This window comes from Terrabacter sp. Soil810, assembly GCF_001429645.1.
GTDB lineage: Bacteria > Actinomycetota > Actinomycetes > Actinomycetales > Dermatophilaceae > Terrabacter.
Window position 1 is genome coordinate 223,825 of record NZ_LMSW01000012.1, and the last position, 56,641, is coordinate 280,465.

51 protein-coding genes, 1 tRNA gene and 1 riboswitch (1 of these 53 cut by a window edge) are annotated in these 56,641 nt (G+C 72.3%); of the genes, 32 read left to right on the top strand and 20 right to left on the bottom strand.

Annotation, left to right across the window (positions count from 1 at the left end; all coding sequences use genetic code 11):
* Positions 1-524: 524 nt before the first annotated feature.
* The 5 genes from ASG96_RS15900 to valS form a co-directional block, all read right to left on the bottom strand.
* Positions 525-1,838: a DUF58 domain-containing protein gene (locus tag ASG96_RS15900; protein ID WP_057588549.1), complete on the bottom strand. Its 1,314-nt coding sequence runs from the start codon at positions 1,836-1,838 to the stop codon at positions 525-527.
* A 6-nt stretch (positions 1,839-1,844) separates the two neighbouring features.
* Positions 1,845-2,837: a MoxR family ATPase gene (locus ASG96_RS15905; protein ID WP_057588550.1), complete on the bottom strand. Its 993-nt coding sequence runs from the start codon at positions 2,835-2,837 to the stop codon at positions 1,845-1,847.
* A gap of 3 nt (positions 2,838-2,840) precedes the next feature.
* Positions 2,841-3,482: a hypothetical protein gene (locus ASG96_RS15910; RefSeq protein ID WP_057588551.1), complete on the bottom strand. Its 642-nt coding sequence runs from the start codon at positions 3,480-3,482 to the stop codon at positions 2,841-2,843.
* Positions 3,479-4,213 (bottom strand): DUF4129 domain-containing protein, encoded by a 735-nt coding sequence (locus ASG96_RS15915; RefSeq protein WP_057588552.1) that lies wholly within the window; start codon positions 4,211-4,213, stop codon positions 3,479-3,481. Before ASG96_RS15915 ends, ASG96_RS15910 begins: the two co-directional genes overlap by 4 nt.
* Positions 4,214-4,316: 103 nt before the next feature.
* Positions 4,317-6,983: a valine--tRNA ligase gene (valS, locus tag ASG96_RS15920; protein ID WP_057588553.1), complete on the bottom strand. Its 2,667-nt coding sequence runs from the start codon at positions 6,981-6,983 to the stop codon at positions 4,317-4,319.
* Between the two features lie 224 nt (positions 6,984-7,207).
* Between valS and ASG96_RS15925 the strand changes: the two genes are divergently transcribed.
* From ASG96_RS15925 to ASG96_RS15980, 12 genes are all read left to right on the top strand, one after another.
* Positions 7,208-7,981, top strand: coding sequence for a 1-acyl-sn-glycerol-3-phosphate acyltransferase (locus tag ASG96_RS15925; protein WP_057588554.1), 774 nt, complete (start codon positions 7,208-7,210; stop codon positions 7,979-7,981).
* 53 nt (positions 7,982-8,034) lie between these two features.
* Complete coding sequence (locus tag ASG96_RS15930) at positions 8,035-8,808, top strand: TIGR03936 family radical SAM-associated protein (RefSeq protein ID WP_057588555.1); 774 nt, start codon at positions 8,035-8,037, stop codon at positions 8,806-8,808.
* A gap of 209 nt (positions 8,809-9,017) precedes the next feature.
* Positions 9,018-12,317 carry an Rne/Rng family ribonuclease gene (locus ASG96_RS15935; protein WP_057588686.1) on the top strand — a complete coding sequence of 1,100 codons (3,300 nt, stop codon included), beginning with the start codon at positions 9,018-9,020 and terminating at the stop codon, positions 12,315-12,317.
* A 125-nt stretch (positions 12,318-12,442) separates the two neighbouring features.
* A complete protein-coding gene (gene rplU / locus ASG96_RS15940; RefSeq protein ID WP_028785644.1) occupies positions 12,443-12,751 on the top strand; it encodes a 50S ribosomal protein L21 in 309 nt (102 codons plus the stop codon).
* A gap of 39 nt (positions 12,752-12,790) precedes the next feature.
* Entirely contained in the window at positions 12,791-13,060 is a 270-nt protein-coding gene (gene rpmA, locus ASG96_RS15945) for a 50S ribosomal protein L27 (RefSeq protein WP_020144532.1), read from the top strand.
* 187 nt (positions 13,061-13,247) lie between these two features.
* Complete coding sequence (gene obgE / locus ASG96_RS15950) at positions 13,248-14,780, top strand: GTPase ObgE (protein ID WP_056759331.1); 1,533 nt, start codon at positions 13,248-13,250, stop codon at positions 14,778-14,780.
* Positions 14,781-14,975: 195 nt separating this feature from the next.
* Complete coding sequence (locus ASG96_RS15955; RefSeq protein ID WP_056759621.1) at positions 14,976-16,100, top strand: sensor histidine kinase; 1,125 nt, start codon at positions 14,976-14,978, stop codon at positions 16,098-16,100.
* A complete protein-coding gene (locus tag ASG96_RS15960) occupies positions 16,097-16,870 on the top strand; it encodes a LytTR family DNA-binding domain-containing protein (RefSeq protein WP_057588556.1) in 774 nt (257 codons plus the stop codon). Before ASG96_RS15955 ends, ASG96_RS15960 begins: the two co-directional genes overlap by 4 nt.
* Positions 16,867-17,274 (top strand): hypothetical protein, encoded by a 408-nt coding sequence (locus ASG96_RS15965; protein ID WP_056759328.1) that lies wholly within the window; start codon positions 16,867-16,869, stop codon positions 17,272-17,274. Before ASG96_RS15960 ends, ASG96_RS15965 begins: the two co-directional genes overlap by 4 nt.
* 16 nt (positions 17,275-17,290) lie before the next feature.
* A complete protein-coding gene (locus ASG96_RS15970) occupies positions 17,291-18,922 on the top strand; it encodes a cation acetate symporter (protein ID WP_057588557.1) in 1,632 nt (543 codons plus the stop codon).
* 276 nt (positions 18,923-19,198) lie between these two features.
* Complete coding sequence (locus ASG96_RS15975) at positions 19,199-19,486, top strand: DUF485 domain-containing protein (RefSeq protein ID WP_200962708.1); 288 nt, start codon at positions 19,199-19,201, stop codon at positions 19,484-19,486.
* On the top strand, positions 19,483-21,129 hold the full coding sequence (locus ASG96_RS15980) for a cation acetate symporter (RefSeq protein ID WP_057588559.1): 1,647 nt from the start codon (positions 19,483-19,485) through the stop codon (positions 21,127-21,129). Before ASG96_RS15975 ends, ASG96_RS15980 begins: the two co-directional genes overlap by 4 nt.
* 181 nt (positions 21,130-21,310) lie before the next feature.
* Here the strand turns inward: ASG96_RS15980 and proB are convergent, their stop codons facing one another.
* Positions 21,311-22,423: a glutamate 5-kinase gene (proB, locus tag ASG96_RS15985; RefSeq protein WP_056759319.1), complete on the bottom strand. Its 1,113-nt coding sequence runs from the start codon at positions 22,421-22,423 to the stop codon at positions 21,311-21,313.
* A gap of 136 nt (positions 22,424-22,559) precedes the next feature.
* Here proB and ASG96_RS15990 point away from each other — a divergent pair, with 136 nt between their 5' ends.
* Together ASG96_RS15990 and ASG96_RS15995 are read left to right on the top strand one after the other, a co-directional pair.
* On the top strand, positions 22,560-23,843 hold the full coding sequence (locus ASG96_RS15990; protein ID WP_057588560.1) for a glutamate-5-semialdehyde dehydrogenase: 1,284 nt from the start codon (positions 22,560-22,562) through the stop codon (positions 23,841-23,843).
* A 46-nt stretch (positions 23,844-23,889) separates the two neighbouring features.
* Complete coding sequence (locus tag ASG96_RS15995; RefSeq protein ID WP_056759314.1) at positions 23,890-24,585, top strand: bifunctional 2-polyprenyl-6-hydroxyphenol methylase/3-demethylubiquinol 3-O-methyltransferase UbiG; 696 nt, start codon at positions 23,890-23,892, stop codon at positions 24,583-24,585.
* Here ASG96_RS15995 and ASG96_RS16000 read toward each other — a convergent pair.
* Positions 24,570-25,727, bottom strand: coding sequence for a glycosyltransferase family 2 protein (locus ASG96_RS16000; RefSeq protein WP_057588561.1), 1,158 nt, complete (start codon positions 25,725-25,727; stop codon positions 24,570-24,572). The two genes, ASG96_RS15995 and ASG96_RS16000, sit on opposite strands and share 16 nt — an antisense overlap.
* 97 nt (positions 25,728-25,824) lie before the next feature.
* Between ASG96_RS16000 and ASG96_RS16005 the strand changes: the two genes are divergently transcribed.
* The 6 genes from ASG96_RS16005 (at position 25,825) to ASG96_RS16030 (ending at position 28,635) form a co-directional block, all read left to right on the top strand.
* Positions 25,825-26,454 carry a DUF402 domain-containing protein gene (locus tag ASG96_RS16005; RefSeq protein ID WP_157610921.1) on the top strand — a complete coding sequence of 210 codons (630 nt, stop codon included), beginning with the start codon at positions 25,825-25,827 and terminating at the stop codon, positions 26,452-26,454.
* A 75-nt stretch (positions 26,455-26,529) separates the two neighbouring features.
* The gene (locus ASG96_RS16010) at positions 26,530-26,748 is read left to right on the top strand and encodes a hypothetical protein (protein ID WP_056759309.1); all 219 of its coding nucleotides are present in this window, start codon (positions 26,530-26,532) and stop codon (positions 26,746-26,748) included.
* A 17-nt stretch (positions 26,749-26,765) separates the two neighbouring features.
* Complete coding sequence (nadD, locus tag ASG96_RS16015; protein ID WP_235506770.1) at positions 26,766-27,392, top strand: nicotinate-nucleotide adenylyltransferase; 627 nt, start codon at positions 26,766-26,768, stop codon at positions 27,390-27,392.
* The gene (gene rsfS / locus ASG96_RS16020; RefSeq protein WP_057588563.1) at positions 27,389-27,817 is read left to right on the top strand and encodes a ribosome silencing factor; all 429 of its coding nucleotides are present in this window, start codon (positions 27,389-27,391) and stop codon (positions 27,815-27,817) included. Before nadD ends, rsfS begins: the two co-directional genes overlap by 4 nt.
* Positions 27,814-28,479, top strand: a complete 666-nt coding sequence (locus ASG96_RS16025) for a histidine phosphatase family protein (RefSeq protein ID WP_057588564.1) — start codon at positions 27,814-27,816, stop codon at positions 28,477-28,479. The genes rsfS and ASG96_RS16025 overlap by 4 nt, the downstream gene beginning before the upstream one ends.
* 83 nt (positions 28,480-28,562) lie before the next feature.
* Positions 28,563-28,635: transfer RNA gene (locus tag ASG96_RS16030), tRNA-Ala, on the top strand.
* 77 nt (positions 28,636-28,712) lie between these two features.
* Here ASG96_RS16030 and ASG96_RS16035 read toward each other — a convergent pair.
* Together ASG96_RS16035 and ASG96_RS16040 are read right to left on the bottom strand one after the other, a co-directional pair.
* A complete protein-coding gene (locus ASG96_RS16035; RefSeq protein ID WP_057588565.1) occupies positions 28,713-30,641 on the bottom strand; it encodes a caspase family protein in 1,929 nt (642 codons plus the stop codon).
* Position 30,642: 1 nt separating this feature from the next.
* Complete coding sequence (locus ASG96_RS16040) at positions 30,643-32,958, bottom strand: CHAT domain-containing protein (protein WP_057588566.1); 2,316 nt, start codon at positions 32,956-32,958, stop codon at positions 30,643-30,645.
* Between the two features lie 104 nt (positions 32,959-33,062).
* Positions 33,063-33,127, top strand: a riboswitch (guanidine-III (ykkC-III) riboswitch).
* Between the two features lie 10 nt (positions 33,128-33,137).
* Between ASG96_RS16040 and ASG96_RS16045 the strand changes: the two genes are divergently transcribed.
* The 4 genes from ASG96_RS16045 (at position 33,138) to ASG96_RS16060 (ending at position 35,011) form a co-directional block, all read left to right on the top strand.
* Positions 33,138-33,452 (top strand): multidrug efflux SMR transporter, encoded by a 315-nt coding sequence (locus ASG96_RS16045; protein WP_056759298.1) that lies wholly within the window; start codon positions 33,138-33,140, stop codon positions 33,450-33,452.
* Positions 33,452-33,811, top strand: a complete 360-nt coding sequence (locus ASG96_RS16050) for a multidrug efflux SMR transporter (RefSeq protein WP_056759296.1) — start codon at positions 33,452-33,454, stop codon at positions 33,809-33,811. The genes ASG96_RS16045 and ASG96_RS16050 overlap by 1 nt, the downstream gene beginning before the upstream one ends.
* 117 nt (positions 33,812-33,928) lie before the next feature.
* Positions 33,929-34,540, top strand: a complete 612-nt coding sequence (locus ASG96_RS16055) for a YgjV family protein (protein WP_057588567.1) — start codon at positions 33,929-33,931, stop codon at positions 34,538-34,540.
* A gap of 141 nt (positions 34,541-34,681) precedes the next feature.
* Positions 34,682-35,011 (top strand): 2TM domain-containing protein, encoded by a 330-nt coding sequence (locus ASG96_RS16060; RefSeq protein WP_235509187.1) that lies wholly within the window; start codon positions 34,682-34,684, stop codon positions 35,009-35,011.
* 25 nt (positions 35,012-35,036) lie between these two features.
* On the opposite strand, the gene ASG96_RS16065 is transcribed toward ASG96_RS16060, so the two are convergent.
* Positions 35,037-35,951, bottom strand: a complete 915-nt coding sequence (locus ASG96_RS16065; RefSeq protein WP_057588569.1) for a hypothetical protein — start codon at positions 35,949-35,951, stop codon at positions 35,037-35,039.
* Positions 35,952-35,991: 40 nt separating this feature from the next.
* Positions 35,992-36,366, bottom strand: a complete 375-nt coding sequence (locus ASG96_RS16070) for a thioesterase family protein (protein WP_056759289.1) — start codon at positions 36,364-36,366, stop codon at positions 35,992-35,994.
* A 111-nt stretch (positions 36,367-36,477) separates the two neighbouring features.
* Here ASG96_RS16070 and ASG96_RS16075 point away from each other — a divergent pair, with 111 nt between their 5' ends.
* The 6 genes from ASG96_RS16075 (at position 36,478) to ASG96_RS16100 (ending at position 44,720) form a co-directional block, all read left to right on the top strand.
* Positions 36,478-37,125, top strand: a complete 648-nt coding sequence (locus ASG96_RS16075) for a lysoplasmalogenase (protein ID WP_157610923.1) — start codon at positions 36,478-36,480, stop codon at positions 37,123-37,125.
* Between the two features lie 266 nt (positions 37,126-37,391).
* Positions 37,392-38,309, top strand: a complete 918-nt coding sequence (locus tag ASG96_RS16080; RefSeq protein WP_235509188.1) for a hypothetical protein — start codon at positions 37,392-37,394, stop codon at positions 38,307-38,309.
* A 246-nt stretch (positions 38,310-38,555) separates the two neighbouring features.
* Positions 38,556-41,495: a leucine--tRNA ligase gene (gene leuS / locus ASG96_RS16085; RefSeq protein WP_057588571.1), complete on the top strand. Its 2,940-nt coding sequence runs from the start codon at positions 38,556-38,558 to the stop codon at positions 41,493-41,495.
* Between the two features lie 33 nt (positions 41,496-41,528).
* Positions 41,529-42,425 carry a DegV family protein gene (locus ASG96_RS16090; RefSeq protein ID WP_057588572.1) on the top strand — a complete coding sequence of 299 codons (897 nt, stop codon included), beginning with the start codon at positions 41,529-41,531 and terminating at the stop codon, positions 42,423-42,425.
* Positions 42,422-43,024, top strand: a complete 603-nt coding sequence (gene plsY, locus ASG96_RS16095) for a glycerol-3-phosphate 1-O-acyltransferase PlsY (RefSeq protein ID WP_057588573.1) — start codon at positions 42,422-42,424, stop codon at positions 43,022-43,024. The genes ASG96_RS16090 and plsY overlap by 4 nt, the downstream gene beginning before the upstream one ends.
* Positions 43,025-43,175: 151 nt before the next feature.
* Positions 43,176-44,720, top strand: coding sequence for a PQQ-binding-like beta-propeller repeat protein (locus ASG96_RS16100; RefSeq protein ID WP_056759274.1), 1,545 nt, complete (start codon positions 43,176-43,178; stop codon positions 44,718-44,720).
* Positions 44,721-44,814: 94 nt separating this feature from the next.
* Here the strand turns inward: ASG96_RS16100 and ASG96_RS16105 are convergent, their stop codons facing one another.
* Together ASG96_RS16105 and purU are read right to left on the bottom strand one after the other, a co-directional pair.
* Positions 44,815-45,375 (bottom strand): tetratricopeptide repeat protein, encoded by a 561-nt coding sequence (locus tag ASG96_RS16105; RefSeq protein WP_057588574.1) that lies wholly within the window; start codon positions 45,373-45,375, stop codon positions 44,815-44,817.
* 108 nt (positions 45,376-45,483) lie between these two features.
* Complete coding sequence (gene purU / locus ASG96_RS16110; protein ID WP_057588575.1) at positions 45,484-46,326, bottom strand: formyltetrahydrofolate deformylase; 843 nt, start codon at positions 46,324-46,326, stop codon at positions 45,484-45,486.
* 154 nt (positions 46,327-46,480) lie between these two features.
* Between purU and ASG96_RS23840 the strand changes: the two genes are divergently transcribed.
* Entirely contained in the window at positions 46,481-47,518 is a 1,038-nt protein-coding gene (locus ASG96_RS23840; RefSeq protein WP_082591823.1) for a ComEA family DNA-binding protein, read from the top strand.
* Positions 47,515-50,055, top strand: a complete 2,541-nt coding sequence (locus ASG96_RS16120; RefSeq protein ID WP_235509189.1) for a ComEC/Rec2 family competence protein — start codon at positions 47,515-47,517, stop codon at positions 50,053-50,055. Before ASG96_RS23840 ends, ASG96_RS16120 begins: the two co-directional genes overlap by 4 nt.
* A gap of 9 nt (positions 50,056-50,064) precedes the next feature.
* Here ASG96_RS16120 and ASG96_RS16125 read toward each other — a convergent pair whose 3' ends face one another.
* The 7 genes from ASG96_RS16125 to ASG96_RS16155 form a co-directional block, all read right to left on the bottom strand.
* Positions 50,065-50,514: a cupin domain-containing protein gene (locus tag ASG96_RS16125; RefSeq protein WP_235509190.1), complete on the bottom strand. Its 450-nt coding sequence runs from the start codon at positions 50,512-50,514 to the stop codon at positions 50,065-50,067.
* Positions 50,515-50,563: 49 nt separating this feature from the next.
* Complete coding sequence (locus ASG96_RS16130; protein ID WP_369813610.1) at positions 50,564-51,439, bottom strand: DUF1295 domain-containing protein; 876 nt, start codon at positions 51,437-51,439, stop codon at positions 50,564-50,566.
* 5 nt (positions 51,440-51,444) lie between these two features.
* On the bottom strand, positions 51,445-52,317 hold the full coding sequence (locus tag ASG96_RS16135; RefSeq protein WP_369813615.1) for a class I SAM-dependent methyltransferase: 873 nt from the start codon (positions 52,315-52,317) through the stop codon (positions 51,445-51,447).
* A 566-nt stretch (positions 52,318-52,883) separates the two neighbouring features.
* Positions 52,884-53,336, bottom strand: a complete 453-nt coding sequence (locus ASG96_RS24260; RefSeq protein ID WP_057588576.1) for a hypothetical protein — start codon at positions 53,334-53,336, stop codon at positions 52,884-52,886.
* Between the two features lie 204 nt (positions 53,337-53,540).
* On the bottom strand, positions 53,541-55,064 hold the full coding sequence (locus ASG96_RS16145; RefSeq protein ID WP_057588577.1) for a gamma-glutamyltransferase: 1,524 nt from the start codon (positions 55,062-55,064) through the stop codon (positions 53,541-53,543).
* Complete coding sequence (locus ASG96_RS16150; RefSeq protein WP_056759264.1) at positions 55,061-55,642, bottom strand: peroxidase-related enzyme; 582 nt, start codon at positions 55,640-55,642, stop codon at positions 55,061-55,063. The genes ASG96_RS16145 and ASG96_RS16150 overlap by 4 nt, the downstream gene beginning before the upstream one ends.
* Positions 55,643-55,708: 66 nt before the next feature.
* Positions 55,709-56,641, bottom strand: partial view of a LysR family transcriptional regulator gene (locus ASG96_RS16155; RefSeq protein ID WP_057588578.1) — the 3' portion only. Its footprint extends 15 nt past the window's final position; the window shows 933 of its 948 coding nt (coding positions 16-948); its start codon lies off the right edge, out of view; its stop codon occupies positions 55,709-55,711.

Genomic DNA, 56,641 nt, shown 5'->3' on the forward strand with positions numbered 1-56,641 from the left:
GACGAGTCCCAGCGAGCGCCCGGCGAGCAGCCCGGCGAGGACCGCGACGGGCACGGCGGCCCCGAACGCCAGGGCCGTGTGGCGCACCCAGCGCCGGGCGGTGTGCGCGGTGAACGAGCCGGCCGGGGGCGACGACGCGGAGAGCGCCGCCGCCGCGTGCCCGACGACGCACCCCGCGGCAGCCGGGAGCGACCACCAGGAGAAGTTCCCCGCCGGGGTCAGCGTGAACCAGCCGTAGAGCAGCAGGGTCCAGTAGGCGAGCGGTGCCGCCGAGCCGGCCCACGCGATGGTGACGAGCGGCAGCAGGACGAGCGCCCACCAGAGGGCGTCGAAGCCGCCGACGGCCAGGGAGAGGCTCGCGAGGTAGACGGCGACGCCGCCCACGGCGGCACCGGTCGCACCCAGCTGGCTCAGCGACCACTCCGGGCCGGCGCCGAACCGGACCGTCCGGCGCAGCCGCACGCGTCGGGCGACCCAGGAGGTCCCGTCGGACGTCAGAGGGCCGTCAGCTGGTCGGGGCACGGTCAGCGCCTCGCCATCCGGGGCGCCGACGCCCGACGGGCGATGTCGCGGAGCACCTGGTCGAGCGAGCCGGCCCCACGCCAGGGGACGACGGGGACGCCGCGCAGCCGCAGGTTGTGCACCTCGGCGTCGCGCGACAGCAACCGGATCCGCCACGCCAGGGCCTGGTAGACGCTCGACGGGTCGGCGACGAGGTGGTCGGGGAAGGTGTCGACGACGACCACGGTCATGCCGCGCGCCGCGAGGGTGTGGGCCAGGGTCACCATGGTCGGGTCGATGAGCGGTGACAGCACGAGGCACAGGGCGTTGGGGTCGACGCCACGGATCGCGTGCTCCCCGGTGTCGCGGCGCTCGGTGGCCGGCGAGATGGCCGCGAGGGTGTCGAGCACACGCCGCAGGTGGTTGGTGCCCGACCCGACACCGAGCGTCGGGACCTCGGCCGCTCCGACGGTGCGCAGGGTGAGCCGGTCGTTGCTCCGGAGGAAGTGCTCGCTGATCGCGCCGGCGGCCCGCACCGTGACGTCGAGGCTCGTCGGACGTCCGTCGATGCCCTCTCGCGGGCCGAGGTCGCTGAAGCAGTCGACGAGCAGGAAGACATGGGCGTCCTCGTCGGTGAAGGTCGACGTGACGTGCAGGGCCCCGGTGCGCATCGAGACGGGCCAGTGGATCCGCCGCAGGCGGTCGCCGGGGTGGAAGCGGCGGATCGTGTTGAACTCCGACCCGGAGCCGGGCCGGTTCGAGCGGTTCAGCCCGACGATGCCGCGGGGGTGCGGGGTCGGGGCGCTGGCGTCGAACGAGGCAGGCACGGGCAGGGTCGCGGAGTCGAGGTCGGGCAGGTCGACCGGGCCGGCGCGGAACGCTCCCCACGTGCTGACGAGCGCGACGCTGACCGTGCCGACCCGGCGGCGGCCCCAACGCGTCGATCGAAGTCCCAGCGTGGCAGCACCGTCGCTGAGCTCCGCGATCCCGCTCGACGGCTTGCGCTCGACCCATGGCGCCTGCGCCACCGTGACGATGCCGTGGACGTCGGGCAGCGCCGGCTCGGTCGTCACGTAGAGCCCGGTCACCGACCCCTCACGCAGCGTCGTGTCTCCGAGGCGCGCCGTGCCGGTCACCTCGGTGCGCGGGCGCACGAGGTGGCCCCACAGGGCGGCGACGACGAGCGGCGCGACGATGACGAGCAGGTCCGCGCGCCGGCCGACGACCGCGACGATCGCGCCCCCGGCCGCGAGCAGGATCGCCCGCTGGTGGGCAGCGGTCGGCTCCCACCCGCCGAGTCGACGGGTGGCGGTCCGGTGGGGGCGCCAGGGCTGCACGGCCGGTCAGCCGTCCGCCGAGGGGCTGGGGGCCAGGTGCTCGCGCGCCGACGGGGTGGGCACCGTGCGCAGCAGGCTCTCGACGATGCTGCGCCCGGAGGCGTTGCTCATCCACAGCTCGGGCTTGACCGTGATGCGGTGGGCGAGGACCGGCACGGCCACGGCCTTGACGTCCTCGGGGGTCACGTAGTCACGACCGTCGACGACGGCATACGCCCGGGCGCACAGGAGCAGACCGAGGGCGCCACGAGGGGAGGCGCCCATGAGCACGTCGCCGTGGACGCGGCTGGCCGCCGTCAGGGCGACGCAGTAGCGCCCGACCGACTCGTCGACGCCCGTCGCCTCGATGGCAGCCTGTATCGCGAGCAGCTGCTCGGCGTCGACGATGCCGCGCAGCTCCTGCTCCTCGCGCTGGCGCGCCATGCGGTTCGACAGGATCTCCCACTCCTCGTCGAGGGTCGGGTAGCCGAACGAGATCCGCATGAGGAAGCGGTCGAGCTGCGCCTCGGGGAGGGGGTAGGTGCCTTCGTACTCAACGGGATTCGCGGTCGCGAGGACGTGGAAGGGACGCGGCAGCTGGAACGTGCGGCCCTCGACGGTCACCTGCTTCTCCTGCATCGCCTCGAGGAGTGCGGCCTGCGTCTTCGGGGGCGTGCGGTTGATCTCGTCGGCGAGGAGCAGGCCCGCGAAGAGCGGCCCGGCGCGGAACTCGAACTCGCCCGCCCGCTGGTCGTAGATGAACGAGCCGGTGATGTCGCCGGGCAGCAGGTCCGGCGTGAACTGGGCCCGCTTGAAGTCGAGCCCGAGGGTCTGGGCGAAGCTGCGCGCCGCGAGCGTCTTGCCGAGTCCCGGGAAGTCCTCCATGAGGACGTGCCCGCCGGCGAGGATGCCGGAGAGGACGAGGCGCAGGGCCTCGCGCTTGCCGACGACCGCGCGGTCCACCTCGTCGAGGACGGCGCTGCTCAGCTGACTGACCCGGGTCAGGTTCATCTCGGTCATGCGTTACCACTGCTCGATTCGTCGGAGGATGGGGTCGAGGCGCTGGGGACGGTAGAGGTCGGGCGGCGGCAGCCCGACGAGCAGGTCCCACAGCTCCGGCGGGGTGACGCCCTGGGCCCACTTCGGCTCCTCCTCGGCGACGATGCCGTGCCTGGCGTAGAGCCGTTCGCGGATGAGCACCTGCAGCTGCAGGTGGAGGTCGTGCACGACGCTCTCGCGTCCTTCCCTGCGGGTGTTGGCCGCCTCGAGGCGGCCGGCGAGGTTGGTGACCCGGAAGTCGTTGCCGCGCGAGTGGCCACCGAGGTCGCCGTCGACGAGCGGCCACACCGTGAGGTGCTGCGGCGCGGTGTGGTCGATGAGGTGCCACACGAGCAGCGCCACGGCGAGGAGGATCGCGAGGAGCACCGGCACGTCGGGCGCGAGACCGAGCCCGGCCGTGAGCGCCGCCAGGGCCACCCAGGTGAGGAACAGGCCGATGAGGCGTCGCCGCCACGGGCGCAGGGCCACCGCGAGCACGCGGGTCCGGGACGGATCGCGCCGGACCGCGCCGCGGGGGAGAGGGCGTCGCGGCGCCGCCACTGCTGCTGCACGGTCGCGCGCCTCGCGCCGCGTCCGAGGAGGCGTGCCGTCCGGCTGGCTGCTCACGACGCCTCCTCCGGCGCGGACACCGACGCAACCCGCTCGGCGGCCTGGCGTCGGGCCACGTGCTCGAGGTCGGCGATGAGGACCCGGAGGTCGGTGATCGCCCGGTCGCGGTGGCTGTCGCCGAGGTCGTGCACGGAGAAGCGGGCCTCGCGGTAGAGGGCGGCGAGGTCGCCGAGCCGCGCCGAGTCGACGGGCCACACGCCGATGACGCGCTCGGTGTACTCCGTCGACGTCTCGGCGGGCAGGCGCGGCAGGCCGGTCGCGGCGGCCGACGTCTCGAGACCGAGCCACGCCGCGACGATGGCGTTGCGGGGCTCGCCGGTCTCGAGGTCCCGCAGCCGGTCCCGGGCCGCCTCGAGCAGCTCGGTCGGCACGAGCGGGATCGCGAAGTCCGGCTCCTCGTGCAGCTCGAGGTGCGGGCGTCGGCGCAGCAGCGACCGGATGAGCTGCGCGAGGACGACGAGGACCACGAGGGCGGCCAGGACGAGGACGATCTGGACGAGGGTGACGAGCACGGGTGAGGGGTCGAAGGGCAGGGCCGTGGCCGTCGACGAGGGCCGCGGCGTCGAGCTCGTCGGGGGGAGGGACGTGATGGTCGGCAGCGGCGTGAACGTCTGCGGGTCGACCGGGCGGGAGAGCAGCGGCACGGGTTGGCCCAGCGCGGCCACGACCAGAGCGGCCATGACGACGGCGCCACCCACGATGGTGACCTGAGCCCCCCGCCTCGACATGCGAGTGACCCTATGCCAGCGCGGTCGCCGACAGTCGTGGAGCAGGCCGATCGTTGCCGTCCCGATAGGTCCCGACGGCAACGACCGGGCGTACCCGCGGGGATCAGCCCAGGGCGGGCGGCTTCTCGACGGGGACGAGCTCGGCGTCACGCACCTCGACGACCTCGCCGTCGGCATACGCGAGCTCGCTGATGCGGCCGCTGGCCCGCAGGTCGGACTCGGCCGCCTGCACGTGGGCGACCGACGCGGCGGGGGCGACGAGCGTCATCGTGCGCACCTCGGCGCGCATGCCGACCTTGGCCTCGGACTTGACCTTGCGCACGCCGGCGAGGGCGGCGCCGACCGACGCGAGGAGCGCGGGCTCCCCACCGGACGGCAGCTCGTCGCGGGTGGGCCACGACTGGCGGTGCACCGAGCCCTCGCCGAACCACGACCACACCTCGGCCGTGGCGTAGGGGATGAACGGCGCGAGCAGGCGCAGCAGCGTCTCGAGCGCGAGGCGCAGCGCGGCACGGGCGCTCGCGGCCGCCTCGTCGCCCTGACCGCCGTAGGCGCGGTCCTTGACGAGCTCGAGGTAGTCGTCGCAGAACGTCCAGAAGAACGTCTCGGTGGCCTCGAGCGAGCGCGTGTAGTCCCAGCCCTCGAAGCCCTGCGTGGCCTTGTCGACCACGTCGGCGAGGGCCGCGAGCATCGACAGGTCGAGGGGGTGCGTGACGGCGGCACGCAGGTCGCCGTCGACGTCACCGAAGCCGAGGGCGAACTTGCTCGCGTTGAGCACCTTGATCGCGAGCCGGCGCCCGACCTTCATCTGGCCGGTGTCGTAGGCGGCGTCGGTGCCGAGGCGACCGGAGGCCGCCCAGTAGCGCACCGCGTCGGCGCCGTTGGCCTTGACGACGTCCTCGGGCGTCTCGGCGTTGCCCTTGGACTTGCTCATCTTCTTGCGGTCGGGGTCGAGGATCCAGCCGCTGATCGCGGCGTGCTTCCAGGGAGCCACGCCGTGCTCGAAGTACGAGCGCGTCACCGTGGCGAAGAGCCAGGTGCGGATGATGTCGTGCCCCTGCGGGCGCAGGTCGTAGGGGAAGATGCTCGCGAAGAGCGCCTCGTCCGAGCCGAGCCGGTCGCCCTCGGCAGCCCCCTCGCGCACCGGCCAGCCGGCGGCGATCTGCGGCGTCAGCGACGACGTGGCCCACGTGTCCATGATGTCGGGGTCGGCGACGAAGCCACCCGCCCGGCCGCGCTGCGACTCCTCGTAGCCCTCGGGGACGTCGATCTGTGGGTCGACCGGGAGCGTGGAGGCGGGCGGCGTCAGGGGCCGCTCGTGGTCGACCTCGCCCTCGGCGTCGACGGGGTACCAGACCGGGAAGGGCACGCCGAAGAAGCGCTGGCGCGAGATGAGCCAGTCGCCGTTGAGTCCCTCGACCCAGTTCTTGTAGCGCGAGCGCATGAAGGCGGGGTGGAAGTCGACCACGTCGCCCATGCCGACGAGCTTGGAGCGCAGCGCCTCCTCGCGGCCGCCGTTGCGGATGTACCACTGGCGCGAGGTGACGATCTCGAGGGGCTTGTCGCCCTTCTCGTAGAAGTTGGCCTTGCGCTGGGTCTTCTGCGGCTCGCCGTCGAGGTCACCGGACTCGCGCAGCGCGGCCACGACGGCCTCGCGCGCGCTGAAGGTCGTCTTCGTCGCGAGCGACTCGGCGTAGAGCGCCTCGCCGGGACCACCGGCGAGCCACTCGGGCGTCTCGGCCTGGAGGCGGCCGTTGCGGGTGATGAGGGAGCGGATCGGCAGCTGCAGCTCGCGCCACCACATGACGTCGGTGAGGTCGCCGAAGGTGCAGCACATGGCGATGCCGGCACCCTTGTCCATCTCGGCCGCGCGGTGCGCGAGCACCGGCACCTCGACGCCGAAGAGGGGCGAGGTGACCGTCGTGCCGAAGAGCGACTGGTAGCGCTCGTCGTCGGGGTGCGCGATGAGCGCGACGACGGACGGGATGAGCTCGGGGCGCGTCGTCTCGATGAAGATCGGCTCGCCGCCGTGCCCGTGGAAGGCGACCCGGTGGTAGGCGCCGGGGTAGTCGCGCGCCTCGAGCTCGGCCTGCGCCACGGCGGTCTGGAACGTCACGTCCCAGAGGCCGGGGGCCTCGCTCTGGTAGGCCTCGCCGCGCTCGAGGTTGTGCAGGAACGCCTGCTGCGCCACGGCGCGCGAGCGCTCGTCGATGGTGCGGTAGGAGATGTCCCAGTCGAGGCTGAAGCCGAGGCGACGGAAGAGCGACTCGAAGGTCACCTCGTCCTTGACGGTGAGGACGTCGCACAGCTCGATGAAGTTCTTGCGGCTGACCGGACGCTGGTCGGCGGCCTTGATCGCCTTGCCGTTCGCGTCGACGCCCTCCTCGAAGGGGGGCGTGAAGCCCTCCTCGTAGGGCAGGCTCGCGTCGCCGCGCACGCCGTAGTAGTTCTGCACGCGGCGCTCGGTCGGCAGGCCGTTGTCGTCCCAGCCGATGGGGTAGAAGACCTCGAGGCCCTGCATGCGCTTGTAGCGGGCCATGCAGTCGGTGTGCGTGTAGCTGAAGACGTGGCCGACGTGCAGGCTCCCGCTCGCCGTCGGGGGCGGGGTGTCGATGGCGAACACCTGGTCACGGGGCAGCGACAGGGCCTTCTCGCGGTCGAAGGCGTAGGTGCCCTCGTCGGCCCATACCTGCATCCACTTCTCCTCGAGGCCGTCGAGCGTGGGTCGCTCGGGGATCCGCGAGGTCGTGGTGGCAGGCGTGTCAGTCATGCGCCCAATCCTTCCATGCGCGCCGGGGTGCCCTCGACCGGCTTTCCTCCCGCGGCCGGTCAGTGGTCGTATGCCGTCCGGCCCGGGCCGCGGGCCGTGAGGGCCACGTCCGGCGTGGCGTGCGTCACTCCTGTGCTCGTGCTCGCGGTCAGGGCGTGTTCGTCGGCACGGCCCATCGGCCCATCGGCGTGCCGAAGCGTCGTGCCGCAGGGCAGAGTGTCCCCATGGAGCCCGTCTACTCGTCCGTCATCGGTTTCGCCCGCGGGGTGTTCGCGATGCAGGGGCTGAAGTTCACCGTCCTCGGCGACGACAACGTCCCGCGCGCCGGGGGAGCGGTGATGACGATCAACCACACCGGCTACATGGACTTCGCCTACGCCGGGCTCGCCGCCCGGAAGTCCGACCGGCTCGTGCGGTTCATGGCCAAGGACGGCGTCTTCTCGCACGCCGTCAGCGGCCCGCTCATGCGCGGCATGCACCACATCCCCGTCGACCGCACCGCGGGCGCGGCGTCGTACGCCGCAGCGGTCGACGCGCTCCGGGCCGGAGAGATCGTCGGCGTCTTCCCCGAGGCCACGATCTCGCGCTCGTTCGAGCTCAAGGAGTTCAAGACCGGTGCCGCGCGGATGGCCAAGGAGGCCGGCGTGCCGATCCTGCCGGTCGTCATCTGGGGCTCCCAGCGCGTGTGGACCAAGGGCCACCCCAAGCGGCTCGGCCGCACCAACGTGCCGATTCTCATCAACGTGGGTGAGCCGATCGCGGTGGCGCCCGACGCCGACCCCGAGGCCGTCACCCTGCAGTACAAGGCGGTCATGGCCGACCTGCTCGCGGTCGCCCGGGCCGCCTACGAACCCCTCACCGGACCCGACCTCAAGTTCCTGCCGGCGAGCATGGGCGGCACCGCGCCGACGCTGGCCGAGGCGACCCGCCTCGACGAGGCCGAGGCCGTGGAGCGGCGGCGCCGGGCCGACGAGCAGCGCGGCTTCCCCACCGACTGAGCACCGGACCGGACGGTTCGGGGGAGCGCCCCGCCGCCGGTAGCCTTCCGGGCATGGCTCGTCAGGCACGTCAGCGCGTCCCCGAGGGTCCGGCACCGGACCCCGCGGTCCAGAAGCTCCGGATCCGCTACACGAAGCGGGGGCGGCTGCGGTTCACCTCGAGCCGAGACTTCCAGCGCGCTCTCGAGCGGGCCCTGCGCCGCGCCGACGTGCCGATGGCCTTCTCGGCCGGCTTCCACCCGCACCCGAAGATCAGCTACGCCAACGCGGCGGCCACGGGCACGGGCAGCGAGGCGGAGTACTTCGAGATCTCGGTGACGCAGCGGGTCGAGCCCGAGTCGGTCCGGGTCGCGCTCGACGAGGCACTGCCCGAGGGGATCGACATCCTCCAGGTCGTCGAGGCCGCTCCCGGGGCGCTCGCCGACCGTCTCGAGGCGAGCGACTGGCTGCTCGAGTTCGCCGGGGTGCCGGTCGAGCGCCTCGACGCGGCCGTGACCGCCCTCCTGGAGCGCGACACGGCCGAGGTGACCCGCCTGACGAAGTCGGGTCCACGCACCTTCGACGTGCGTGGCGCGATCGTCGCCGCACGCGTGCTGACCCCCGCCGACGCGCTCGACGATACGGTCACGACTCACGTAGTGGGGACCGACTGTGCGATACTGCGCATGGTCGTACGGCACACCACACCTGCTGTACGCCCCGACGACATTCTGACCGCGCTGCGTGAGATCGCCGACCTGCAGCCTCCGCGCCCCCCACTGGTGACGCGACTGGCGCAGGGACCGCTCGACACCGCAAACGTGCGGGTGACCGACCCGCTGGAATGACCTGCCAGGTCATGACGACGAAATGGTTGCCGACCAGGACGCCGACGGCATTCGATCACGGGGCCGCGCCCAGCGCGAACCGTTTTCAGATGTAGCGAGACGACTTCCGTCCCGTCGCAGACGCGGCGCGACGACTGCAACCGCACTCGTGCGGTGTCGACGGCCCCGGCCGCGTGTGGGTCGCACCGCACCTGACGGGAGGCTGCCTGATGGCACCCAACGACACCACCAACGGCGACGACGCCACGCTGTTCCCCTCCGAGCAGGGCGGCCAGCAGGGCAACGAGACCTCGCAGGCCGACGCCACCCCGGCTGCTGAGGCTCCGGCACCGCGTCGCCGCGCCTCGCGCCGCACGACGAAGAAGGCCACGACGATCGTGCCGTCGGCCGAGATCCCGACCGAGGTCCCGACCGAGGCGCCGGCGAGCACGTCCGACGTCGCGGCACCCGAGGCCCTCGCCACAGGCGAGACCACGACCGGCGACGCCACGGACCCCGCCCCGGCCACCGAGGCCAAGCGCCCGGCCCGCAAGCGCGCCACGCGCAAGAAGGCGCAGCCCGCCGAGTCCACCGAGACCGTGACCGAGGCCCCCGAGACCGCGGCCGAGCCCGCCGAGCCCGCCGAGGCGCCTCAGGCCCGGAAGGCTCCGAGGGCCGCCCGGGCCACGAAGCGCGGGTCGCGCGCCAAGGCCGACCGGGCCAGTGCCGCCGTGGAGGAGCTCGTCGCCGGTGCGCTCACCGACACGGACACCGACACCGCTGCACCGGCAGCGTCCGAGACCGCCGCACCGGCCGACGCCTCGGTGATCGACCTCTCCGCCCTCATCGACGTCGAGGCCCTCGACGAGACCGAGGACACCGGCGAGGCTCAGGTGGCCGCCGACGGTGACGCCGACGACGCTCGCCCGGGCGTCGTCGTCCCCAGCTTCAGCGTGCTCTTCCAGGCGCCCGACGCCAGCCAGGCCGTGCCGACCCGCCGTCGCCGCGGGACCCCGCCGCCAGAGGCCGAGGAGCCGACGCCCGACGTCGAGGACGACGAGGCCCGCGTGGCCGCCGAGGACCAGACCGACGTGGACGAGCAGTCGGACGAGCAGCCCGACGAGGAGAGCAGCCCCCGTCGATCGCGCCGCCGCCGCGGGGGCAAGGGCCGTCGTGGCCGGGCCACCGACGACGACGACACTCAGGACCAGCCGGCCGACGCCGAGGACTCCCGCGAGTCGCGTGGCTCGGGTGACGCCCGCGGTGGGTCCGCCGAGGGTGCGGACGACGCCGGCGACGACACCGAGGTCGACTCCGAGGGCGACTCCGACGACGAGGGCGGCTCGAGCCGTCGTCGCCGTCGTCGCCGTCGTGCGGGCTCCGCCCCGGACTCCGGTGACGACACCCCCAACGTCTCGACCCGGGTGCGCCAGCCGCGCAGCCAGAGCGACGAGCCGGTGGCCGTCAAGGGTTCGACCCGCCTCGAGGCGAAGAAGCAGCGTCGTCGCGAGGGCCGCGAGGCCGGGCGACGCCGCACGATCATCACCGAGGCCGAGTTCCTCGCCCGCCGTGAGGCCGTCGACCGCGTCATGGTCGTGCGCAACAAGGAGGGGCGCACCCAGATGGGCGTGCTCGAGGACGGCGTCCTCGTCGAGCACTACATCGACCAGGCCACGAACGTGTCCATGGCCGGCAACATCTACCTCGGCCGCGTCCAGAACGTCCTGCCCTCGATGGAGGCCGCCTTCGTCGACATCGGCAAGGGGCGCAACGCCGTGCTCTACGCCGGCGAGGTCAACTGGGACGCCGCCGGCCTCGAGGCCAACCAGCCCAAGCGCATCGAGAACGCCCTCGGCTCCGGCCAGACGGTGCTCGTCCAGGTCACCAAGGACCCCATCGGCCACAAGGGCGCGCGTCTCACCTCGCAGATCTCGCTGCCGGGCCGCTACCTCGTCTACGTCCCCAACAGCTCGATGACCGGGATCAGCCGCAAGCTGCCCGACACCGAGCGCGCCCGCCTCAAGAAGATCCTGCGCGACGTCGTGCCGGACTCCGCCGGCGTCATCGTCCGCACCGCGGCCGAGGGCGCGAGCGAGGAGGAGCTGCGCGCCGACGTCGAGCGCCTGACGCGCACGTGGGAGGACATCCAGGCCAAGGCCGAGGCGGCGTCCATCCCCCGCGCGGGCAAGAGCAAGGGCAAGAAGAAGAACGGCGCGGTCGGCTCCGCGACCGGCGGCCAGGCGCCGATGCTCCTGCACGGCGAGCCGGACCTCACGGTCCGCGTCATCCGCGACGTCTTCAACGAGGACTTCAAGCAGCTCGTCGTCGCCGGCGACCAGGCGTGGAACGAGATCCACCCCTACATCTCCTCCGTCGCGCCCGACCTCGCCGACCGCGTCACGAAGTGGACGGCCGAGGAGGACCTCTTCACCCACCACCGCGTCGACGAGCAGCTCTCGAAGGCCATGGACCGCAAGGTCTGGCTGCCGAGCGGTGGCTCCCTCGTCATCGACCGCACCGAGGCGATGACCGTCGTCGACGTCAACACCGGCAAGTTCGTCGGCTCGGGTGGCAACCTCGAGGAGACCGTCACCAAGAACAACATCGAGGCGGCCGAGGAGATCGTGCGCCAGCTCCGGCTGCGCGACATCGGCGGCATCATCGTCATCGACTTCATCGACATGGTCCTCGAGAGCAACCGCGACCTCGTCGTGCGGCGCCTGCTCGAGTGCCTCGGTCGTGACCGCACCAAGCACCAGGTGGCCGAGGTCACCTCGCTCGGCCTGGTCCAGATGACCCGCAAGCGCGTCGGGTCGGGCCTCATCGAGGTCTTCTCCGAGACGTGCGACCACTGCAACGGCCGCGGCTTCATCATCCACACCGACCCCGTCGACAAGGGTGCCCACCAGCACGAGCAGAGCCAGGGCGAGAGCGGCGGCAGCGGCAGCAGCAACAGCCGCCGTCGCGGCCGCGGCCAGGGCACGAGCCAGGGCGGCACACAGGGCAACGGCAACGGTGGGCAGCAGTCCGGTCAGCAGGCCCAGCAGGCCCAGCAGGCCCAGCAGGCGTCGCCCGCCGAGTCCAAGGGCAACGGCCCCACCGCCGCGCAGATCGCGGCAGCGGCCCACGCGGCCGCGCTCAAGAGCGCGTCCGGTCAGCCCGTGGGCGAGGCGGCGGCCGAGGCGGTCGCGGAGGTCAGCGCCGCTCACGGCTTCCCCGAGGACGAGGGCCCGTGGTCGGGTGACGACGCCCACGACGTCGGTCCCGGCGACGAGCAGGCGACCCAGGGCGGCGCCCACGTCGAGCTGGAGTCCGACGTCACCGACGAGACCGGCAGCGGCCGAGGCGCTGGTGACGCAGGAACCGCCGAGGCGGCACCCACCCCGCCCGAGGTCAGCGCCGAGACCAGCGGCCCCGCCCCGGTCGAGGCGGCCGTCGAGATGCAGCCCGCCGCCCGTGGCCGGCGTCGTCGCGGCCGCGTCGTCGCTCCGGCGGGCCCGCCCCGGTCGGGCACCACCGGCGAGGCCTGACCTCGGTTTGGATCTGGGCCCTCCCAGCCGGTAATCTTTGTCCTTGGTGCGCCCACCGGGCCCGTGTTGACGGGCCGGTGCCGAAAGCGGCGATACCAACCCTTGATGAGAGAGTGAGTTTCACTGTGTACGCGATTGTTCGCGCTGGCGGTCGCCAGGAGAAGGTGTCGGTGGGCGATGTCCTGCTCGTCGACAAGGTGACGGGTCAGCCCGGCGATGCCATCGAGCTCACGCCGCTGCTCCTCGTGGACGGGACCACGGTCACGTCCGACGCCGACAAGCTGTCCAAGGTGTCGGTGAAGGCCGAGGTCGTCAAGGCCGCCAAGGGCCCCAAGATCGTCATCATGAAGTACAAGAACAAGACCGGCTACCGCAAGCGTCAGGGCCACCGTCAGCCGCTGACCCAGGTCAAGATCACCGCCATCAACGCGTGATCCACCCGGAACCCAGAGACTCACGAGAGAAGGACTGACATGGCACACAAGAAGGGTGCGTCCTCGACCCGCAACGGTCGCGACTCGAACGCACAGTTCCTCGGCGTCAAGCGTTTCGGTGGCCAGAAGGTCAACGCGGGCGAGATCCTCGTCCGTCAGCGCGGCACGCACTTCCACCCGGGCGAGGGTGTCGGTCGCGGTGGCGACGACACGCTGTTCGCCCTCGTCGCCGGAGCCGTGAAGTTCGGCTCCAAGCGCGGCCGCAAGACGGTCAACATCGAGCAGGTCGAGACCGCAGCTGCCGAGTGATCACAGCTGATCACCACTGAGTTTGTACCGGAAGGGCGGGCCCGCGTGGCCCGCCCTTCCGCCTTTCCCGGGCACCCGGCATTCCGGGATGAGGTGGCAGTCGCTCGCACGCTCGCGAGTGCCACCTCCCCGGCTCCAGCCACCTGTGTATGCCGTCCGCCCACCCTGATCTGGAAGAGTGACCCCCATGGCAGTGACCTTCGTCGACCGCGTCGTGCTGCACCTCAGCGCCGGCGCCGGCGGGCACGGCGTCGCCTCCGTCAAGCGCGAGAAGTTCAAGCCGCTCGGCGGGCCTGACGGCGGCAACGGCGGCCACGGCGGCTCCGTCATCCTGCGGGTCGACCCCCAGGCGACGACGCTGCTCGACTACCACCGCCACCCGCACCGCAAGGCGGTCAACGGGCTGCCCGGTGCCGGCGACGAGAAGAACGGCGCCGACGGCGACGACCTCGTCCTGGCGGTGCCCGAGGGCACGGTCGTCAAGGACGCCGACGGCCGGATCGTCATGGACCTCGTCGGCATGGGCACCGAGCACGTCATCGCGCGCGGAGGCCGCGGCGGCCTCGGCAACAAGGCGCTGTCGTCGGCCCGGCGCAAGGCCCCCGGCTTCGCGCTCCTCGGCGAGCCCGGCGAGGAGGTCGACGTCGTGCTCGAGCTCAAGACGCTCGCCGACGTCGCGCTCATCGGCTTCCCGAGCGCCGGCAAGTCCTCGCTCGTCTCGGTGCTGTCGGCGGCCAGGCCGAAGATCGCCGACTACCCCTTCACGACCCTCGTGCCCAACCTCGGCGTCGTCACCGCGGGCTCGGCCCGCTTCACGGTCGCCGACGTGCCCGGGCTCATCCCGGGCGCCCACGAGGGCAAGGGCCTCGGCCTCGAGTTCCTGCGTCACGTCGAGCGATGCTCGGTGCTCGTCCACGTCATCGACTGCGCGACCCTCGAGCCGGGCCGTGACCCGATGAGCGACCTCGACGTCATCGAGAACGAGCTGTCCCTCTACGTGCCCGACGCCGACCTCGGGGGCAAGCCGCTCTCCGAGCGCACCCGCATCGTCGTGCTCAACAAGGCCGACGTGCCTGAGGCGCGCGAGCTCGCCGAGATGGTCAAGCCCGACCTCGAGGCGCGCGGCATCGAGGTCTTCATCGTCTCCGCCGTGGCTCACCAGGGCCTGCGCGAGCTCAGCTTCGCGATGGCCCGGCACGTCGACGCCGCCCGCGCCGAGATCGAGGCCGAGGCCGCCGTCCCGAAGCGCGTCGTGCTGCGCCCCAAGTCGGTCGACGACAAGGGCTTCACGATCGTCAAGGAGAACGGCCCCGACGGGCCGATCTTCCGCGTGGCCGGCGAGCGCCCGTACCGCTGGGTGCGCCAGACCGACTTCTCCAACGACGAGGCGGTCGGCTACCTCGCCGACCGCCTCGGTCGCCTCGGTGTCGAGGAGGAGCTCTACAAGGTCGGCGCCGTCGCCGGCGACACGGTCGTCATCGGCACCGCCGAGGACGCGGTCGTCTTCGACTGGGAGCCGACCCTGCAGGCCGGCGCCGAGCTGCTCGGCTCGCGCGGGACCGACCTTCGCCTGGCGGAGTCCTCGCGACCGACGCGTGACGAGAAGCGCGAGGCGCAGAAGGACCGCTACGCGGCTCGCGCGGCCACGCAGGACGAGCTCGAGGCCGAGCGCCGTTCCGGGCTGTGGCACGTCGCCGCCGACGAGGACGACGACGACTGAGTCGTCCGCACCCCTCCTGCGGCAACACACCGAAGGCAACACACCGAAGGCAACACACCGAATAGGTCACAACGCAACGGAATCCGATCTCGGTGAGTTGCGACCTGCACGGTGTGTTGTGCCGGGGGCTGGGGTTGGTCCCGAGGTCCACGAGGACCGCGCCCCCCGCGAGGGGTGACCGCCTACAGTGTCGGCATGAGCTCGTGGGGCGCGCTGCTGCGTCGCGGTCACCTCGGCACCGAGGCCGACCGCGCGACGTACCGCACCCTGCACACGGCGCTGCTCGCGTCGCCGCCGCTGCGGATGGGCCTGACACCCGCGGCCGCCGAGCGCTCGCTCAGGCACCTGCGCTCGCTCCTCGGGGCGCCGGCCGTGGCGATGACAGACACGAGCGGCCTGCTCGCGTGGGAGGGCGGTCGCTCGCACCATGCCCACCAGCCCGCCGTCATCTCGGCCGGCACGCTCGGCCACGGACGCACGACCGTCGTCGACGGCGCGGACGTCGCGTGCGCCGAGCCCTCGTGCATCGTGCGCCAGGCCATCGTCGCCCCGCTCGACGTCGACGAGAAGGTCGTCGGGACGCTCCAGGTGTTCACCGGCCGCGCCTCAGCGGGACTCGTCCGCGCGACGAACGAGGTGGCGCGCTGGGTCTCCGGCCAGCTCGAGCTGGCCGAGCTGGACGCCTCACGCACGCGCCTCATGGAGGCCGAGGTGCGGGCCCTGCGTGCGCAGATCAGCCCGCACTTCATCTACAACTCGCTGACAGCCATCGCGTCGTTCACGCGCACCGACCCCGAGCGCGCCCGAGAGCTGCTCGTCGACCTCGCCGAGTTCACCCGCTACTCCTTCCGTCGGCACGGCGAGTTCACGACGCTCGCCGAGGAGCTGCGGTCCATCGAGGCCTACCTCGTCATCGAGAAGGCCCGCTTCGGCGACCGCCTCACGGTGACGGTCCGTGTCGCGCCCGAGGTGCTGCCCGTCGTCGTGCCCTTCCTGTGCCTCCAGCCCCTCGTCGAGAACGCCGTGCAGCACGGCATCGAGGGGCGCGAGGGCAGCGGGGAGATCAGCATCCTGGCCCAGGACGCCGACCACGAGTGCGTCGTGACGATCGAGGACAACGGTGTCGGCGAGGACCCCGAGCGGGTGCGCCGGGTGCTCGCCGGCGACCCGGGCAGCGACTCCGTGGGTCTGGCCAACGTCGACGAGCGCCTGCGCACCGCCTTCGGCGACGACTACGGCCTCGTCGTCGAGACCGCGCCGGGAGCCGGCACGAAGGTCGTCGTGCGGCTGCCGAAGTTCCGGCCGGGGGTGCACGTGTGACCGGCACACCGGGCACCGAGTCCGCGCCGCTCCTGCGTGTCCTGGCCGTCGACGACGAGGCGCCCGCCCTCGACGAGCTTACCTGGATGCTCGGACGGCACGAGTGCGTGCGGCAGGTCGTCCCGGCCGGTTCGGGGGAGGCGGCGCTGCGCGTGCTCCACGAGGAGCAGGTCGACGCGATCTTCATGGACGTGCAGATGCCGGGACTCAGCGGGCTCGACCTCGCACGCGTGCTCTCGCGCTTCTCGACCCAGCCACCCATCGTCTTCGTCACCGCCCACGAGCAGCACGCCGTCGACGCCTTCGAGCTCAACGTCGTCGACTACGTCCTCAAGCCGGTGCGTGACGAGCGGCTCGACCAGGCCGTGCGCCGTGTCGTCCGACAGATCCACGGGCGCGAGCCGGTCACGTCCTCGGCCGACGAGACCATCGTCGTCGAGCTCGCGGGGGTGAGCCGGCTCGTGCCGCGCTCCGACGTGCTCTACGTCGAGGCCCAGGGCGACTACGCCCGGCTCCACACGGCGAGCGAGAGCCACCTCGTGCGCGTCCCCCTGACGACCCTGGCCGACCAGTGGCGTGAGGCGGGGTTCGTGCGGATCCACCGGTCCTCGCTCGTCGCGCTCGGCCACATCACCGAGTGGCGCACCGAGGGTGGCCGGACGACGGTCGTCGTCGGAGGGCACGAGCTCGTCGTGAGCCGCCGCCACACCCGGGCGCTGCGCGACCTGCTCGTCCGACGTGCCCAGCCCCTCGGACGCGCCGGGTCATGACGCCGCCCACGCCCCCGACTCCACCGGCGAGCCCCGAGCCGGCTCGCTCCCGGGTGCGGGTCACGAGCCCCCGGACCTCCGCCGCGCGGACCCGGAACGTCTCGATCGCCTCCGAGATCGACGAGCAGACCCGGCTCGGCGAGGTCTACATCACCTCGCTCATGCGCAGCCAGCTGCGACTGGCGCTCGGCGTGCTCCTCGTGCTCGCATCGACGCTGGGGCTCCTGCCGCTGCTCTTCACGGCCGTGCCGGGCATCTCGGACGTCCACGTGCTCGGGGCGCCCCTGCCGTGGATGCTGCTCACGGTCGTCGCGTTCGCCGAGATCATCGGCCTCGGTTGGTTCTACGTGCGGCGGTCCGAGCGCAACGAGGACACCTTCAGCGACCTGCTCGACGGTCGATGAGCCGGGTGGGCCGCCGGTGAACAACTCCGCGAGCATCGTCGCCGTCATCCTCGTGTCGATCGCGTCGCTCGTCGTCGGCGCCTTCGGGCTGCGCCTCTCGCGGACCATGAGCGACTTCTACGTCGCCTCGCGCGGTGTCAGCCCGGTGCTCAACGCGTCGGCCATCAGCGGCGAGTACCTCTCTGCCGCATCGTTCCTCGGGGTCGCGGGACTCATCCTGGCTCGCGGTGTCGACATGCTGTGGCTGCCGATCGGCTGGACCGCGGGCTACCTCCTGCTGCTCGTCTTCGTCGCGGCGCCGCTGCGTCGGTCGGGGGCCTACACGCTGCCCGACTTCGCCCAGCTGCGCCTCGAGTCCGTCGTGGCCCGCCGCGTGTCGAGCCTGCTCGTCGTCGCGATCGGCCTGCTCTACCTCATCCCTCAGTTCCAGGGCGCGGGCCTGACGCTGCGCACCCTGACCGGTGCACCGTCCTGGGTGGGGCAGCTCGCCGTCGCGGTCGTCGTCTGCCTCAACGTGCTCCCCGGAGGCATGCGGAGCGTCACGCTCGTGCAGGCCTTCCACTACTGGCTCAAGCTGCTCGCCCTGCTGACGCCGCTCTTCCTCCTCCTCGGCGCCGTCGGCGATCGCACCGGCGACCCAGACGTCGGCGCGGTGTTCGTGCGGGACTGGGTCGAGCCGCTGCAGGGTGACCACGCGCTCTACCTGACCTACTCCCTCGTCCTGGCCACCTTCTTCGGGACCATGGGACTGCCCCACGTCGTGGTCCGCTTCTACACCAACCCCGACGGTCGGGCCGCGCGCCGGACGACGCTCTCGGTCCTCGTGCTGCTCTCCGCCTTCTACCTGCTGCCCGTCGTCTACGGCGTCATCGGGCGCTACGTCGCCTCCGACCTCGTCGCCGCCGGGCGGGCGGACTCGGTCGTTCTCGAGCTGCCGAGCCGGCTCTTCGACGGCCCGGTCGCCGAGGGACTCACCGCCGTGCTCGCGGCAGGTGCCTTCGCGGCGTTCCTGTCGACCTCGACCGGCCTCGTCGTGTCGGTCGCCGGGGTCGTCAGCCAGGACCTCGTGCGATGGGGCGCCGGTCACCGTCAGGGCATCCGCACCTTCCGCCTGACGACGGTCGCCGTCGTGGCCGGTGCGCTCCTGCTCACGGTCGTCTCGGCAGGCGTACCCGTGGCGCACGCGGTCGAGCTGACCTTCGCCGTCGCAGCCTCGACGTTCTGCCCGATGCTGCTCCTCGGGATCTGGTGGCGTGGGCTGACGTCGCGTGGGGCGATCGCCGGCATGGTCGTCGGCGGTGGGCTGTCGATGGGGGCCGTCGTCACGACGATCTTCGGCATCGCCGCGGGCGGCTGGTTCGGCGTCGTCCTGACGCAGCCGGCCGCCGTGAGCGTGCCGCTCGCGTTCGCGACGATGGTGCTCGTGTCGCTCGCCACCCGGTCGCGTGCCCCCGAGCACGTCGCGCAGACGATGGTCCGGCTGCACGCCCCCGAGCACATCGACCTCAACCGTGGCTCGTTCCACCCCGAGCGCTGGTACCGCCGCCCGCCGTCCGCGGAGGTCACGGCCGACGGGACGCAGCACCCGGCATACGACAGCGCGGGGGAGACCGCTCGTCGCCCCGGGACGACCGCTCGTCGCGGCTGATCCCACGTACGGCGAGCCGTCGGCGCCACTGGGCGATGCCGGCCTCGCTACGCCTGCCGGAGCGCCACGTGGGCTCCTACCTTGGCAGTCGCCGGCCATGTGCCGGCAGTGCGGAGCGACAGGGGCGTCGACTCACCCACGGGACCGTCCGGGGAGCGTCGGCGGCAGCAGGACCGCGCTGACCGCCAGGACCCCAGGCACGACCCAACCGCCCCGGAGGTGGCCCCAGTGAGCAAAGAGGCTCCAGAGCGCGTGGTGGACGATCCCAACGTCACCATGCAGAACTCACCCGAGTTCGCCCAGCTGCGCAGCAAGTTCCGCAAGTTCGTGTTCCCGCTGACCGCGCTGTTCCTCGCGTGGTACTTCCTCTTCGTCCTGCTGTCCGTCTTCGCGAAGGACTTCATGGGGACGCGGGTGCTCGGCAACATCACGTGGGGCCTGATCCTCGGCCTCCTCCAGTTCGTCTCCACCTTCACGATCACGATGGTCTACGCCCGCTGGGCCGACCGCGTCTTCGACCCCGAGGCCGAAGCCCTCGCCCAGAAGATGGGAGTGAAGCCGTGAGCGCGCTCCTCACCTCGGCCCCGTCCCTCGTCCCCGCGGCGACCACGGTCGGCAACCCGGCGATCAACATCGGCATCTTCGCGCTGTTCGTCGTCGTCACCCTCGCCATCGTCATCCGGGCGTCGCGCAACAACCGCAGCGCTGCCGAGTACTACGCCGGAGGCCGGGCGTTCACCGGCCGCCAGAACGGCATCGCCATCGCCGGTGACTACCTGTCGGCGGCCTCGTTCCTCGGCATCGCCGGCGCCATCGCCATCAACGGCTACGACGGCTTCCTCTACTCCATCGGCTTCCTCGTGGCCTGGCTCGTGGCACTGCTGCTCGTCGCCGAGCTACTGCGCAACGTCGGCAAGTACACGATGGCCGACGTGCTCAGCTTCCGGCTGCGCCAGCGTCCCGTCCGCATCGCCGCGGCCATCTCGACGCTCGTCGTGTCGTTCTTCTACCTGCTCGCCCAGATGGCGGGAGCCGGTGGCCTCGTGGCCCTCCTGCTCGGCATCGAAGGGGCGGTCGGTCAGCGGCTCGTCATCGTGGTCGTCGGCATCCTCATGATCTTCTACGTCATCTTCGGCGGCATGAAGGGCACGACCTGGGTGCAGATCATCAAGGCCGTGCTGCTCATCATCGGCGCGGCGATCATGACCTTCTGGGTCCTGGCCAAGTTCGGCCTCAGCCTGTCGAACCTGCTCGGCGAGGCGACGGCCACGTCGCAGGCGGCCGGGGGCAAGGACCTGCTCCAGCCGGGTCTGCAGTACAAGAACCCCGTCGACTTCATCTCCCTGTCGATGGCGCTCGTCCTCGGCACGGCCGGCCTGCCGCACGTCCTCATGCGCTTCTACACGGTGCCGACCTCACGCGAGGCCCGTCGCTCCGTCGTCTGGGCCATCTGGCTCATCGGCATCTTCTACATCTTCACCCTCATCCTCGGGTTCGGCGCAGCCGACCTCGTCGGTGCCGCTGCCATCAAGGCCGCGCCGGGCGGCGTCAACTCCGCGGCCCCGCTGCTCGCCTTCGAGCTCGGCGGCGAGATCCTGCTCGGCATCATCTCGGCGGTCGCCTTCGCGACGATCCTCGCGGTCGTCGCCGGTCTGACGATCACCGCGAGCGCCTCCCTCTCGCACGACATCTACAACACGGTCGTCAAGAAGGGGAAGGCGACGCCGGAGGAGGAGGTCAAGGTCGCCCGCATCGCGGCACTGGTCCTCGGCGCCATCGCCATCATCGGTGGCATCTTCGCCCTGGGCCAGAACATCGCGTTCCTCGTGGCGCTGGCCTTCGCCATCGCGGCGAGCGCCAACCTGCCGACGATCCTCTACTCGCTCTTCTGGAAGCGGTTCAACACCCGCGGCGCGCTGTGGAGCATCTACGGCGGCCTGATCAGTGCGATCACGCTGATCATCTTCAGCCCGGTGGTCTCGGGCAAGCCGGTCGACCCCGTCACGGGCAAGAGCCCGTCGATGCTCCAGGGAGTCGACTTCCACTGGTTCCCGCTCGACAACCCCGGCATCATCTCGATCCCGCTCGGCTTCGTGCTCGGCTACATCGGCACGGTCACGAGCCGCGAGTACAACGCCGCGAAGTACGCCGAGATGGAGGTGCGCTCGCTCACCGGTCACGGCGCCGAGGTGGCGACCCACCACTGAGGCACCCACGCCACGTGAGCTGACGTGGACGGCGAGTGGCCGCGCACCCCAGGGGTCTGCGCGGCCACCCGCACGTCCGGGCGCGGGCCGGCACCGTCGGTGGACGGGTGGTCGGAGGTATGCCGTCAGCCGCTCCCTCGCCGGGGGCTGCTGAACCGGCCGCCGGCGGACGAGGTGTCGTTCAGAGGACGACGAGGTCGTCGCGGTGGATGACCTCGCGCTCGTACTCCGGGCCGAGGTCCTGGGCCAGCTCTCTCGTCGAGCGGCCGAGCAGGCTCGGCAGCTCGGCGGAGCTGTAGTTGACGAGGCCACGGGCTATAGCGGTGCCGTCGGGGGAGCACACGTCGACGGGGTCGCCGTCGTGGAAGGTGCCCTCGACGGCCGTGATGCCGGCAGGGAGCAGCGACTTCTTGCGATGGACGAGCGCGGTGACGGCGCCGTCGTCGATGATGAGCCGACCCCGGGCCGTCGTCGCGTGCTCGAGCCACAGGCGTCGCGACCGGCCGCGGACCCCGATGGGGAGGAACACCGTGCCGACGTCCTCGCCGGCGAGCACCTGGACGACACGGTCCGCGGCCGTCACCGTGGTGACGACGCCGGCGGCGGTCGCGATGCGGGCCGCCTCGATCTTCGTCGTCATGCCGCCCGTCCCGACCTTCGAGCCGGTGCCGCCGATCTCGACGTCGACGAGGTCCTGGGGGCCCCGGACGACGGGGATCCGCTGCGCCCCGGGCCGGCTCGGCGGTCCGTCGTAGAGGGCGTCGACGTCGGAGAGGAGCACGAGGGCGTCGGCGTCGATGAGGTGGGCCACGAGGGCGGCGAGCCGGTCGTTGTCGCCGAACCGGATCTCGCTCGTGGCGACGGTGTCGTTCTCGTTGACGATGGGCAGCACGCCGAGGTCGAGCAGCCGCTCGAGGGTGCGGCGGGCGTTCGCGTAGTGCGTGCGCCGGGTGACGTCGTCGGCGGTGAGCAGCACCTGACCGACGGTGATGTCGTGCCCGGCGAACGCCTGGGTGTAGGCGGCGAGCAGGGCGCCCTGGCCGACCGAGGCCGCCGCCTGCTGGGTCGCGAGGTCGCGGGGGCGGGCGGCCAGCCCGAGCGGGTGGATGCCGGCCGCGATGGCGCCGGAGCTGACGAGGACGATCTGGGTGCCGTCGAGGTGCTTGCGCGCCAGGGCGTTGGCCAGCGCGACGAGGCGACCGCGGTCGATGCCGCCGTCGACGCCCGTCAGCGAGCTCGAGCCGACCTTGACGACGAGCCGTCGGGCGGTGCTGATGACGGAGTGGGGCGACACACGTCGAACTCTAGTGAGGGGCCACTGCGCCCGCAGAGCCGTCCGAGTCGCTGCCCCCGACCGGTCGTGGCGGTCGCACGGTCCAGCCCCCGGGAACCGTCGGCCGGGCGCGGGCAGGACGACCTACGCTGGAGGCATGTCCCAGACGATCGACCCCGCCGTCGTCGAGCACGTGACGGCCCTGGCCCAGCGCGCGCGCACCGCGTCGCGTCGGCTCGCCCTGATGTCGCGTGCCGAGAAGGACGCAGCCCTGCTGCTGCTCGCCGACGCCGTGGACGCAGCCGCGCCGGCGGTCATCGAGGCCAACGCCGACGACATCGAGCGCGGTCGCGCGAGCGGCATGAGCGAGAGCCTGCAGGACCGGCTCCGCCTCGACGCGGCACGGGTGGCGGCCGTCGCCCAGGCCCTGCGCGACGTCGCGGCTCTTCCCGACCCCGTCGGTGAGATCGTGCGCGGCTCGACCCTCGCCAACGGCCTGCAGATCCGGCAGGTGCGGGTGCCGATGGGTGTGATCGGGATGATCTACGAGGCGCGGCCCAACGTCACCGTCGACGCCGCGGGCCTCGCCCTCAAGTCCGGCAACGCCGTGCTCCTGCGCGGCGGGTCGGCGGCCGCGAGCAGCAACCACGCGCTCGTCGAGGCGATGCGTGGCTCCCTGGCCGCGCAGGGCCTCCCGGTGGACGCCATCACGCTGCTCGAGGAGGGTGGGCGCGACGCCGCCCGGGCCCTCATGACCGCCCGCGGCCACGTCGACCTCGTCATCCCGCGCGGTGGAGCCGACCTCATCCAGACCGTCGTCCGCGAGTCGACCGTCCCCGTCATCGAGACCGGCGTCGGGGTCTGCCACGTCTACGTCGACCGCGCCGCCGACCTCGACAAGGCCCAGGCCATCACCCTCAACGCCAAGACGCACCGGCCCAGCGTCTGCAACGCCGCCGAGTCGCTGCTCGTCCACCGCGACGTCGCCGCCGACTTCCTGCCCAAGGCGCTCACCGACCTCGCGGGCGCCGGTGTGCGACTGCACGTGGCTCCGGAGGTCACCGGGTACGCCGAGGCGGCCGGGGCGGCATACGACCTCGCGAGCGAGGCGGACTTCGGGACGGAGTGGCACGGACTCGAGATGAGCGTGGCCGTCGTCGACGACCTCGACGAGGCCATGGACCGGATCCGGCGCTTCGGCACCGGGCACACCGAGGCGATCGTCACCGAGGACCGAGCAGCAGCTCGTCGCTTCACCGCTGAGGTCGACGCGGCTGCCGTCATGGTCAACGCGAGTACCCGTTTCACCGACGGTGGCGAGTTCGGCTTCGGCGCCGAGATCGGCATCTCGACCCAGAAGCTGCACGCGCGCGGGCCGATGGCCCTGCCCGAGCTGACGACGACGAAGTGGATCGTCGAGGGCGACGGCCACACCCGCTGACGGGCGCTGACGCACCCGGGCACCCCGGGTGGCATGATGTCCGACCATGGAAGGCACCGAGGTCCGCAAGCTTGCTGAGCTGGAGGACGACCACTGGTGGTACCGCGAGCGGCGTCACCTCCTGGGCAAGGCCATCGCGGGTCTGGTGCCCGGCCGTGCCCTCGACATCGGCGCTGCGGGCGGAGGCAACACCCGTGTCCTGCGCGAGCACGGATGGGATGCCGTCGCGCTCGAGTACGGCTCGGACGGTGCCGAGGTCGCGCACGGACGCGGGCTCGCGACGCTGCGCGGCGACGCGACCCGGCTGCCCTTCGCCGACGGCTCGCTCGACCTCGTCATGGCCTTCGACCTGCTCGAGCACCTCGAGGACGACGACGCGGCGGTCGCCGAGGTGCATCGCGTGCTCAAGCCGACCGGCACCTACCTCGTGGCCGTGCCGGCCGACCCGAGGCTGTGGTCCGAGCACGACGAAGCCGTCGACCACGTGCGCCGCTACACCCGTGAGGGACTGCTCGAGCTGCTCGACCGTGGCGGCTTCGACGTGACCGACGTGCGCTCCTGGAACGTGCTCCTGCGGCCGGTCGTGGCGATGCGACGTCGGACGAGCTCGGGCTCGGACCTCGAGAACCTCCACCCGGTCGTCAACTTCGGGCTGCGCACGATCATCACGGCCGAGCGCTACCTGCCCGTGGGCGGCCTGCCCGGCGTCAGCCTGCTCGTGCGGGCTCAGCCACGCAGCTGACTGCTCTCCGGCCGGGCGTCGGCCACCGGGGCGCCATCGGCCGCGGGGCCCGGTGACGTCCCGTCGAGCCCGTCGAGCCCGTCCGGCCCGTCCGGTCCGTTCGGGACCCCAGCGGCCTCCGGCAGGTCGGTCTCCTCGGGCGTCGTGACGATGTTCGCCTCGCTCGGCTGGGCCGGCAGCGGCGTGTCGGTCGGGCCGTGCGTCCCGGTGTCGGTGGTCATGGAGTCGTAGGCGATGAAGTAGGTCGGGCGCCCCTGCATGTGGCCGTACATCCGGCCGATGTACTCGCCGAGGATGCCGACGCAGACGAGCTGCACGGCCCCGACGCCCGCGACGATCGCGACGGTCGAGGTCCAGCCCGCCACGGTGTGGCCCTGCGACCGGGAGATGAGCGTGTAGAGCACGAGGAGCACCGCGAGCACCGCGCCGCCGAACCCGGCGAACGTCGCGAGCCGCAGCGGCGCCGTCGAGAAGCCCGTCAGCGAGTCGAGCGAGAGCTTGATCATCTTGAGCAGCGGGTACTTCGAGTCGCCGGCGGCCCGCTCCTCGCGTTTGTACTCGACCGTGTCGGAGGGGAAGTTGAGGGCCGGCACGATGAACCGCAGGACGCGGTTGTGCTCGGGGAGGCTGTTGATGGCATCGACGGTGGCCCGTGACATGAGGCGGTAGTCGCCGGCGTCGGCGTGCGCCGAGGTCTGCGACATCAGGCCGATGAGCTTGTAGAACGCCTGCGCCGAGGCGCGCTTGAACCACGTGTCGGTGGAGCGGTCGCTGCGCACGCCGTAGACGACGTCGACGCCGTCGTCCTTCGCGGCCGCGAGCATCTGGGGGATGATCTCGGGCGGGTCCTGCAGGTCGGCGTCGATCGTGACGACGTAGTCGCCGAGGGCGCTGACGAGGCCGGCGGAGATCGCGGCCTGGTGGCCGGCGTTGGCGCGCAGGCGCACGACGCGCAGCTGCGTCCACTCGCGGTGGTAGCGCTGGAGCAGGGCGGCCGTCAGGTCCTTGCTGCCGTCGTCGACGGCGACGACCTCGTAGGTGGTGCCCATGCCGTCGAGGAGCGGTCGGAGCCGCTCCACGAGAAGGGGGAGCACCTCCTCCTCGTTGTACATCGGAATGACCACGGACAACTCGGGAACCATGGGTTCTAGGGTACGGCCGCCGATGGGCTGCGCCTGTCACCTCGCCGTGGCCGTGCTGTACCCGGCACGTCCGCCGCACCGCCGGTAGCGTGCCGTCGTGACCTCCGACGCCGACGACCACCCGCCCCGCCGAGGTATGCCGCCGGGTGGCCTCGCGCCGGGCACGCCGGTCGCGGGTCGCTTCACCAAGTGGGGCGGGGGCCGCCACTGGGAGTGGGACGGGCGCTACCTCGGGTCCGACGAGCACGGTCACTGGTGGTACGCGCCGGTCGGCACGCGGTGCGCCCGCCCCGGCGTCGAGTTCGTCGAGGCCAGCGGCTGGGTCTCGCTCGTGCCGCACGAAGGGGCGTATGCCGTGGGCTTCTACCCGGCCCACCGCGAGATCAGCATCTACGTCGACATGACGACCGAGCCGGTCTGGCAGCGGCGCGACACCGGCGACGGGGGCCCCGAATGGGAGGTCACGATGGTCGACCTCGACCTCGACGTCGTGCTGACCCGCGACGGACACCTCTACGTCGACGACGAGGACGAGTTCGCCGAGCACCGGGTGCAGCTCGGCTACCCGGCCGAGGTGGTCGCGCTCGCGGAGCGCTGGCGCGACCTCGTCCTCGCGGCCGTGGCCGGCGGCGACGAGCCGTTCGCGACCGTGGGCCACGCGTGGCTGCGGCGCGCCGAAGCGGAGGAGCCGGCGCCCGACGGCGCCGAGGGAGCCGTCGGGCGGTGACCCCGCTCGACGGCATACGCCATCGGGCGGGCACGCGCTGCGTCGGCCGGGACGTGCGGGCGCTAGGCTGGGCGCATGTCTGATCGTGTCCTCGCACTCGTCACCGAGGGGGAGGAAGCCGCACGCGAGCTTCCCATGCCGGTGATCGCCTACTTCTTCATCACCTTCGCGCTCTTCCTCGTGGCGCTCGGCATCACGTGGAGCTTCCGCAACACCGCCTACAAGGTGCAGCCGCGGCGGCGCGGCGAGGGCACGCACGGCAGCACGAGCGGATCCGACGGGGCCCACCACTGACCATGCGCCTCGGCGTCATGGGCGGGACGTTCGACCCGATCCACCACGGCCACCTCGTGGCGGCCAGTGAGGTCCAGTCGCGGTTCGACCTCGACGAGGTCGTCTTCGTCCCGACGGGCCAGCCGTGGCAGAAGGCGGACCGGCACGTCTCGCCGGCCGAGGACCGCTACCTCATGACCGTCATCGCGACGGCCTCCAACCCGCGCTTCACCGTCAGCAGGGTCGACATCGACCGGCCCGGGCCGACGTTCACGATCGACACGTTGCGCGACATCAGGACCGAGCGGCCAGACGACGAGCTGTTCTTCATCACCGGCGCCGACGCCCTGGCCGAGATCCTGTCCTGGAAGGACGCCGACCACCTCTTCGAGCTGGCGCACTTCATCGGCGTCACCCGCCCGGGCCACGAGCTGTCGGACAAGGGCCTGCCCGAGCACCGCGTCACGCTGCAGGAGGTGCCGGCCATGGCGATCAGCTCGACCGACTGCCGGGCGCGGGTCGCCGACGGCCAACCGGTCTGGTACCTCGTGCCCGACGGGGTCGTCCAGTACATCAACAAGTACCACCTGTATGCCGCCGACCTGGCGAGCGCAGGCACCGTGCCGACGCACCTGTCGCCGGCACCGCCCCGAGGAGATTCGTGACCGCAGCAGACCATTCCATCCAGCTCGCGAAGGTGGCCGCCCTGGCCTCCGAGGAGAAGCTCGCCGAGAAGGTGGTGGCCATCGACGTGAGCGAGCAGATGCCGCTCACCGACGTGTTCGTCATCGCCTCGGCCCCGTCCGAGCGGCAGGTCGGTGCCATCGTCGACGAGGTCGAGGACCGGCTGCGGGAGCTGGGCAGCAAGCCCATCCGGCGCGAGGGTGAGCGCGAGGGTCGCTGGGTCCTCATCGACTTCGGCGACATCATCGTCCACGTCCAGCACGAGGAGGAGCGCGAGTACTACGCGCTCGAGCGCCTCTGGAAGGACTGCCCCGAGATCGACCTCGAGGCCGTGCAGGCCCCGGCCCGCCCGGGTGCCGACGCCGCGGACGCCGGCGACGAGGCCGTCGAGGTCGACGAGGCGTGACCGCCGCGGGGTCCGTGGCGCCCGTCGGGCCGCGCCGCATCGTCATCGTCCGGCACGCCGAGACCGTCGACAACGCCGCCCGGGTCTGGCAGGGACACAAGGACACCGAGCTGTCCGACCGTGGCCACGAGCAGGTCGAGGCCGCGGCCCCGCACCTCGCCGCCTACGCTCCGGCGCTCATCGTCTCGAGCGACCTCCGGCGCGCGGCCTCGACGGCCGACGCCATCTCGGGCCTCACCGGCATCGGGGTGCGCCTCGACCCGCGGCTGCGTGAGGTGCACGTGGGGGAGTGGCAGGGCCTGCACGCCGACGAGGTGCGCGAGCGCTACCCGGAGGTCATCGCGGCCCTCGACCGCGGCGAGGACACGCCGCGCGGGGTCACCGGGGAGACCCGGGCGCAGGTGGCCGAGCGCGCCGGCGCCGCCCTGCGCGACGTCGCGGGCGAGCTGGAGCCCGGCCAGACGGCCGTCGTCGTCGCGCACGGGGTCTCCGCGCGGGTCGCGACGAGCGCCCTCGTGGGGCTCGACCAGGACGTGTCGGACGCCGTGTTCCGTGGGCTCGACAACTGCCACTGGATCGAGCTCGTCGAGGCCGGCAAGAGCTTCTCCGAGGTGACCCGGTGGCGCATCAGCGGCTGGAACCTCGGGCCCTGGAACGTCTGACCCGAAAGGCCGCCCCCGATTTTGGCTCTCGGCCGGAGACCCGCTATGGTTACGCAGTCGCTTCGACGAGGTGACACCCGCACGGGGCTGTGGCGCAGCTGGTAGCGCACCTGCATGGCATGCAGGGGGTCAGGGGTTCGAGTCCCCTCAGCTCCACCCGACGAAGAAGGACCGGACACCGTGGTGTCTGGTCCTTCTTCGCGTCTGCCGACGGGTGTGGACTCCGTCGCTGCTCAGGCTCGCGGCCGGGACGTGACGACGAAGACGGAGTCGGTGCGCCAGTCGGCCACCGCGGCAGCCGCGACGCTCGGGCCGAGACGCCGGGTCCGGGTGCCCCCGAGCACCCGTTCGAGGTTGGATCGCAGGGCCGGTGGGTCGGCGCTCCTCGTCGTCCCGACCGAAGGGGCAGCGCTCACGTCGAGCTCCTCCTGCTCGAGCGAGCGCGGGTCGAACTCGAGGGTGCTCGTGACGACCATGAGCTGGTCGCGCAACGACACGGTCCCGGCCTCCCACAGCGCGTCGTCGACCTGGCCGACGAGGTCGACGCTCGTCGCCTCGCCGGGTCCCAGCGCGACCGAACCCGCAGGGAACGCGTCGGTGAAGATGCCGTAGGTCTCGGTGAGGTCGAGCAGGGCGGCCCAGAGGGGGGTGGACGAGGCGTTCTCGAGACGGACGGTGAACCGCGGAGGGTCCGTGCCGGCATACGCGATCGGGAGGGTGCCACCGGCGCCCACGGGGCCCGCGCCCGCGTCGACCTCGACCCGGACGGCACCGTCGGGCAGGCGGGTGGCGGGGTTGGTCAGGGCGGACAGGCGCAGCCAGCGCGCCACGCGCTCGAGGGCGAGGATGGTGCGCTCCTCGCGCCCCTCGCCCGCGACGACGGGCACGAGAGGGCGCGTGACTCCCGGGCGGGTGATGACGAAGCCGTCCGGGGTGGCCTCGACGAGGAGGTCCGCGTCGGCCGGTTCGTCACCCTCGACGAGGTCGACGAGCGTCTCGTCGGCGTTGTCGGCGGCCGTGCGCAGGGCGGCCGTGCCGGTGGCGTCGCCGACGACGCCCACGAGCAGCGGCTTGAGCGGGATGGACGTGACGACGGCGCGGTAGACGTACGCCTCGTCGAGCGGGGGGGTCAGGCGGACCAGGCTGCGGTCGGGCAGGACCTTCGTGACGAGCGCCGTCGCGAGCGGGGACCCCGACGTCTCGCCCGTCAAGGGGTAGACGGCCAGCTCGGTCGTGTCGTCACCGATGGGCTCGGGCACGCCGTGCACGGCGCCCGAGTCGATGGACCAGCCGTCCGGCAGCCGGCTCAGGGTGAGGGGGCGCGGGGTGGCCGGGATCGCGCCCCCGAGGAACGGCCGGTCGAGCTCGGTCGCATCCGCGGTCTCGACCTGCGGGTGCTGGTCGGCGACCCGGCTCGTCACGTCGGCCGTCACCATCCGCAGCACGTCCCGGTAGGTGGGCCGTCCGTCGCTGCCGGCCAGAGCGGCCTCGAGCGCCGCCGACAGGGCGCCGCGCTGGCGGCCCAGGACGGTGACCTCCTTCGCCTTCTCCGACGACCGGCACGCGGCGAGCAGGACGTGTCGCCCTGCCGGGGTCCAGCGTGCGCTGCGGGTGGTGCCGGTCGTCGTGCCCTCCAGCCCGACGAACGTCGACGCGGGTCGGGGGCGCAGGTCCGGAGGCGCGAGCCGCACCACCTCGTCGGCGTCACGCGTGCCGTCACCCGAGTGGCAGCAGTCGAGCACGACGAGTGTGTGGCAACCCGACGCCGAGATCGTGTCGAGCAGGCCCGCCAGCTCCTTGTCGGCGAGGTCCCAGCTGCCGGGGGATCGGCTGTCGACGCACACGAGGGTCTCGTTGCGGTGGTCCGGCTCGACCGACCAGAGCTCCTCGGGCGTGCTCTGCTGCGAGCCGTGCCCGCTGTAGTAGAAGAGCGCGACGTCCTGGGCGCCGGCCCGGCCGAGGTGCTCGGTGAGGTGGCTCGTCACGGCGGTCCGCGTGGCCTGGGCATCGGTGAGCACGACGAGGTCGAGCGCGTCCTCGCCGACGCGGCCACGGAGGACCTCGGCGAACTCCGTGACGTCGTTGACGCAGCCCGACAGCGGCGGGATCGGCGTCGGGTAGGCGTCGATCCCGACGAGGAGGGCGACGAGGCGTCCGGCCATGTCAGGAGGCCTCGTCGGCGAGGGTGATGGTCTGCCAGCCGTGCGGGAAGCCCTGCGTCTCCGCGGTGCGGGCGGCGTTCGTGCTCTTCATGGTGCGCAGTCTCCACGCGGCCGGGGAGCTCGTCGCATCGCTGAGGTTGACGTTCATCGAGAAGACCGTGCCGCGGGCGGGTGCCTTCTTCAGCTGCAGGGACGACCACGGCACCCGGGCCTCGAGGTCGTAACCGGTCAGGTTGTCGGCGCGTCCGACGGTGATCTCCGGGTGGCGCGTGCCCGTGGTGAAGGTGCCGCGCCCGGCCGGGTTGATCGAGGCGACGCCGGAGGTGGGGGCGTCGCGCGACAGCCCCACCATGACGTGGACGTCCTGCCCGCGCCGGGTCGTGGCCGCCGGGGCGAGGCTCCGCGCGTCCGGGCCGAACTCGAAGGAGAAGCCGTCCCCGTTGAACCAGGCTGCGGGGGTGGCGAGGTTGACGCTGCGCACGTCCGGGTCGACGACGTGCACCCGCAGGTAGAGCGCACTGCTGTCCCAGACGACCTGCCAGTCGCCCCCGAACTCGCGCTGCGGCGTACCCTGCTGGGCGATGACGTGGGGGATCGAGTGCGAGGGCACGCCGTCCCAGTCGGCGAAGTCCCCGTCGATGGCCGGAGTCGTCGTGGCGCAGCCTGCGACGAACGTCGTCGCCGCGCTGCTCGCGGCCGCGGGCGCCGGCCCGCAGGCGCTCGCGACGTCCGCCGTGGCCCCCTTGAACCACTTCGGCACCTGGGTCATGCCGAGCCAGAAGAGCCCGAAGAGGACGACGAGCCCGATGAGGCTGCGCACGAAGCCGTTGCCCTTGCGGCGCGGGTGCGGGTCGGGCGGCGGGGGCGGGGGAGTGCGGTCGCGCCGGGTGTCCGGCTCGGGCTCGGGGTGTGCTTCCTGTCGGGTCTCCAGCCGGGCCTCCGGCTGGGCCTCGGGCTGGGGGAGCGGCTGGGTGAGCGGCTGGGTGAGCGTCAGCTCGGGCCGTGACCTCGGCGTCGGGCCGTCGTCGCTGGGCGCCGCCTCCGGCCGCACGCGTTCGAGGAGCTGGGTGACGTCCTGGTAGTCGGGGTGCTCGGCCGCGATCTGCTCGAGCATCGGCAGCGCCGTCGCCGGCGCCCGGGCCAGCAGGGCGCCCTTCGCGGCGTCGTAGAGGGACTCGAGCCGGCTCTCGGGCCGCTCGGCCTCGGCGGTCGAGCTCGCGGTGAACGAGAACGGCTGGTCGGCGCCCGACCGCAGCAGCACCGCGGTGCCCCACTCCGAGGCCTCGTCGGAGACGGCCATCGCCTTGCGCACCTCGCAGATTGCGGCGTCGATGCCGAGCCCGCGGGTCAGGAAGTAGTAGAACTCGTGGCTGAAGACGAGCGCCGCCCGGTCGGAGATCTCCGTCTGCATGGCGACGACCGCGGGCAGCCCCTGGCGCACGAGGGCCTGCCCGACCCCCGAGAAGGCGTCGCGCCCTGACGTCCGCGCACCCTCGCACGCGTTGAGCACGGCGAGCTGCATCGTTCGGGCGTCGTGCAGCAGTGTCCCGAGCCGCTCGCCCGAGACCCGGTGCGCCGTGCCGTCGTCGCGCTCGAGGACGAGGACCCCCTCCTGCGCCTGCTGGTCGAAGCCGCCGTGGCCGATGAAGTGGAAGACGTGGAAGTCGTCGAGCAGGGCCCGTTGCAGCGCCGTGAGGGTCGCGTCCTCGAGGACCGTGACCGTGAGCCGGCCGCTCGCGACGAGGTCGCCGGTCGTCGCCGTGAGCAGCTGCCGCTCGCGGTCGACGGCGAGCTCTGGCATGTCGCTCGGGCTCGAGATCATGACGAGGACGCGCAGCGGCGCGTCGACGTGGACGACCGGGGGCCGCTCGAGCGAGTCGAGCAGCCGCACGATCGGGGTCTCCTGCGAGAGCGTGAGGAAGCGGCCGAGCCTCGAGTCGTAGAGGTACTCCCACGGAACCGGGTCGAGGTCGGGCACGGCGTCGAGCCGCAGCCGCAGCCGCAGGTCCTTGCCCTGGCCGGTGGCCGTGGTGAGGCTCTCGCGGAAGGCCCGTCCGACGTCGCCCGACAGCAGCGCGTCGCCGAGCCGGCGGCCGTACTCCTTGACGTCGACGACCCGCGCCTCGGCCGGCACGAGCCGCCTCGAGGACACGCGCGGCGGTCCCACGGCGATCATGAACTGGGCGAGGTCCGTCGCCGCGAAGGGGAGCGTAAAGGGAGCCGACGCCTCGCCCGCGGGCGAGGCGAGGACGTGAGCGGCATACCCCTGGCCCTCACGGGTGACTGCGACGTCGAAGTCGAGATAGTCACGGCTCATGGCGATCCTCTGTTCGCGGGAGCGCGCCTGCACTCGACAGTACGCCGGGGGCGTGCTCCTGATACGCCGTTTCGACCGGGACGCGCCGCTTCGGTAGAATCGTCGCTGAGCGCGCGAGCCGCGCTCGCGGACGAGGGAGCCGTACCCGCACTGCGACAAGACGGCCAGATCGGAACGCCGTGCACTGGCTCGTCCTCATCCTCTCCGGCGCGCTTGAGGCCGTCTGGGCCACCGCGCTCGCCGCGTCCGACGGTTTCCGCCGTCCGCGACCGACCCTCCTCTTCGGCGTCTCGCTCGTGCTGAGCATGGTCGGCCTCGCGTGGGCGATGACCGCCCTCCCCACCGGCACGGCGTATGCCGTGTGGGTCGGGATCGGCGCCGTCGGGACCGTCCTGCTCGCGGTCGCCCGTGGGCAGGAGCGCCTCGGCGCCGCCCGCGCCGCCCTGCTGCTCGTGCTCGTGACCTGCGTCGCCGGGCTCAAGGCGGTGGCGTGATGCCGTGGGTCGTCCTGCTCGCGAGCGCCGTGCTCGAAGCGGTGTGGGCCTCGGCCCTCGCCGCGTCCGAGGGGCTGTCGCGCCCCGTCCCCGCCGCGGTCTTCCTCGTCGCCGGCGCACTCAGCATGGTCGGGCTCGCCCACGCCGTGCGCACCATCCCCATCGGGACGGCGTATGCCGTGTGGACCGGTCTCGGGGCCGCGCTGACCGTGACGTGGGCCATGACGACCGGCGGCGAGGCGTTGTCCGTCGTCAAGGTCGTCCTGCTCACGGGGATCGTCGCTGCCGTCGTGGGCCTCAAGGTCGTCGGGCACGAGCCGGCGAGGACCTCCGTCGCGGACGACCCTCCCGCGGGCTGAGACGCGACGCACGGCTCGCCCGGACATGGGGCGTTTCGGGAGTCGATGTCGCCCCCACTCCCGGTTCGAGGCGGCATCGCCGCGAGCCGGGAGGCCGTGGGCGCTAGGGTCGCGGCCATGGGTACCTGGTGGCTCGAGGCCGTCGGCTGGATCGGATCGGCGATCCTCGTGTGGTCGCTGCTGCAGACGCAGCTGCGGCGGCTCCGGATCATCAACCTCGTCGGCTGCGTCGTCCTCATCGTCTACAACTCGCTCAACCACGTCTGGCCGATGGTCGGGCTCAACGTCGTGCTCGCCGGCATCAACGTCTACTACCTCGCGCAGATGTCCCGTGAGAAGCACGACGCGCGCGTCTACGAGGTGCTCGAGGTCGCCGCCGACGACACGTACCTCCGGCACGTGCTGCGCGTCCACGAGGGCGACATCCGCCGCTACAACCCGCAGTTCGTCCACGACCCGTTCGCCGGCGACCCGTCCTACCTCGTGCTCCGGGGCGACGAGGCCGTCGGCGTCGTCCTCATGCGCGACGCGGGCAAGGACACCGCCCAGCTGCTGCTCGACTGGGTGACCCCGCGCCACCGCGACGTGATGCCGGGCGAGTTCGTCTTCGGTCCGGAGGGGCCGTTCCGCCGGCGTGGGTTCCGACGGGTGCTGACGCCGCCCGGCATGGTGGAGCCCTACTACGAGAGCCTCGGCTTCCACCGCGACGGCGACGCCTACGTGCTGTGACCGCCCGCGGACCGCGGCTGCCACGGGTGCTGTCGTGACGTCCGGCACGCTTCCCGGTCGGCCGCCTGCGGTCGGCCTAGGCTGGAGTCAGGAGCCGCGCAGAGCTCCTGCGCGGCGGCCCGCGAAGGAGCGGTGACCACCATGACCGCGAACCAGCTTCCGGTCGAACCCCACCACGACGTGCCCGACCCGACGGTCGACCGCGCCGTCATCGAGGTGGATCTGCGCGGCAGAGCACTCGGCAGGCTCAAGAAGAAGGCCGACTTCCGCGTCCACCTGCTCATCTACGTGCTCGTCAACGGGATGCTCGTCCTGATCTGGGCCATGACGGGAGCGGGCTTCTTCTGGCCCGTCTTCCCCATCGCCGGCTGGGGCATCGGCGTCGTGGCCAACGCCGTGGATGCCTACGCGGTCGATGAGCCGACCGAGGATCAGATCGAGGACGAGATGGAGCGCCTGAGGCGACGGTGACGGCCGGCCGCGGCAGGGCCCCGGGTCAGGGACGCGGTGACACGGGCTGCGGCGCCGGTGCGGTCGGCGCGCCATCGCTCGGGGCCTGCCCGCCGGCCCGGGGAGCGAGGTCGGCGTGCGTGGGTTCGGCACAACCCGCCAGCGTGATGCAGCCGCCGAGCGTGGCGACGAAGGCCGCTGCCGCCAGCGGACCACGCCCGGGCACGACCTGGTCGCCGAGCAGGAGCGCCCCCACCAGGGCGGGGACGACCGTCTCGGTGGCGAAGGTCAGGGCCGCGACCGTCGTCACCCGGCCTCGGGCCAGGGCCAGGCCGTAGGCGACGGTGGCCAGGACGGCGTGCGCGACGAGGGCCCACGCGACGCCGTCCGTCGCGAGCTGCCAGAACGGTGACGGGATCTCGAGCAGTCGGGCGGCCACCCCGACCCCTCCGAAGCCCAGGCCGGCGGCGACACTGAGCACGACGGCGCCGCGGCGACGGTCATGGTCGATCGTCCCGACCACCAGCAGCAGCGCGACGGCCGCCGCTGCGGCGAGCAGCCACCAGGTCGCTCCCGGCCCTGGCCGCACCGCCGGTCCGGCCGCTGCGGTCAGGGCGATGCCGGTCAGTCCGGCGACGACGACCATGGGGGCGACGACCTCGGCCGTCCCGAGCCGGACCCCGAGCAGGACGACCGACAGGACCGCGGTGACAGCGACCGACGAGGCCACCGCTGACTCGACGAGGAAGAGCGGCAGCGTGCGCAACGCAGCCACGGACGCGAGGAAACCGAGCGCGTCGAGGGCGAGCCCCACGGCATACGGCCATCCCGTCCGCGCCCGGTCGCGCAGCGCGGTGCCGGGCGGCAGTGCCGCGACACGGCGTACGCCCACGGCCTGGAGCACGGTCGCTGCGCCGTAGGCGAGCGCCGCGAGCAGCGCACCGAGAAGTCCGAGCGTCACGCGGCCATGGTCGCAACCGCGGCTGGGAGGTGGCTGCGGGTCAGAGCACCCGCTGGCACTTGCTCATGAAGCGGTCCGGGTCGACGACCGCCCGGTGGAACTCACCCTTGGCGATCTCCTCGCCGTCGGAGTCCTTGACGGTCACGTGGCACACGAGGCGACGTCCGTCGTTGATCGGCTCGGCGCACAGGACCGTGATCTCGGAGCCGACCGCGCTGCCCTTGACGTGCTCGAGCTTGACCATCGTGCCGACCGTCGTGTGGTCGGTGTCGATGTTCGGCTTGCAGACCTGGAAGGCGGCGCTCTCGCACCACGTGATCAGACGCGGTGTCGCGAGGACCTCGAGGTCACCGCTGCCGACCTGCGCGGCCGTGTCATCGGCGGTGACGGTGTGCTTGAACTTGCGCATGGGCATTGGACGAGTCTGGCAGAGAACTGGGCGTACGCCGATTCGTCTCGACAGGTGGGTGGGCGCCTGCCGCGTGTCTGCACGGCCAACCTGAGCCGCGGCTGGGAATCTGGGCTCGTGACCACCCATCTGTGGGTTATCAGCGTGGCGCTCGGGGTGACGGCGCTCATCAACTGGGGCTCCGTCCTGCGCGGCGACCGCGTCGTCGAACGGATCACCAAGCCCCTCGTCGTGCTGCTCCTCATGGGGCTCGCCTGGTCGCTGTACTGGGAGGGCCGGGTGCCGGGCTCACCACCCCTGCTGCCCGTCCTCGTGGCGCTCGCCTTCTGCCTCGTCGGCGACGTCGCGCTGCTGCACGCCACCGAGACGCGCTTCCTCGTCGGGCTCGGCGCCTTCCTCGTCGGCCACGTCGCCTACGTCTGGGCGATCCTCGAGACCGCGGGGGTCGACGGCTTCCCGTGGCCGCTGCTCGTCGCCGTCCCCGCCCTGGTGCTGCTGTACGCGAGGGTCGGGCGGGACATCGTGCGTCACTCGGGGCCGCAGAAGGGGCCGGTGTTCGTCTACCAGCTGGTGCTGTTCGCCCTCGTGCTCACCGCCGCCTGGAAGGGCGACTGGCTGCTGCTGCTCGGGTGCGCGGTCTTCGCGGCCTCCGACACCGTGCTGGGGCACGACCGCTTCGTCCACGAGCGCCGCTGGGCTCCGCTCACGGTCATCGTGACCTACCACGTGGCCCAGACCCTCATCGTCGTCGCCCTCTTCCGCTGACAGCACCCTCCCCATTCCTCGAGTGGCCCGGCCGTCCCACCCGCCCCTCCCGACCCACCGCCGCCCCACCTACCCCGTCGAGTGGCCCCGCCGTCCCAGCGAAAAGACGAGGTATGCCGTCGAGTGGCCCCGTCGTCACACGATGTCCACACCCCCTGGCCGCCCTCCGGGGTTGGTCCACAGGCCATGGCAACCCTGTCCGCCCGCGAGGCCGGTGCGCGCAGGGTGTGATCGTGGTTGGACAGGTGCGAGGCGCGGGCTCAGTCGTGGACGAGGCAGCCGTGGCCGCGCGCGAGGCTCTCATCGCGGAGTGTCGCGCCACCCTCTCGGCCCTTCCCGCCGACAGCGCCTTCTCCCACGTGACCGCCGCTCGGCTCCTCGGCCTTCCGATGTCGTATGCGATGGAGGAGGACGCGCGGCTTCACGTCATGCGCCCGATCGCCAACAACCGAGTGAGACTCCCCGGGATCGCCGGGCATCGCGCCCTTCACGCTCGGCACGTCATCGACGTGGAGGGTGTCCCGGTGGTCGGTCTCGCCGACACCTGGGTCGATCTCGGTGAGATGGTCGGCCGGGGCAAGCCGGTCGGCCTCGACGAGCTTGTGGTGCTCGGGGACGCCTGCGCCACGCGGCTTGACTCCCGGACTCCGCTCATGCAGTCCTGTCTTCGCCGCAACCGTCCCCGTGGCAAGCGCACCTTGCTCGAGGCCTACGAGGAGATCCGAGTCGGTTCCGCCTCGCCGCGCGAGTCGCTGGCCCGGCTCGTCCTGACGCGAGGCGGTCTTCCGGAGCCGCGGTTGAACGAGCCCATCTATGCCTCATGGGATCGCACGGTGCTGCTCGGGGTCGGTGACCTCGTGTGGCGGGTGCCGGCCGTCGACGGGACGGTGGTCAAGGTCGTCGGTGAGTACCAAGGCGAGCTCTACCACTCCGACGAGGACCAGCGGACCGCGGACGGGCACCGACGAGGAGGGTTGGAGGCAGATGGGTGGGACGTGCAAGAGATCTGGAACGCGGATCTGAACGGCTCGCTCTCGCGCCGAGATACGTTGCAGCGGTTCGCCGACGCTCTGCACGTGCCGCACGAGGCGCTGCGGCCGGCGGACGTCGAGGCACGATTCTTCTCCAGGCACGCGATCGACGTCGCGATCCAGCGACAGATGCTGCGCTCCGCCCGCGCCTGACGTCCCGGGCCTGTGACGACGCGGCCACTCGACGGCGCATGGGTGGGTCGGATGTGGCGGGTGGGGCGGCGGGGCCACTCGAGGGGGTGGGCCTCGGGGGCTGCGCTAACCTTGGGCGCATGGCTGGCCTGCTGCTCCTTCCGCAGCCGCGTTGACGAAGGTCGGGACTCCCGACATCAACGCGGCTCCCCTCCTGTGCGAGGGGTTTTCTCTTGCCCAGACCCGAGCAGCGACGAAAGAGAAGACATGAGCGAGCAGAGCAACGACACCCCGTTCCGCTACACCGCGGCGATGGCGCAGCAGATCGAGACCTCCTGGCAGGACCGCTGGGAGGAGGAGGGCACGTTCAACGCGCCCAACCCCGCCGGGCCCTGGGCCGAGCCCGAGAAGGTCGCGGCGCGCGGCGAGAAGCTCATCGTCCTCGACATGTTCCCCTACCCCTCGGGCGTGGGCCTGCACGTCGGGCACCCCCTCGGCTACATCGCGACCGACGTCTACAGCCGCTTCCACCGGATGCTCGGCAAGAACGTCCTGCACGCCCTCGGCTACGACGCGTTCGGCCTGCCCGCGGAGCAGTACGCCGTTCAGACCGGGCAGCACCCTCGGAAGACCACCGAGGAGAACATGACGAACATGAAGCGCCAGCTGCGCCGACTCGGGCTGGGCTTCGACAACCGCCGCACCTTCGCGACGATCGACGACGAGTACTACCGCTGGACGCAGTGGATCTTCCTGCAGATCTGGGACGCGTGGTACGACGTCGACGCCGTGCGCGAGGACGGCGGCCGCGGGAAGGCCCGCCCCATCAGCGAGCTCGTCGAGGAGTTCGAGTCCGGCCGTCGCGCCGTCGTCGACGCCGAGGGCCGCGGCTGGGGCGACCTGTCCGCGACCGAGCGCGCGAGGGTCCTCGAGGGCCACCGCCTCGCCTACACCTCCGAGGCGCCCGTCAACTGGTGCCCCGGACTCGGCACGGTGCTCTCCAACGAGGAGGTCACCAACGAGGGTCGCTCCGAGCGGGGCAACTACCCCGTCTTCCGTCGCAACCTCAGCCAGTGGAAGATGCGGATCACGGCCTACGCGGACCGCCTGGCCGACGACCTCGACGGCGTCGACTGGCCCGAGAAGGTCAAGCTCATGCAGCGCAACTGGATCGGTCGGTCCAAGGGCGCCCGCGTCACCTTCCCCGTCGTCACCGGCACCGGTGAGGACGACGGCCTCGACGTCTTCACGACGCGCCCCGACACGATCTTCGGCGCGACCTTCATGGTCATCGCGCCCGAGCACCCGCTCGTCGACGCGCTCGTCCCGGCCGGTGCGTGGCCCGAGGGCACCAAGGACGTCTGGAAGGGGGCGGACGCCGACGCGACCGCGACCCCCAAGGAGGCCGTGACGGCATACCAGCTCGCGGCGTCGCGCAAGGGTGAGGTCGAGCGACAGACGGAGGGCAAGGACAAGACCGGTGTGTTCACCGGCTCGTGGGCCACGAATCCGTTGACGGGAGAACGCATCCCGGTCTTCATCGCCGACTACGTCCTGATGGGCTACGGCACGGGTGCCATCATGGCCGTGCCCGGCCAGGACACCCGCGACTGGGAGTTCGCCGAGAAGTTCGACATCCCGATCATCCGCACGGTCCAGCCCACGGAGGGCCACCCGGACGACGAGCCGTTCCTCGGCGACGGGGTCGCCATCAACTCCGCCAACGACCGCGTCTCGCTCGACGGCCTGCACGTCGCCGAGGCCAAGGCGCGCATCATCGAGCTCCTCGAGGCCGAGGGGCTCGGCGAGGGCACCATCAGCTACCGCATCCGCGACTGGCTCTTCAGCCGGCAGCGCTACTGGGGCGAGCCGTTCCCCATCATGTTCGACGAGGACGGGGTGGCGTATGCCGTCCCGGACGACGAGCTGCCCCTGACCCTCCCGGACGTGCCGGACTACAGCCCCAAGACGTTCGACCCGGACGACTCCCAGAGCAGCCCCGAGCCGCCGCTGTCCCGCGTGCCCGAGTGGGTCGAGGTGGAGCAGGACCTCGGCGACGGCCGCGGCCTGCGGAAGTTCCGCCGCGAGACGAACACCATGCCCAACTGGGCGGGCTCGTGCTGGTACTACCTGCGCTACCTCGACCCGGCCAACCACGACGCGTTCGTCGACCCGGCCAACGAGGCGTACTGGCTGGGCCGCCACGACACGCCGGTCGCGGGCGCCCCGGCGGGCACGCGCGACCCGGGCGGCGTCGACCTCTACGTCGGCGGCGTCGAGCACGCGGTGCTGCACCTGCTCTACGCCCGCTTCTGGCACAAGGCACTCTTCGACCTCGGCCACGTGCGCAGCGAGGAGCCGTTCCGGAAGTACTTCTCGCAGGGCTACATCCAGGCCTACGCCTTCACCGACAGCCGCGGTCAGTACGTCACGGCGTCGGAGGTCGAGGAGCACCCGGGCAGCCACGGCGCCGAGCCGACCTTCACGTGGCAGGGGCAACCCGTCAACCGGGAGTACGGCAAGATCGGCAAGTCGCTGAAGAACTCCGTGAGTCCCGACGAGATGTACGACGCGTACGGCGCCGACACCTTCCGCGTCTACGAGATGTCGATGGGCCCGCTCGAGCTCTCCAAGCCGTGGGAGATCCGTGCGGTCGTCGGCAGCCAGCGCTTCCTGCAGCGGCTGTGGCGCAACGTGATCGACGAGTCGACCGGTCAGGTGCGGGTCGTCGACGCGCCGCTCGAGCAGACGCTGACGACGCAGCTGCACCAGACGATCGCCGGCGTCCGGGACGACTTCGAGGCCCTGCGCTTCAACACGGCGATCGCCAAGCTCATCGAGCTCAACAACGCCGTGACGAAGCTCGACGCACCCCCGCGCGAGGTCGTCGAGGCGATGGTGCTCATGCTCGCCCCCGTCGCGCCGCACATCGCGGAGGAGATGTGGCAGCGGCTCGGTCACGAGGGAGGGGTGGCCTACGCCGCCTTCCCCCTCAGCGACCCCGCGAAGATCGTGGAGGAGCAGGTCACCTGCGTCATCCAGATCAAGGGCAAGGTGCGCGACCGCGTCGACGTCAGCCCCGACATCTCCGAGGACGACCTCCGCGAGCTGGTGCTCGGTCGTGACAAGGTGAGGGCGGCGACCGAGGGCGGCATCCGCACCGTCATCGTGAGGGCGCCGAAGCTCGTCAACGTCGTCCCGATGTGACCGGCTGCTGACCGACGACGGAAGGAGACGGACGTGACCACGAGGATCGTCACCGACTCGACGGCCTACCTCCCGGGAGAGGTCGTCGAGCGGCACGGGATCGAGGTCGTCCCGCTCCACGTCGTCGTCGGGGGCCGGGACCACGTCGAGGGCCAGGACATCTCGGCCGAGCAGGTCGCGGCCGCCCTGCGCGAGTACACGATCGTGACCACCTCGCGCCCCACCCCTCAGGTCTTCGCCGAGACCTACCAGCGCCTGGCCGACGAGGGCGCCACGGCGATCGTGTCGATCCACCTGTCGGCGCAGATGTCCGGCACCGTCGAGGCGGCCCGCCTGGCGGCGGCCGAGGCCCCGGTCCCGGTGGAGGTCGTCGACAGCGAGACCATCGGGATGGCCATGGGGTTCGCCGTCGTCACCGCCGCCGAGTCGGCCGCCGGCGGCGCCGACGTGCAGGCGGTGCTCGACGCCGTGCACTCGCGGCTCGGCCCCTCCGGCGTCCTCTTCTACGTCGACACCCTCGAGCACCTGCGGCGGGGCGGCCGCATCGGGGCGGCCTCGGCGCTGCTCGGGTCGGCGCTCGCCATCAAGCCCATCCTCGCCGTCCGAGGCGGTCGCATCGTGCCGGTCGAGAAGGTGCGCACGTCGGCGCGCGCCGTGGCCCGCATCGAGGCGATGGTCGTCGAGCAGGTCGAGAAGGGCGGTCATGTCGTCGACATCGCCGTGCACCACCTCGACGCGCCGGCGCGGGCGGAGCAGATCGCGGCCGAGCTGCGGTCCCTCGTCCCTGGCTCCCCGTGGGTCTTCGTCGTCGAGCTCGGGGCCGTCGTCGGTGCCCACGTCGGGCCCGGCACCGTCGCCATCGCGGTGTCACCGCACCCCTGCGAGCCGTTGCCCGAGACCACGGCGCCCGGCGAGGTCTCCGGGTCGTGATCGCCGGCACGCTGCTCGCCTGGGCAGGAGGGGTGGTCGCCGCCTTCCTCGTCGGCTCGCTCAACCCGGCCACCATGATCGCCCGCCTCCTCGGCAAGGACCTCGCCTCCTCCGGGTCGGGCAACCCCGGCGCGACGAACGCCGGCCGCGTGCTCGGACGCAAGTGGGGCGTCGTCGTCGGCGTCCTCGACGTCCTCAAGGGACTCGTCCCCACGGTCGTCGCTGGTCACCTCTTCGGGGCGCACGCGGCATACGCCGTCGGCATTGCCGCGGTGCTCGGTCACATCTGGTCGCCCTTCCTCAAGGGGCGCGGCGGCAAGGGGGTGGCTACGACGCTCGGCGCCATCCTCGGGGTGCACCCGTGGGTGGCCCTGGTCGTCGTCGTGGTCTTCGGCGTCGCCGTCGCCCTCACCCGGTGGGTCGCGGCCGGCTCGATCTTCGGCGCGCTCGCGATGCTCGTCATCGCGGTCCTCATCTGGACGGGTCACGCACCCGGCGATGTGTGGACCGGCTTGTGGCTCATGGCGATCGGGCTGCTCGTCCTCGCTCGACACAAGAACAACGTCATCGGCTGGTGGCGTCAGCGCCACCTCCCCTGAACGGCTTGCCCCATTTCGACCTCTGCGTCCCACGTGTCTCCGGGCAGTCTGCCGCGAACCGCGTACCGCGCCGACCCGACGGCGCTACGTTCGGAGGCGTCCACTCGGGGTCACCGTGACGACCCCGAGGGTCGTCGGGCTAGGAGCTGAGATGACCAGGATGATGCGTCATGCACGGCTGTGGGTGGCAGCAGGGATCGCAGGGACCCTGTTGGTCGGGGGACAGGCAGCAGCCGCTCCAGGGGGAAACGGATGGAACTCGGCCGGCGGGGACCGGCAGAACACGCGGTACGCCGCGAGCGAGACGAAGATCTCACCGGCGACGGTGGCCGGGCTCACCAAGAAGTGGGAGGTCACGACGGGCGGCGACGTCTCGGCCACGCCGGCTGTCGACGGCCAGCAGGTGTACGTCCCTGACTGGATGGGCAACCTCTACGCCGTCAACCGGACGACGGGCGCCATCGTGTGGCAGAAGAAGGTCTCCGACCTGACCGGGGTCCCGGGAGACCTGGCGCGCGCGACGCCCGCCTTCAGCGACACCGCGCTCGTGATCGGTGACCAGGGACCGTTCTTCGGTGGTGGCGGCTGGGTCGTCGCGGTCGACAAGGCCACCGGAAACCTTCTGTGGCGTACCCAGATCGAGACACATCCGGCTGCCGTCATCACGCAGTCGGCGACGATCTTCGACGGCGTCGTCTACGTCGGCACGTCCTCGCAGGAGGAGGCTCGAGCGGCGTTCGGCCTCCCGTGCTGCACGTTCCGCGGCAGTGTCGTGGCGCTGGACCTCGCGTCCGGGGCGGTCCTGTGGAAGACCTACATGACCCCGGGCACGAACTACCCCGGCAACGCGGTCTGGGGCAGCTCGCCTGCGGTCGACACCAAGCGCGGGTCGCTGTACGTCGCGACGGGCAACAACTACGACGCGCCTGCCGACGTCCTGCAGTGCATCACGGACCACCCGGGCGACCCGATCGGTCAGCAGGCGTGCCTCCCGGCTGACGACTACTTCGATGCGATCGTCTCGCTCGACCTGCGTACCGGTGCGGTGAAGTGGGCCACCAGGGCCATGCCGTTCGACACGTGGACGGTGGCCTGCATCTTCGGGCTGCCGAGCTGCCCATCGCCCGCGGGCCCGGACTTCGACTTCGGGCAGGCCCCGGCGCTCTACTCGGTCAAGGTCGAGGGCAAGACGCGTGACCTCCTCGGCGCCGGCCAGAAGAGCGGCACCTACTGGGCGCTCGACCCGAGCACGGGCGGCGTCGTGTGGAAGACCGAGACCGGTCCCGGCGGCACGGCGGGCGGGCTCCAGTGGGGCTCGGCGGTCGACGGCAAGCGCGTCTACACCGCCAACGCCAACAGCAACCTCGTGCCCTACCTGGGCTCGACTGACGGCATCTGGTCGGCCCTCGACGCGACGACCGGCAGGATCATCTGGCAGACCCGTCCGACGTACGGTGGCGGGACCTCCGGCCCGGCCACGACGGCGAACGGCGTCGTGTTCGGGTGCTCCCTCGACGCTCTGGGGCACATGTACGCCCTCAACGCGGCAACCGGCGCGGTCCTCTGGAGCTTCGCGAGCGGCGGCTCGTGCCTCTCCGGTGCGGCCATCTCGAACGGCACCGTCTACTGGGGCTCCGGCTACAGCAACTTCGGCTTCGGCACGCCGAACAACAAGCTGTACGCCTTCGGTCTCTGAGCGCGCAGGCTCGTCCCGCTGTGGTGCCCCCACCACGGCGGGCCGAGCCGCGCCGCAGACCGTTTCCGGGGCAGCCAGCGACTTCGGAGACGGCTCAGGAGTCCTCGGCCACGCCCGTGAGGGCGGCGAGGGCCGCTCGCGTCGTCTCGGCCCGAGGCTCGTCGAGCTCCTCGCGGATCGCGAGGCACGCCTCGAAGCACGCGACAGCCTCGTCGGTGCGCCCTGCGTCGACGAGGAACCGGCCCACGTGGTGCAGCGTGTAGTGCTCGAGGACCCGGTCGCCCGACGTGCGGGCGTGGTCGAGCGCCTCGCGGAAGTGCGCCTCGGCAGCGACGGGCTCGTCCGCGTAGTGCTCGGCGGTCGCGAGCACGAGGAGCGCCCAGCGCAGGGTCTCGCTCCGGCCGGTGTCCCTGGCGACGTCGACCGCCGGACGCGCAAGCGCGATGGCCTCCTGCTCCCGTCCTGCGACGGTGAGTGCCTCGGCGACGTCGACGGCCGCGTCGAGCACCGCTCCGCCGGCACCGTCGTCGGGCGGGGCCTCGACGGCGGAGGCAAGCTCGGTGCGAGCGGCATCGAGGGCGGCATCGTTCTCTTCCGGCGTCCTCGTGAACCGTCCGAAGTGCGGCTCCCCGACGACGAACCTGGACCCACTCATGGCAACACGCTACCGACCGGGCGGGCCCCGTCCGCGGTCCGGCGCCGCGCGCAGCGGTGGGCGGTCAGCGTGCCCCGCCACACGGCATACGCACGCTGTGGTGAAGGCTCAGAAGACGATGGTGCGACGCCCCGAGAGGAAGACGCGGGACTCGGCGTGGTCGCGGACCGCGCGGGAGAGGACCCGTCGCTCGACGTCGCGCCCGATGGCGACGAGCCGCTCCGGCGACTCGGCGTGGGTGACGCGGACGACGTCCTGCTCGATGATCGGCCCCTCGTCGAGGTCGGCCGTGACGTAGTGCGCCGAGGCCCCGATGAGCTTGACACCACGGTCGTGCGCCTGGTGGTAGGGCTTGGCGCCCTTGAAGCCCGGCAGGAACGAGTGGTGGATGTTGATGGCCCGGCCCTCGAGGGCGCGGCACAGGTCGTCGCTGAGGATCTGCATGTAGCGGGCGAGGACGACGAGGCCGACATCCTCCCCCTCGACGAGACGGAGCAGCTCGGCCTCGGCGTCGGCCTTGGTGTCCTTCGTGACGGGGACGACCGTGAAGGGCAGGCCGTAGTACTCGACCAGCCCGCGGCAGTCCTCGTGGTTGCTGACGACCCCGACGATGTCGATGGGCAGGTCGCCGGACTTCCAGCGGTAGAGCAGGTCGAGGAGGCAGTGGTCGAACTTGCTGACGAGGATGACCGTGCGGCAGTGCTCGGCGTCGGGCCGGGCCGCGAGGTGGTGGTGCGCGATGGCGGGGCTCTCGCGGATCGCGGCCAGGACCTGCTCGACCTCGTGCGCCTCGGCGTCGAAGACGGTGCGCATGAAGAAGAGGTCGGTGTCCTCGTCGGAGTACTGCTGGTTCTCCACGATGTTCGCGTCGACGGCGAGCAGTGCCGCGGACACCGCGGCGACGATGCCGGGCCGGTCGTCGCAGGTGAGGGTCATGATGTGCCGAGCCATTGGAGCAGTCTGGACCAGCCGGGCGCGGCGGCGTGAATCGACGCGCGGGCCGTCTCGGGGCGTGGCCGTCCACACCCCCCTGCGGCGGGAGCGGGTTGTCCCCAGCGGGTGCTCGGGCACGGGCGGGTGGACGACCGGCTCCTAGCGTCGGGGTATGCCGTTCCGACCCGCCCAGAGACCGCCGGACCTCGAGCGTGTGGCCCGGGTCCTGGCGTCGGGGTCGAGCAGGTCGGTCGGCGGCGAGGACGCGGACCCGGCTCCTCGGCCGGCTGAGGGGGCCGGTGGCTGGGTGCCGCTCGCTCCCGGTGCGGGTTCTGCGGGTGGTCCGGTCGGGTCGGCCGTGCGCAGGCTGACGCAGCGGGCCACCGAGGACGACGAGGTGGCTCGCCTCGATGCCGACCTGCGCCGGGCCCGTCGGCCTGGCGTGCTCACGGTCCCGGACGAGCTGCGCAGCGGGCGGCGCGGCGTGAGCAGCGCGGCGGTCGTGTCGTTGCTGGCCCTCGTCGTGGCCGTCGGCTGTGTCTTCGTCCTGCGCGTGCTGTGGGCCGAACGGTCGGCGTCGGCGCCGGACGTCGCTCCCGGACCGTCGAGATCGGTCCAGCTCGTCGGCGGGACGGCGGCTGCGGCGGCGACGGTCCCGGGGCTGGGCGCGGGGACGGGCACGGGCGCGACGGCCGGCCCGGGGGCCTCCGGTTCGCCGGGGTCACCCGCCCCGACCGCCGGCGCCGAGCTGGTCGTGCACGTCGTCGGGCAGGTCGTGCGGCCGGGCCTCGTGCGGCTCCGGCCGGGGGCGCGCGTCGCCGATGCGATCAGCGCAGCCGGTGGCACGCGGGACGGTGCGGACGTCGCAGCCCTCAACCTCGCGCGGCTCGTCGTCGACGGCGAGCAGATCCGGGTGCCCAGGCCGGGGGAGTCGCCTGCCGCGGTCGGCGGAGGGGGGCCCGGCGGCCCGGGCACAGGGAGTAGCGGTGGAGGTTCTGGCTCGTCCGGTGGCTCGGGTGCCCCGGTCAGCCTCAACACGGCGGACGTCGCGGCCCTCGACACCCTGCCCGGTGTCGGCCCGGTGCTCGCGCAACGGATCATCGACTGGCGCACCGAGCACGGCCGCTTCACCTCGGTCGACGAGCTGGGGGAGGTGAGCGGCATCGGCGACAAGCTCATGGCGCAGCTGCGCCCGAAGGTGACGCTGTGACGCCCCGGGCACCTGCTCCGCCGACGGAGCGCGTGCAGGCGCCGCGCGGCCCGTCACTCGTCGTCCTGACCGGTCGGGAGACGGTGCGTCGGGTTCGTCCGCGCACGTCGCGCCGCCTCGACCTGCGTCTGCTCGTGCCCGTGGCAGTCGTCTGGCCCGTCGTCGCCTTCTGGGGGCTCGTCGGCCCCATCTGGCTCGTGGCCACGGTCGCGCTCACGGCGCTCGCGACGGGTGTCCTCTCGGCCGTGGTCGGAACGGCCGGGACCGGCGGGACGGCCGGTCGTCTGGCCCGGGACACGCGGGCGCGCCGGCCGAGCGTGCGCGCCCGAGGGCGCGCCGCAGCCCTTCGCGACCTCGCGGCGCTGTGTGCCGTGCTGGCCCTGCTCCTCGGCGCGGCGGTCGGCCACCGGGCGGTCAGGACCGCGGGCCCGGTCGGCGACCTCGCCACCGACCGCGCCGTGGTCACGGTCCGGGCCACGGTCGCGGGTGATCCCCGGGCGGTTCGCAACGGGTCCGGCGGAACCGCCGGGGGCCAGGACCGTGCGCGCGCTCCCTCCGTCAGCGTCGTGCGCCTCGACGTGACCCAGGTCGCGGGCCGGGGCCGGAGCTCGATGGTGACCGCTCCCGTGCTCGTCGTCGGTCGGGGAACGCAGTGGTCCACGCTGCGCTGGCACGACGAGGTCGAGGCCGTCCTCCGGCTCGGGCCGGCCGAGCCGGGTGACGACGTCGTCGCGGTCGCAACGCCGAAAGGAGCCGTGCGCGTCGTCGGGGGAGCGGGTGGGGTCTTCGCGGCCGCCGACGCCGTGCGCCAGCGCTTCCGTTCGGCCACCGACGCCCTCTGGCCCGACGCGCGCGGGCTGGTCCCGGCGCTCGTCGTCGGAGACACGTCGCAGACCCCGCCCGACCTCACCGCGGCCATGCTCGCGACGGGCCTCAGTCATCTCAGCGCCGTGTCCGGCAGCAACGTCACCTTCGTGCTCGCCGCGGTCGTCTGGCTCTGCGGGCTCGTCGGCGTCCGTCGGCGCTGGCGACCTCCGGTGGCGGCTCTGGGCCTGCTCGGCTTCGTCATCCTGGCGCGCCCCGAACCCAGCGTCGTGCGAGCAGCCGTCATGGGCCTCGTCGGGCTGCTCGCCCTGTCGACGTCGCGGCGCCGGGCCGGCATCCCGGCCCTGTCGGCGGCGATCGTCGTGCTGCTCGTGTGGGACCCGTGGCTCTCCCGCTCGTTCGGCTTCGCACTGTCGAGCATCGCGACCCTCGGCCTGCTGGTCCTCGCCCGGCCATGGGGTCGCACCATCTCGCGGAGGCTGCCCGACCGCCTCAAGCCGCTGGGACCCGTCCTCGCGATCCCGATCGCAGCCCAGGCCGTCTGTGCCCCCGTCGTCGTGCCCCTGCAGGGGAGCGTGTCGGTCGTCGCGGTGCTCGCCAACCTCCTCGCAGCACCCTTCGTCGCGCCGACGACCGTCGTCGGAGTCGGCGTCGCGCTCGTGTCGGTCGTCTGGGTCCAGGGTGCATCCTGGCTCGCCTGGGTGGCGGCCCTGCCCGCGCAGGCCATCGCAGCGGTGGCCCGCTGGTGCGCGGAGCTGCCCTTCGGGAGCATCGCCTGGGGTGACTCGGCCGAGGCGGCGGTCCTGCTCGCGGTCCTCACCGCCGCCGTGGTCGCCGCGGCGCCGTGGGCGTGGTTCCGCACGCGGCACCGACCGACGGTGGCCGTCGCCGTGGTCGTCCTCGCGGTGGGCTTCGCTGCGCCGACCACCCCGATCGCCTGGCCCCCACCGGGGTGGGCCGTCATCGTCTGCGACGTCGGGCAGGGCGACGGACTGGTGGTCGACAACGGCGGCGGCCACGTCGTCGTCATCGACACCGGGCCCGACCCGGAGCCGATGAGGGCGTGCCTCGACCGCATCGGCGTGACCGCCGTCGACCTCGTCGTGCTGACGCACTACCACGCCGACCACGTCGGCGGCCTGCCCGCCGTGCTCGAGCGGCCGGTCGCCGAGATCAGGGCCTCGCCCGTGCTCGACCCTCCCGCCGAGGCAGCCCGCGTGGCCCGGCTCGCGGCAGCCGGACGCATACCGCTGGGCGAGCTACGCGCGGGGGAGCGCTTCACCGTCGGCGCGGTCAGCGCCGACGTCTGGTGGCCCGCGCGGCGCATCGACGCGGGGTCGGTCCCCAACAACGGCTCGGTCGTGCTGACCATGCACGTGCACGGTCTGACCGTGCTGCTGGCGGGCGACATCGAGCGTGAGGCCGCGGCCCAGGTGCTGCACGAGTCGCAGCTCGACCCGCAGCGCTGGGGCCGCATCGACGTGCTCAAGGTGGCGCACCACGGGTCGAGCAACCGTGACGACCGCATCCTCGACCAGGTCGACGGACGCGTGGCGCTCATCAGCGTCGGGAAGGGCAACGACTACGGCCACCCGGCGCCGGCCACGATGAAGGCGCTGCAGGAGCGAGGGTTCGAGGTGCACCGCACCGACCTCGAGGGCGACGTCGCGGTCGTGACCGACGGGGACGAGGTCCAGGCGGTCTCCGGGTGACGCGCTCCCTCAGTCGCCCCGCTCTGAGGCGAGCTCGAAGTCCGCGAAGTCGAAGCCGGGTGACACGAGGCAGCTGACGAGCGCGTCGGCGCCACCCGGCGCGGTGCGCTGCCAGACGTGCGCGGGGACGACCGCCTGGGCCACCACTCCGGCCGAGGGGTCGGGACCCAGCACGACGGAGTCCACCTCGCCGTCCGACGGTGGCTGCGCCCCCGTCCCGCCGAGCTCGAGCACGACCGAGCCGGTGTGGGCGAGCCACGCCTCGTCGGACGCGACCCGGTGCCACGCCGAGGACTCGCCGGCGGGCAGGAGGAAGTGGATGAGAGTGGCGGTCGCGCGCAGACGACCGTCCGGCAGCGTCACGGTCGCGGGGGAGACCCACGTCTGGCGGAACCACCCGCCCTCGGGGTGTGGCTGCAGGTCGAGGACGTCGGCGAGGGGCGGGCGCATGCCGTCCATCATCCGCTCCTCGCGCCGGCCCTTCGCGCCGGCCCTTCGCGCCGGCCGCTCAGCCGCGCTGGGCCGAGGGGTCGGCCGGCTTCGGCGGCCACGGGAAGAACCCACTCGTGCGCCGCACGTAGTCGGCGTAGTCCGGACGGCGGTCGCCGATGTCCTTCTCGAGCAGCTTCTTTCCGGTGCCGCCGTAGAGGTTCCACACCATGACGGCCGGTGACAGGACCGTCAGCACGCCGGGCCAGGCGCTCGCCGCGACGAGGAAGAGCCCGGTCCAGACGCTCGCGTCGCCGAAGTAGTTCGGGTGCCGCGTGTAGCGCCACAGGCCGGTGTCGAGCACCGTGCCCCGGTTGGACGGGTCGTTGCGGAAGCGCGTCAGCTGCAGGTCGCCCACCGACTCGAAGAAGAAGCCGATCGCCCAGACGACGACGCCCAGCCACAGCACCCAGCCGATGCCACCCTCGACGAACATGGCGATCTGCACCGGCAGCGAGACGAACCACATGATGAGGCCCTGCGGCAGGTAGATGTGCACCAGCGCGTACGTGTTCGGGTTGCCGTCGGTGCGCTTCAGCATCGCCGCGTAGCGCGGGTCCTCACCCTTGCCGCGTGACCGGCTGAAGATGTGCGCCGCGAGACGCAGTCCCCACAGGGCCGTGAGCACGAGCGCGAGCCAGCGGCGTAGCGCGTCGCCTTGGCCGCCGCTCGTGGCGAAGGCCGTGAGGGCGATGGCCACGAAGCCCAGCCCCCAGGTCACGTCGATGACGGCTTGCTTGCCCACGCGCAGGGCCACGGCGAAGGTGATGCCGAGGACGACGACGACCGCGAGCGCGGTGAGCAGCAGCGTGCGCCCGAAGGCGCCGCCGTCGAAGCCGGCGGCATCGGCCGCCCGAGCCACGACGGGGGAGACGGTCGTCCAGACCGACGTCACGGTGGTCACCAGGCCCGGACGGGCGGCATACCGCTACGGCCGTCGGCGGTCGGCCTCACGGCGAGGATCTGGTCGACGCCCATCCGACCCTCCTCGAAGGCCAGCGCGCCGCCGACGAGGTAGAGGCGCCAGACGCGTCCGACCTCCTCACCGACCATGGCGACGACGCGGTCCCAGTTGGCCTCGAAGGTGTCGTACCAGGCGTGGACGGTCCGCACGTAGTGCTCGCGCAAGGCGTGGACGTCGCGCACCTCGAGACCGGCCTGCTCGATGAGGTCGACCGTCTCGCCGACGGGCCGCATGTGCATGTCCGGGGCGATGAAGGCCTCGATGAACGGGCCGCCGCCGGGTCGCGTCGTGCGCGACATCTGCTGGATCAGCGCACGCCCGCCCGGGCGCAGCAGCCGGTGGATCTGGCCGGTGAAGGTCGGGTAGTTCTTCTGCCCGACGTGCTCGCCCATCTCGATCGAGGAGATCGTGTCGAAGGGGCCGTCGGGCACCTCGCGGTAGTCCTGCAGGCGGATCTCGACCCGGTCCTGCAGCCCGCGCTGGCGGATCCGCTCGTCGATGAACGCCTTCTGCTCGCTCGAGATCGTCACGCCGACGACCCGCGCGCCGAACTTCTCGGCCGCGTGGAGCGAGAGCGAGCCCCAGCCGCAGCCGATGTCGAGGTGGCGTCCGCCGGGCTCGATGCCGAGCTTGCGGCAGACGAGGTCGAGCTTGTCGCGCTGCGAGTCCTCGACGGTGTAGCCGGGCTCGGTGCTCGTCCAGTACCCGCACGAGTAGGCCATGTGCGGGTCGAGGATGAGCGAGTAGAAGTCGTTGGAGAGGTTGTAGTGGTGCTCGATGGCACTGCGGTCGCGGGTCTTCGTGTGCAGGCGCCCGCGGAGGCGGNNCGTTCTTCGCGACGGCGGCCACGGTGCCGGCCGAGGGACGGCCGCCGGAGAGCGCGCGTGCCGTCGACCAGACGCGCCGGAAGCCGTCGAGCAGGTCGCCCTCGACGTCGAGCTCGCCGGTGACGTACGCCTGGGCGAGCCCGAGCTCGCCGGGGTGGCGCACGAGGCGGCGCAGGGCGGCGGGGTCGCGCAGGACGACGGTCGGGGCGTCGGCGCGTCCGGCGACGGTGCCGTCCCACGCCTTGAGGCGCACGGGCAGCTGCCCGCTGAAGAGGGGCTCGACGACGGCGGCCAGCCGGGCGGCGATGCCGTTCGGACGGGAGGACGCCGCGGAGGGGGCGGGAGCGTCGGGGCGGTCGTCGGTAACGGTCATCGGGGTGGCCTCTCGTTGGGGTCGACTCGAGATGATTCGGTGCCGGGCGCGCGGCGGATGGGGCGGCGCGGCGCACCGTCATGGAGATACCCGGATCGCGACCTCGCGTCCCGCGCCTGCCCCCACGAGCCGTCGGGCCACGAGCAGGGCAGAACCTGGAGCTCGGGGCGGACGGTCAGGGGGTCACCTGCACGGGGACGGCGCTGACCGTGGCGCCTCGTGTCGATGTCGCGGTCACCGTGCCCGACGCGTCGGGTCCGGCGGGTGAACCCTTGATGCGCACGGACCATGCGCCCGTGGTGTCGACGGCGGCCGACCCGATGAGGGTGTCGGCTGCCCCGAGGCGCGCGGTCACGAGATCCGGCGGCGGGCCGGTCGCCGTCCCGACGACGCGCCACTCGCGGGTCGAGGTGCGATAGGTCGCCTGCGTGACGACGACACGGTCCACGAGCTGGTGACCGTCACCTTCGCCGTGCTCGTGCCGTCCGGCCCAGTCGCGGTGACGGTGAAAGCCAGCGGCGAGGTCATTCTGTGCGGACGGAGCCGCGCCGCTCACCGTGCTCGGTGCTCCCACCGACAAGGTGAACGTGCCCGAGACGGCATCCGTGTCGCTCCTCCAGCCGGGCATGAGCCGAGGCAGGTGTCGCGACGGACAGGAGGACGACGCCGCCCAGCACCCAGCCGAGCAGCCTGCGGAGCAAGCTGGTTCGTCGCCGTCGCTGATGGCCGTGCCCCCGAGTCTCCGTCGGCCCTCTGACCGTCCGGGTGCGACGAGGATCGCACGACACGCCCACGTCCGCACCGAGTTTGGTGGCGATGGCGACCGCACCGGTCAGGAGGAGACCCCCACCGACCCGTCCCGTCTCGCGTCCCCGGCGGCCACCAGCCCGTCCGGACCCAGCACCGCTGCGCCCACCCCACCGAAGTACATGTGCGGACCTGGGAAGCGGTGCGACGGGAGTCCGCTCGCCTCGACCGCGGCCGCGATGTCGTCCGACGGCTCGTGCTCGACGCGTGGGGACCCATCGTCCATGAACCGCACGTGCAAGCGCGGGGCGTCGATCGAGTGCTGGAGGTCGTCGCCGCGAAGGAGTCCGCGTCCGAGCACCTGCATGAGCGCCGTCGTGATCCGGTCCGCACCGGGTGAGCCGACGGCGAGCGCGGTGCCCGAGGAGCTGCGGCCGGTGGTCGGGGCCATGTTCGAGGCGAGCCGCGTGCCGGGGGACACGGCGTGGATGCCGAGCCGGTTGAGCTCCGGCTCGCCCAGGGCGTTGTTGAGCAGGATGCCGGTGCCGGGGATCACCATGCCGGCGCCGTATCCGCACGACATCGTGATGGCACATGCGTTCCCGTGCTCGTCCACGGCGGAGACGTGAGCGGTGGACGCCGAGGTGGGAAGCCCCGCCAGCCCGTGTCGCTCCACCGCCTCGAGGAGGGCGTGGCCGTCGGCGTCGAGGTCGCGGGACCTGTCGTGGACGGAGAGGCGGTAGGCGAGGACCCGGCGCTGGATCTCGATGACCTCGGCCCACGTCCAGTCCTCGTGCCGCGCCAGCTGGCCGAGCATGGCCGCGAGCATCGGGCCGCCCACGGAGGGCGGCGGGTTGAGGGCGATGTGCCAGGAGCCGACGGTCCGCATCGTGGGTGCACGAACGACGGCCTCGTATGCCGTGAGGTCGGCCATCGTGATCAACCCACCGTTCGCGGCCATGTCCTCGACGAGAACGCGCCCGACGGCGCCGGTCGTGAAGAGCGACACCCCTTGTGCCGCAAGTAGGTCCAAGATGTCGGCGAGGTCGACGTTGAGGGAGGTCTCGCCGGGCTCGAGCGGTCCGCCGTCGGCTCCTGTCACGAGGGCGTGGGCCTCGGGGTCGTGGCCGAAGAGCGTGTCGCGGACGATACCGAGATAGAGAGCGGCGGCCGCGCCGACCCGGTATCCGTCGCGACAGGTCCGGGCCGACGGCTCCACGAGCCGCCGCCACGGCACCTTCCCGAAGCGGTCCCTGGCGGCTGAGAGTGCTTGCACGGCACCGGAGTTCGCGACCGCAGCGTGTCCCGCACCGATCGTCACCCCGCCGCCGTAGTCGGTGGGGACCTGCCGAACGCCGTGGCCGAAGGCCGACCGGTCCAGTCCCCGGCCGGGCATCTCGACGTTGCCGTCGATGACGACGGGGTCGTCGCCGGCGAGCCACACGTTGACGAAGGCGCCACCCATCAGGCTGACGACCCCGGGCTCGGTGCTCATGGCCGCCAGGGACGCGGCGATTGCCGCATCGACGGCGTTTCCGCCCTCGGCTGCCACCTCGAGCCCGGCCTGCAGAGCCGCCGGACCCGGAGCGGCGAGCGCCACACGGCTCATGAGGTCGCTCTGCCGCTCGAGTGGTACTCCGAGTTCGGCACGAGCCCCAGCGCCGTCGACACCCGGTTGGTGAGGTTGAACATCCCGACGACCTGGACGAGCTCGACCACCTGGTGGTCGTCGAGTCCCGCGGCTCGCAGTGGGCCGAGGTCGGCCTCGGTGACCTCGGCGGGATGGAGAGTCAGCTTCTCGGCGTAGGAGGCCATCGCGTACTCACGGTGGGGAAGCCCTGCCTGCCGCCAGTTCGAGGCGACGAGGTCGGCGGTCACGGGGTCTCCGGTGTGCTCACGGAGGGCTGCGCCGTGGCTCACCTCGCAGTACGTGCACCGGTTGACGCTGCTGACGACGACGGCCAGCAGCTCGCGGTCGGCGTTGCTCAGGTGCCCCTCCTTGTTGACGAGGAGGTTGAAGTAGCCCCACCACGCGAGGAACTGTTCGCCGTTGACCGCCTGGGCGCGAAAGACGTTGGGCACGAAGCCGACGGTCTCCTGTGCCTTGTCCCAGAGGCGGCTCACGCCCTCCGGGACGTCGTCGCGCTCGGGCACGGCCAGGTACGAGATGCGCTCACGGTCACCCATGAGGCCCACCGTATGCCGCGTGGGGGCCGAGCGCCCGTGGCGCGCCCTCACGCGGCGACCCAGCCGTCAGGCCTTGGCGCCGACGAGCTCGGCGGTGGAGGCCTTCGGGTCGGCGCCGGCGGCCTCGCACAGCGCGTCGAGGGCAGCGGCGACGGCGGGCACGCGCTGCAGGTCGGGGGTGGTCACGGCGAGGATCTGGCGGCGCGACGCGGGGGAGAGCGGCAGGGTGGCGACCTCGTCGTGCTTGGCGGCGTTGAGGATCAGGTCGGGCACGAGCGCGACGCCGAGACCCGCGGTGACGAGGCCGAGCTGGGCGACGTAGTCCTCGGTCTCGAAGGCGACGTTGGGCCGGAAGCCGGCGGTGTCGGCGAGCGACAGCAGGTGGCCGCGGCATCGGGGGCAGCCGGCGATCCACTCCTCGTCCGAGAAGTCGGCCAGCGACGCGGCCGGGTCGCCGGCGTGCGGGTGGGCGCCGGGGACGACGAGACGCACCTCGTCGTCCATGAGGCGGCGGGTCACGAGGAGCGACAGGTCCTCCTCGAGCTCGCCGAGGTCGCCGCCCTCGTAGGCGAAGGCCACGGCCACGTCGCAGTCGCCGTTGCGCAGGGCCGCGAGGGACTCCGGTGGCTCGGCCTCGGTGAAGGTGACGGTGATGTCGGGGTGACGGGCCTTGAGGATGGCGAGCGTGCGGGGCACGAGCGTGGCCGACGAGCTGGGGAAGGCCTGGAGGCGGACGCGCCCGGCGCGCAGGCCGGCGATCGCGGTGATCTCCTCCTCGGCGGCATCGAGCGCGGCGAGGACGCCGACGGCGTGGCGCGCCAGCACCTGACCGGCTTCGGTGAGGCGGACCTGGCGGCCGTAGCGCTCGACGAGGACGGTCCCGGTGCGCTGCTCGAGGCGCCGGACCATCTGCGAGATGGCCGGCTGGGTGAAGCCGAGTGCGTTGGCGGCGCTCGTGAAGCTTCCCTCGTCGGCAATGGCCTTCATGACCCGCAGGCC

Bases quoted from the DNA above. Each gene is read 5' to 3' on its own strand.
- nadD (WP_235506770.1), top strand. From the start codon at position 26,766: ATGGGCGGGACGTTCGACCCGATCCACCACGGCCACCTCGTGGCGGCC.
- ASG96_RS23840 (WP_082591823.1), top strand. From the start codon at position 46,481: ATGCCGTTCCGACCCGCCCAGAGACCGCCGGACCTCGAGCGTGTGGCC.
- ASG96_RS15905 (WP_057588550.1), bottom strand. From the start codon at position 2,837: ATGACCGAGATGAACCTGACCCGGGTCAGTCAGCTGAGCAGCGCCGTC.
- ASG96_RS16000 (WP_057588561.1), bottom strand. From the start codon at position 25,727: ATGGTTCCCGAGTTGTCCGTGGTCATTCCGATGTACAACGAGGAGGAG.
- ASG96_RS15955 (WP_056759621.1), top strand. From the start codon at position 14,976: ATGAGCTCGTGGGGCGCGCTGCTGCGTCGCGGTCACCTCGGCACCGAG.
- ASG96_RS24260 (WP_057588576.1), bottom strand. From the start codon at position 53,336: ATGCCCGGCTGGAGGAGCGACACGGATGCCGTCTCGGGCACGTTCACC.
- ASG96_RS16050 (WP_056759296.1), top strand. From the start codon at position 33,452: ATGCCGTGGGTCGTCCTGCTCGCGAGCGCCGTGCTCGAAGCGGTGTGG.
- ASG96_RS16125 (WP_235509190.1), bottom strand. From the start codon at position 50,514: ATGGACGGCATGCGCCCGCCCCTCGCCGACGTCCTCGACCTGCAGCCA.
- ASG96_RS16055 (WP_057588567.1), top strand. From the start codon at position 33,929: ATGGGTACCTGGTGGCTCGAGGCCGTCGGCTGGATCGGATCGGCGATC.
- obgE (WP_056759331.1), top strand. From the start codon at position 13,248: ATGGCAGTGACCTTCGTCGACCGCGTCGTGCTGCACCTCAGCGCCGGC.
- ASG96_RS16105 (WP_057588574.1), bottom strand. From the start codon at position 45,375: ATGAGTGGGTCCAGGTTCGTCGTCGGGGAGCCGCACTTCGGACGGTTC.
- leuS (WP_057588571.1), top strand. From the start codon at position 38,556: ATGAGCGAGCAGAGCAACGACACCCCGTTCCGCTACACCGCGGCGATG.
- ASG96_RS15930 (WP_057588555.1), top strand. From the start codon at position 8,035: ATGGCTCGTCAGGCACGTCAGCGCGTCCCCGAGGGTCCGGCACCGGAC.
- ASG96_RS16070 (WP_056759289.1), bottom strand. From the start codon at position 36,366: ATGCCCATGCGCAAGTTCAAGCACACCGTCACCGCCGATGACACGGCC.
- ASG96_RS15965 (WP_056759328.1), top strand. From the start codon at position 16,867: ATGACGCCGCCCACGCCCCCGACTCCACCGGCGAGCCCCGAGCCGGCT.
- ASG96_RS15975 (WP_200962708.1), top strand. From the start codon at position 19,199: ATGCAGAACTCACCCGAGTTCGCCCAGCTGCGCAGCAAGTTCCGCAAG.
- ASG96_RS15935 (WP_057588686.1), top strand. From the start codon at position 9,018: ATGGCACCCAACGACACCACCAACGGCGACGACGCCACGCTGTTCCCC.
- ASG96_RS16100 (WP_056759274.1), top strand. From the start codon at position 43,176: ATGACCAGGATGATGCGTCATGCACGGCTGTGGGTGGCAGCAGGGATC.
- ASG96_RS16010 (WP_056759309.1), top strand. From the start codon at position 26,530: ATGTCTGATCGTGTCCTCGCACTCGTCACCGAGGGGGAGGAAGCCGCA.
- ASG96_RS15925 (WP_057588554.1), top strand. From the start codon at position 7,208: ATGGAGCCCGTCTACTCGTCCGTCATCGGTTTCGCCCGCGGGGTGTTC.
- valS (WP_057588553.1), bottom strand. From the start codon at position 6,983: ATGACTGACACGCCTGCCACCACGACCTCGCGGATCCCCGAGCGACCC.
- ASG96_RS16060 (WP_235509187.1), top strand. From the start codon at position 34,682: ATGACCGCGAACCAGCTTCCGGTCGAACCCCACCACGACGTGCCCGAC.
- ASG96_RS16040 (WP_057588566.1), bottom strand. From the start codon at position 32,958: ATGAGCCGTGACTATCTCGACTTCGACGTCGCAGTCACCCGTGAGGGC.
- purU (WP_057588575.1), bottom strand. From the start codon at position 46,326: ATGGCTCGGCACATCATGACCCTCACCTGCGACGACCGGCCCGGCATC.
- ASG96_RS15915 (WP_057588552.1), bottom strand. From the start codon at position 4,213: ATGTCGAGGCGGGGGGCTCAGGTCACCATCGTGGGTGGCGCCGTCGTC.
- ASG96_RS16145 (WP_057588577.1), bottom strand. From the start codon at position 55,064: ATGAGCCGTGTGGCGCTCGCCGCTCCGGGTCCGGCGGCTCTGCAGGCC.
- rpmA (WP_020144532.1), top strand. From the start codon at position 12,791: ATGGCACACAAGAAGGGTGCGTCCTCGACCCGCAACGGTCGCGACTCG.
- ASG96_RS15990 (WP_057588560.1), top strand. From the start codon at position 22,560: ATGTCCCAGACGATCGACCCCGCCGTCGTCGAGCACGTGACGGCCCTG.
- ASG96_RS16035 (WP_057588565.1), bottom strand. From the start codon at position 30,641: ATGGCCGGACGCCTCGTCGCCCTCCTCGTCGGGATCGACGCCTACCCG.
- ASG96_RS15995 (WP_056759314.1), top strand. From the start codon at position 23,890: ATGGAAGGCACCGAGGTCCGCAAGCTTGCTGAGCTGGAGGACGACCAC.
- ASG96_RS16150 (WP_056759264.1), bottom strand. From the start codon at position 55,642: ATGGGTGACCGTGAGCGCATCTCGTACCTGGCCGTGCCCGAGCGCGAC.